Below are 54857 nucleotides of genomic sequence, written 5' to 3'. Positions count from 1 at the left end.
CACCTCCTCGACCGTGCCCTGCTCCACGATCCGGCCGCCGCGCATGACGGCGACCCGGTCGCTGACCCGCCGGACGACCGCGAGGTCGTGGGCGATGAAGACGAGCCCGAGGCCGAGTTCGGCCTGGAGCTCGGCGAGCAGGGCGGTGACCTGCGCCTGGGTGGTGACGTCGAGCGCGGAGACGGGTTCGTCGCAGACGATCAGGCGGGGTTCGGCGGCGAGGGCGCGGGCGATCCCGACGCGCTGGCGCTGGCCGCCGCTGAACTCGTGCGGGTAGGCCTCGTACCGGTCGGGGTCGAGCCCCACCCGGTCGAGGAGTTCCCGCACCCGGTCCCGGACGCGCTTCTCGTCGCGCTCCCCCGCCGTCCGCAGCGGGTCGGCGATCGACTCGCCGACGGAGCGGCGCGGGTTGAGGGAGGCGACGGGGTCCTGGAAGACCATCTGGAGTTCGCGGCGGTGCGGGCGCAGCTCCCGCTCGGACAGGGTCCCGATCTCCGTGCCCCCGTAGCGGAGCCGGCCGCCCGTCGGGTCGAGGAGGCGCACGAGCATCCGGCCGAGGGTGGTCTTGCCGCTGCCGGACTCCCCGACGACGCCGAGGGTCTCGCCCGCGCGGACGGTGAGGGAGACGTCGTCCACGGCGGTCACGGTCCGCCCGCCGCGCCCGAACTCCCTTCGCAGGCCGACCGCTTCGAGCAGCACCTCCCCTTCCTCCGAAGGGGTCCTGACCGGCTCGTCGAGCCGGGGCACGGCGGAGAGGAGCGTGCGCGTGTACGGCTCCGAGGGCGCGCCCAGGAGGCCGGCGACGGGGCCGCGTTCGACCTCGCGCCCGTCGCGCATGACCAGGACCTCATCGGCGCTCTCGGCGGCCACGCCCACGTCGTGGGTGACGAGGAGCAGCGCGGTGCCGGTCTCGCGGCGCAGCTCGTGCAGCAGGTCGAGGATCTGGGCCTGCACGGTGACGTCGAGGGCGGTGGTCGGCTCGTCGGCGACGAGGAGCCGGGGTGCGCAGGCGAGGGCCATCGCGATGAGGGCGCGCTGCCGCATGCCGCCGCTGAACTCGTGCGGGCGGGAGCGGGAGCGGCGGGCCGCGTCGGGGATGCCGACCCGGTCGAGGACGTCCACGGCGCGGGCGCGGGCGGCCTTCCGCGTGCCCCCGGCGTGGATCCGGTACACCTCGGCGATCTGGTCGCCGACGGCGTAGTAGGGGTCGAGGGAGGACAGCGGGTCCTGGAAGACCATGGCGGCGATCCCGCCGCGCAGCCGCCGCAGGTCGGCGGGGCCCGCGGCGGCGACGTCGACGCCGCCGACGCGCACGGTGCCGGTGACCCGCGCGCCGGTGCCCCGGTGGAGGCCGAGGAGGGCGCCGGCGACGGTGGACTTGCCGCTGCCGGACTCTCCGACGAGGGCGAGCGCGCGGCCCTCGGCGAGGGTGAGGGAGAGCCCGTTGACGGCCCGTACGGAACCGCCGTCGCGGTCGAAGGAGACCGTCAGGTCACGCACGTCGACCAGGGGGGCCGGGGTCTCGGACGCGGTCACGTCAGGACCACCCTTCGGTCGGCGGCCGCGTACAGCAGGTCCGCGAGGACGTTGGCGAGGACGACGGCCGTGCCCATCACCATGACCACGCCGACCACCACGGGCAGGTCGATCTGGCGGACCCCGTCGATCAGGGTCTTGCCGAGGCCGGGGATGCCGAAGAGGGATTCGGTGAGCACGGCCCCGCCGAACATCGAGCCGAGGTCGACGGCGCTGATCGCGATCACCGGCGGGACGGCGCCGCGCAGGGCGTGCCGGGTGACGACGGACCGCTCCCCCACCCCGTACGCGCGGAAGGTGCGGATGTGGTCCTCAGCCAGCGTCTCCAGGGTGGAGCTGCGGGTGAGCCGGGCGTACTTGGCGGATTCGAAGAAGCCGAGGGTGATCCAGGGCAGCAGCATGTTCCAGGCCCACTGCTCGGGGTCCTCGCCCAGTGGCACGTAGCTGGGGAAGGGCAGCCACTGGAGGTGGGCGCAGACGGCCATGAGGAGGAGCAGGCCCAGGATGAAGACGGGCGTGCCGGTGCCGGCGAGGGTGAGGACGGTGAGGACGCGCTCGGTGGCCCCGCCCCGGCGCAGGGCCGAGAGCAGTCCGGTGCCGACGCCGACGAGCAGCCAGACGACCATGGCGCCGAGGGCGAGAGAGGCGGTGGCGGGCAGGCGCTCCAGGACGAGCCGGGTGACCTGCTGGTCGCTCTGGTACGACAGGCCGAGGCAGGGCGCGTCGCAGTGCACGACGGAGGTGCCGGTGGAGTGGTCGCGGCCGGCGAAGACGCCCTGGAGGAAGTGCAGGTACTGCGCGAACACGCTCTCGTTCAGGCCGAGTTGTTCGCGGACCTGGGCGATCTGCTGGGGGTTGCAGCGTTCGCCGCAGGCCAGCCGGGCGGGGTCGCCGGGGGCCAGGTAGAAGAGGCCGTACACGAGGACCGAGAGCGCCAGGAGGACGAGCGCGGCACCCGCGAGCCGCTTGAGGACGAAGCGGGTCATCGGGAGGACTCCTTACGGGTGCCCACGCGCAGCCGGCTCGCCTCGCGCGGGTCGAGGGCCGTGCGGACCGCGTCGCCGAGGACGGTGAAGGCGAGCACGGTGGTGAAGAGCAGTCCGGCGGGCAGCAGGACGTACGCCGGGTCGGCGCGGAACCAGGTCTGCGCGGTCGAGAGCATCTGCCCCCAGGACGGGGTGGGCGGGGTGACGCCCACCCCGAGGAAGGACAGGGACGCCTCGACGACGATGTTGGTGGGGACGAGGATCGCCGCGTAGGTGATGACGGGGGCGGCGAGCGCGGGCAGCAGCTCGCGGCGGGCGGTCCGCCACCGTCCGGAGCCGGCGAGGCGGGAGGCGGCGACGAAGTCGAGGCTCTTGAGGGTGAGCGTCTGGGCGCGCACGATCCGGGAGGTGCCGGCCCAGCCGAGGAACCCGATGACCAGGATCAGGAGCAGCGGCCGGGGGAAGTCGCGGGGGACGACGGCGGTCAGCGCGATGGCGAGGACCAGCATCGGCAGGGCGACGAGGACGTCGGTGGCGCGGCCGAGGACGGTGTCGACCCAGCGGTTGCCGAGTCCGGCGGCGAGGCCGACGAGGACGCCGATGAGGATCTGGACGACGGTGGCGCCGATGCCGACGAGCAGCGAGATCCGGGCGCCGTACAGGAGCCGGACGAACAGGTCGCGGCCGGTGCCCGGTTCGACGCCGAGCCAGTGGTCGGCGCTCGCGCCGCCGAAGGAGCCGTACGGGACGCCGCCGCGCGCCGAGTCCACGAGGTCGTCGTGGTACGCGTACGCGTCCTGGCCCTCCAGGGCGGCGAGCAGCGGTGCGGCGAGGGCGAGGAGGACGAGCAGGAGCAGGACGGCGAGGGAGGCGAGGGCGGCCGGGCGGGTGCGCAGCCGTCGCCACACCTGCCGGGCGGCGCCCGTGGCGGGGATCCCCGCCACGGGCGCCGGCGTGTCGGTCGGGGTGGTCACTTGACCGCGACCTGCGAGACGTCGAGGACGCCGGTCCAGTCGCTGATGACGACGTTCTTGACGTCCTTGCCGACGAGCCGCTTGTAGACCGGGTGGAAGAGCGGCACGTCGAGCGCCTGCTCGCCGATCTTCTTGTCGAGGGCGCCCCAGCGCGCGGCGGCGGCCTTGAGGTCGGTCAGCTTGTTGATCTCGTCGATCTCCTTGTTGACCGCCGGGTCGTTCAGCTGCGCGTGGTTGTAGTTGGAGCCGTTGGTGACGATCTGGCGCCCGTCGAAGATCGGCGCGAGGAACGGGCCGCCGGCCGGCCAGTCGGCGCCCCAGCGGGAGAGGAAGAACCCGGGGGCGTCCTTGACGCTCCAGCGCTTCTCGTTGAAGGAGTTGGGCTCCTGGCCGTCGAGCTTGACGGTGATGCCGGCCTTGCCCAGGGCCTCCTGGACGGCGGTGGCGATCTCGGGGCTGGTGGTGCGGTTCTGGGCGGTGGAGTGCAGCAGGGTGACGGTGAGGCCGTTCGGGAAGCCGGCCTCCTCGAGGAGCTGCTTGGCCTTCTCCGGGTTGCCCGTCTTCCCGGCCGGGAAGTGGTCGTACGGCGTGAAGCCGAAGGCCTCCTGCTCGGGCAGGAAGGTGGTGGCGGGCTCGGCGAGCGCGGAGCCGCCGGCGGCGTTGACGACGCTGGTGCGGTTGACCGCGTACGAGATGGCCTGGCGGACCTTGGGGTTGTCGAAGGGCTTCACCTTCGGGTTGAAGGCGATGTAGTTGGTGAAGCCGAAGCGGCCGGTGCCGACGCGGGCGGCGAGCGCCTTGTCGGAGCCGATCTGGGCGAGTTCGGCGGGGCCCAGGTTGGTGTCGGTGGTGACGGCGGCGGCGTCGGCGCCGGAGGAGGTGGCGAGGCGCTGGTTGATGACGGCCTCGTCGAGCCCGGACCTGACGTCGATCTTGTCGGGGTAGGCCTTGCGCTCCTCGTCGGTCCCGGGGTCCCAGTGCTCGTTGCGCTCCAGGACGAGGCGCTCGCCGTCGTTCTCGTTCCTGACGACCTTGTACGGGCCGGAGGAGACGGGGTGCTCCTCGTACTTCGCTCCCTTGTCCTTGGCCTTGGGGACGGGGGCGAACTGCGTCTGGGTGGCGACGAAGGGGAACTCGCCCTCGGGCTTCCGCAGCTTGAAGACGATGGTCTTCGGGTCGGGGGTGACGATGGACGCGAGGCCCTTGGGGTCCTTGTAGGGGCCCTGGTAGGTGTCGCCGCCGACCAGCCAGTCGCGCAGGTAGGGGGCGCCGCCGGAGAGTTCGGCGGCGAAGGAGCGCTCGATGCCGTACTTGACGTCGGCGCTGGTGATGGGCGTGCCGTCCTCGAACTTCAGCCCGTCCTTGAGGGTGTACGTCCACTCGGTGGCGTCCTTGTTGGGGCGCCCGGTGTCGGTGGCGAGGTCGGGGACGACCTGGGTGCCGGCGGCGCCCGCCTCGCGGTTGCGGGTGGTGAGCGTGCGGAAGACGAGGGAGGGGACGTTGCCGCCGCCGGAGGTGTAGAGGCGGGCGGGGTCGAAGTCGGTCTGGGCCTCGGCGTTGAGGACGGTGAGGGTGCCGCCCTTCTGCGGGGCGGACGAGCCCTTGCCGGAGGTGCCGCTCTTGGCGCCGGCGTCCTCGGGTCCCGCGCAGGCGGCGGCGCCCGAGGCCAGGACGACACTGACGGCGACCGCTGCCACGCGGCGGGAAATGACGGACGGTTGACGCATCGGAGAAGACCTCTCGGAGAACTGCGGCGGAAGGAAGGGGAGTTCCGCGCGGGCAGCGGCGAGAGACGGTGTTTCCAGGGAGGTGCCGAGCAGGGGAGGTGCCGAGCATTCCTGACCCACGGAGGAGCCGCGCCCACGGGAACGGAACCCGGGCGCGGAAAGGCGTCGGCTGGTGCGGGAGAAAACGCGAAGGGGCCGACGTGCGCTCGGGCGGGGTCAGCGACAGAGAACGTCGGACACGGCATGCCCGGACACGCCGATGAGCGCCAGCTCGATGGCGGCGCGCTCGGTGACGGCGTGACGGTGCGACATGCCGAGAAATATGGACGAACACGCGAGCGATGTCAACGCGATTCGGATGACTTTTGAGACAAGCGTCTCGGCATGTGATCGGACAGGAGGCGGCCGCCGGCCGGGGGCCGCCTCAACTTCCGGGGTGCACCCAGGGGTTGGGGCGGCAGCGTACGCCGTCGAGGTCCAGGGACTTCGTCTGCTGCTGCATGACGGGGGCGAGCGCGCCGGGGGTGCGGCAGTTCACGTGGTTGTGCCCGAGCCGGTGGCCGATCTCGTGGTTGATGAGCATCTGGCGGTAGGCGTGCATGGCCTTGGGGCCGAAGGTCTCGGCGCCCCGGGCCCAGCGGAACGCGTTGATCATCACGCGCTCGGTGGAGGCGGAGTCGCAGGAGACGTTGTCGACCGTCGTGTCGAGCCCGGACTTCCGGCACCAGACGCCGGTGGTGCCGGGGCTGGCCAGCGTGATGACGAACTGCGGCTCCCCGCTGGAGATCCGCTCGAAGGTCATCGCGCCGTCACCGGCCCAGCTGCGCGGGTCGTTGAGGGTCTTCTGCACGGCATCGGCGAAGAGCTTCGGGTCGAGCCCGATCCCCTTCTCGACGTCGACGCGGTAGCGGATGAGCTTCCCCTTCCCCGGCGCCTTCGCGAAGCCCTGGACGGCCTCGAAGACGCCGGACCCCTTCAGCTCGGGGTCGACGGGGAACTGGCGGTCCATCAACTGCTCGTACGTGGGGGCCGGGGGTTTCGGGGGGAGCGTCGGGAGTGACGGGGTGGTCCGGCCCTCGGAGCGGGAGGCGGAGGAGTCGTCCACGGCCCGCTCGGCCGGTTCCCCGGCGGCGCGCGGGGCGGCCGCGGGCACCTCCTTGCCGGTGACCTGTCCGGCGACGACGACGGCGAGGACGGTGGCGACGGCCGCGGCTCCGACCCCGGCGAGGGTGCGGCCGAGGCCGCCCCGGGCGGCCGGGGCCCCGGCGTCGGGCTCGTCGTCGTCGTGGCGCGGCGCGGGGACGAACGTCCCCTGCTCGTCGCCCTGTTCGGGCTCGGCGGTCAGGGTGCGACCACGCCGGCCGCCGTACGGCACGGGACGCGCGCCGCCCTCGTCGTGCTGCGGGTGTCCGCTCCGGACGGCGCCGGTCCGGTGGACGGGGGTGCCGGGGGTCCCGTGCGCCGGGGTGTCGGCCGGGGTGTCGAAGACCCCGCCTCCGTACGCCGGAGTGCCGTGGGCGGGGGTGGGGGCGCCGTGACGCGGGGCCCGGCGCCCGGGGGGCGGCCCTTGAGCGGGAGCGCTCGGGGCGGAGGCGTCCCGGGCGGGTGCCCCGTACGTGGGGGTGCCGTGAACGGGAGTGCCGCGGACGGGTCCGCCCTGGGCGGGGGCGCCGTACCGCGACGGCCCGTACGCCGGTGACCCGTACGCGGGGGTCCCTCCGGCCGGCGTGCCCGTCGGGTCCTGGCCGCCCTCGGTCGCGGTCGCGGTCCTGCGGCGGCGGCCCGTGCCCGCGCCCTGTTCCGGTGCGGTCCGCCGCTGTCCGGCGGACGCCGGCCGGCCGGTGTCGGCCGGCGAGGGCGCGGAGTCCTTGCGACTGTGTCGTCCCACGCCCCGGATCAGCTCCCGCCGTGATCGGCGATCAGTTCCCGGGCGGCCTGGGCGACCGTCTCGGGGTACTCCATCATCGCCACGTGCCCCGCGTCGGGCAGGGTCAGCAGGCGCGAGCCGCGGAAGGCGATCGCCGCCCTCCGGGCCATCCGGAACGAGACGAGCCGGTCGCGCGCGCCGTAGACGAGCAGCGTCGGGGCGAGGACCCGCTCGGCCTGCCGCCACAGCCCGTGCTGCCCGCCGAGGGTGTACGCGTCGACGATGCCGCGCGAGGAACGGGCCATCGCGTCCCAGAAGTACGGGAGCTCCAGGCGCCGCTCCATCTCCTCGACCGCGTGCAGGAAGCCCTCGTCGGTGACCCGGCCGGGGTCGCCGTAGCAGAGCGCCATGACCCCGCGGACCCGCTGCTCGGCCGTCCAGTCCCGGGTCAGCCGGGCGAAGAAGGAGGAGACGCCGGGCAGCGCGAGGAGCGCGGTCGGCCAGGCGGTGCGCTGGGCGCGCAGCTCGGGCAGGGCCGGCGAGACCAGGGTGAGGGTGCGGACCAGGTCGGGCCGGACGGCGGCGACGCGGGTGGCGACGGCACCGCCCAGCGAGTTGCCGAAGAGGTGGACCGGCCCGCGCCCCTCGGAGTCGAGGAACCGGATGACGGCGCGGGCGTGCCCGGTGACCGAGTAGTCGCCGTCCTCGGGCGGCGGGGAGACGCCGAAGCCGGGCAGGTCGACCGCCTCGCCGTCGACCACGTCCGCGAGCAGCGGCATCAGGGCGGACCAGTTCTGCGAGGAGCCGCCGAGCCCGTGGACGTACAGCGCGGGCGGCAGTCCGGGCCGGGTCCCCGGCCGGGAGCGGACGGTCAGGTCGAGGCCGGGCAGGGTGACGGTGCGGAGCTCCTCGCCGTCGGCGACCCGTACGGGGCGGTTCCGCGACGCGGGTGGTGCGGCGGTCCGGGTTTCCGGCAGCTCGGTCGAGGACATGGCCGCAATATTACGAGACGATCACGCACCCTCGCGTGTGGGTGCGGTCACAAGTCCGTGTGCGGCGGGACACGTGTACTCCTAGGCTCGAAGGGAAGCCGTCGTGAAGGACCCTCGACCCGCGTACCGGAAGGAACCGCATGACTGTCGATCCGACCGAGCCGGACACGTTCGCCGAGGAGGAGGTGGTCGAGCTGGACGAGGAGACGCCCGAGGCCGACGCCGCCGAGCAGCACGCCGAACTCCGGCCGCGCCGGGACCAGCCGCTGACCCACGTCGAGCGCGAGTCGGCGAACGAGGCCGACGCGTCCGAGCAGGCGCGCGTCGTCGAGCTGGACGAGGACGACTACCGCTGACTACCGCCGCCGGGAACCGGCGGGGGCCCGGGCGGGCGGTCGCGGGGAGGCGGAAGCGGCCCCGCCGGGCCGTGTTCCCCGCCGATCCGTCCGGCCCGATCCCGAACCGACTGTCGACCGCGGTGTCCGGTCCGTGAAATTCTGCGTCCGCACCGCGCACAGCCGGGTTACCCAAAAGTACGATGGCGGCGCGTCGCTACAGCGCGCATGGATCGAAACTTGGGAGGCCGCGTGAGCGCCATCGAGCAGACAGAGGCAGCACGCCCTCGGGGCACGCGCCTGCCGCGACGTGCCCGACGGAACCAGCTGCTCGGCGCGGCCCAGGAGGTCTTCGTCGCCCAGGGGTACCACTCCGCCGCCATGGACGACATCGCCGAGCGGGCGGGCGTCAGCAAGCCGGTGCTGTACCAGCACTTCCCGGGGAAGCTGGAGCTCTACCTGGCCCTCCTGGACCAGCACTGCGAGTCCCTCCTCCTGGCGGTGCGCACCGCCCTGGCCTCCACCACGGACAACAAGCTCCGGGTCGCGGCGACGATGGACGCGTACTTCGCCTACGTCGAGGACGAGGGCGGCGCGTTCCGGCTGGTCTTCGAGTCCGACCTGACCAACGAGCCGGCCGTGCGCGAGCGCGTGGACCGGGTCAGCCTCCAGTGCGCCGAGGCGATCTCCCAGGTGATCGCCGAGGACACCGGCCTGTCCGAGGACGAGTCGATGCTGCTCGCCGTGGGCCTCGGCGGCGTCTCGCAGGTCGTGGCCCGCTACTGGCTGTCGAGCGAGTCGCCCATCCCGCGCGACAAGGCGGTGGAGCTGCTGACCTCGCTCGCCTGGCGCGGCATCGCGGGCTTCCCGCTCCATCCGGTCGACGGGCAGCTGAGCGCCGAGGGCCACTGATCCGTCCGGACGGGCGCCCGTTCCCGAAGCCTGTTCGCTCCTGGCGTGCGGCGACCACGCCGTGCGCGTCCCCTCACCGGGCTAATGTGTGCAGCGTACGGCGCGGATGATTCGCGCAACGCTGACCGTTCGGAGGGACATAGCCGTGGAGGTCAAGATCGGCGTGCAGCACGCGCCCCGGGAGATCGTTCTGGAGAGCGGGCAGTCCGCCGAGGAGGTCGAGCGCGCGGTTGCCGACGCGCTGGCCGGCAAGGCGCAGCTGCTCAGCCTCACGGACGAGAAGGGCCGCAAGGTCCTCGTTCCGGCCGACAGGATCGCGTACGTGGAGCTCGGCGAGCCCGCCGTCCGCCGCGTGGGTTTCGGCGCGATCTGAACCCCTGATTCGCGGGAAGGGCCCGGTGGACCGGTTTCGGTCCACCGGGCCCTTCGTCTGCCCGTATGCCCGCGTCGGGCGGTACGGGAGGATTGCGCGCCGGGCGCCACGGGTAGGTACGACCTCGACCGCACCACCCGCCCCGCACCCCTCGCGAGGTGATCCCCCGATGTACCTGGAAGCCCTCGGCTCCGCCCTGCTCGGTCTCGTTCTGGCCTGGGCCGCCGTCCGCCGGCTGCCCGATCGCCTGCCCGGCCGGGGGCTCGTCCTCGTCACCGGCGCGCTCGGCGCGGTGTTCGGCGCGCTCGTCACCCACGGGTCGCTGGGCCCCGGCCACCCCTTCGCGACCCTGGTGGGCGCGGTGGCGGTGGCGGCGGTCCTGCTCTCGCTGCTGATCCGCCCGGCCTCGCGCCGCCGGCTGCGCCGGTCGGCGACGGTCTGAGCGGGGCCGCGCGCCCCGTGTGATCAGGCGGCGAGGCCGAGGGCGGCCATGCGCTTGGTGTGCGCCTCGGTGATCCGGGAGAACATCCGGCCGACCTCCGCGAGGTCGAAGCCGTCCGCGACGCCGCCGACCAGCATCGTGGAGAGCGCGTCCCGCTCGGCGACCACGCGCTGGGCCTGGGAGAGCGCCTCGCCCATCAGGCGGCGCGCCCAGAGCGCGAGCCGGCCGCCGACGCGCGGGTCGGCGTCGATCGCGGCGCGGACCTTCTCCACGGCGAAGTTGCCGTGGCCGGTGTCGTCGAGCACGGAGAGCACCAGGGCGCGGGTGTCGGAGTCGAGCCGGGTCGCGACCTCCCGGTAGAAGTCGCTGGCGATCGAGTCGCCCACGTACGCCTTGACCAGGCCCTCCAGCCAGTCCGACGGCGCGGTCTGGCGGTGGAAGTCGTCGAGCGCCTTCGCGAAGGGCTCCATGGCCGCCGTCGGCTCCGCCTCGACGGCCGCGAGGCGGTCCCTCAGCTGCTCGAAGTGGTGGAACTCGGCCGAGGCCATCTTCGCCAGCTCCGCCTTGTCCGCGAGGGTCGGCGCCAGCTTGGCGTCCTCGGCGAGCCGCTCGAAGGCCGCCAGCTCTCCGTAGGCGAGGGCGCCGAGGAGGTCGATCACGGCGGCGCGGTACTGCGGCTCGGCGGAAGCCGTCGCCCAGTCCTTGGCGGCGATCCCGGTGGGTGTGGCGTTGTCAGGCGTCTCCATGCAGCGCACAATAGCCCGCCCGCGCGGCCCGGGAAGGCCCTGGTCAGTCAGTGTGACCGTGCCCTCATCACGTTTTCCCCCGACACACATGCGCGATTCCGGGGTACAGTGGTAAGGCGCCTGCTGAGTATGCGGACATGCTTTCGCACGTTCGGACGTATCCGGTGGGCCGACTCATGAATGAGGATGCCCGGTCGGTGGCCCGATCGGCTCCGGCCCGACAGCCCTTCCGGCGGACCCGCGGAAGGGTCACCCTCAGCGGTACGACGCTCGAGTGACGGCAGTGGTCCCGTGCCACCCGGCGGCGGTCTTCCCGATCGCGCCGACAGTGATCCGGCACGGTACGACCCCCTTCGTTCGCCTCGCGCCGCGTCTCACAGAAGAGGCAGCACCCTGACTACGACTTTCCGAGAGCTCGGAATCCTTTCCGAGACGGCCGAGGCCCTGGAGGCCGTCGGCATCGTGAACCCCTTTCCCATCCAGGAGATGACCCTTCCGGTCGCCCTCACCGGCACCGACGTCATCGGCCAGGCCAAGACCGGCACGGGCAAGACCCTCGGCTTCGGCCTCCCGATCCTGGAGCGCGTGACCGTCCCGTCGGACGTCGAGGCCGGCCGGGCGAAGCCCGAGCAGCTGACCGACGCCCCGCAGGCGCTCGTCGTCGTGCCCACCCGCGAGCTGTGCACCCAGGTCACCAACGACCTGCTGACCGCCGGCAAGGTGCGGAACGTGCGCGTGCTCGCCATCTACGGCGGCCGGGCGTACGAGCCGCAGGTCGAGGCGCTGCAGAAGGGCGTCGACGTGGTCGTCGGCACCCCCGGCCGCCTGCTCGACCTGGCCGGCCAGCGCAAGCTCGACCTCTCCCACGTCAAGGTCCTCGTCCTGGACGAGGCCGACGAGATGCTCGACCTGGGCTTCCTGCCCGACGTCGAGAAGATCATGAACATGCTTCCGGCGAAGCGCCAGACCATGCTGTTCTCGGCCACCATGCCGGGCGCGGTCATCGGTCTCGCCCGCCGTTACATGTCGCAGCCGACGCACATCCGCGCCACCTCGCCCGACGGCGAGGGCGTGACCGTCGCCAACATCAAGCAGCACGTCTACCGCGCGCACTCGATGGACAAGCCGGAGCTGGTCTCCCGCATCCTGCAGGCCAACGGCCGCGGGCTCGCGATGATCTTCTGCCGTACGAAGCGCACGGCGGCCGACATCGCCGAGCAGCTGGAGCGCCGCGGCTTCGCCTCCGGCGCCGTCCACGGCGACCTCGGCCAGGGCGCCCGCGAGCAGGCGCTGCGCGCCTTCCGCAACGGCAAGGTCGACGTGCTCGTCTGCACCGACGTCGCCGCGCGCGGCATCGACGTCGAGGGCGTCACCCACGTCATCAACTACCAGTCGCCGGAGGACGAGAAGACGTTCCTCCACCGCGTGGGCCGCACCGGCCGCGCGGGCGCCAAGGGCACCGCAGTGACCCTGGTCGACTGGGACGACATCCCGCGCTGGCAGCTGATCAACAAGGCGCTCGGCCTGGACTTCCACGACCCGGTCGAGACCTACTCCAGCTCTCCGCACCTGTACGAGGAGCTGGACATCCCGGCGGGCACCAAGGGCATCCTGCCCCGCGCCGAGCGGACCCGCGCGGGTCTGGGCGCGGAGGAGCTGGAGGACCTGGGCGAGCCCGGCGGACGCCGCGGCCGCGGCCCGAAGGCGGCGGAGAAGGCCGAGGAGCGCCCGGAGCGCACCCGGACCCCGCGCCAGCGCCGTCGCACCCGCGGCGGCGACGCCGCCGACGCCCCTGCGGTGTCGGAGCGGACCGAGCAGCCCGCTCCGGCGGGCGACGAGGCCCGGGCCGAGTCCGGTCCGCGCACCCCGCGCCGTCGCCGCCGCACCCGGGTCGGCACCCAGGGCGTGCCGGTCGCGCAGACGGCTCCGGCGGCGCAGGCGGCTCCGGTCGCCGTCGCCGAGGCGCCGAAGGCGGCCGGGACCCCGAAGACCGAGGCCCCGGCCCCGGCTCCGGTCGTCACCGAGGCCCCGAAGGCCGAGACGCCGAAGACCGAGGCGCCCAAGGCCGAGGAGCGGAAGACCGAGGAGCCGAAGGCCCCCCGTCGCCGCACCCGCGCCGCCCGCCCGGAGGCCGTCCAGGCCGCTCCGGCGGTCCGTACCCCCGCGGCCCCCGCCGTCCAGGAGCCCGCTCCGGTCGTGCGCCGTCGCCGCGCCCGGGTGCGGCCGGTCGAGGAGACCGTCTCCTTCCAGACGCCCGAGACCGCCGCGGCCGCCCTGCGGGCGCAGTCGGCCGTCGAGGCGCCGAAGGCCGAGGCCCCGGCCGCCGTCGAGGCGCCGAAGGCCGAGGAGCCGAAGAAGGCCCCGCGCCGCCGTACGGCCGCCAGGACCGTCGAGGCCCCCGAGGCCGTCCGGACGCCCGTCGAGACCGTCAAGGCCGTCGAGACCGTCGCCCCGGTGGCGGCCGAGCCGGTCGCCGCCGAGGCCCCGGCCGAGGTCCCGGCCCCGCGCCGCCGTCGTACGGCTCGCAGGCCCGCCGGTTCGCCGGTGACCGCCGAGGCGCCGGCCGTCGAGCCGGTGGCCGAGCCGGTCGCGGCTCCGGCCGTCGAGGAGGCGCCGGCCCCGCGCCGTCGCCGCGCCGCCACGCGGGCCGCCGGTTCCCCGGCGTCCGCCGAGGCCGCGATCATCGTCGTACCGGCCGTGACGCCCGCGCCGGTGGCCGAGGAGGCTCCCGAGCCCGCCCCGCGCCGCCGCCGTACCGTCCGCAAGGCCGCCGAGCCGGTGACCGACGGGGCCCCGGCCGAGCAGGTCGCGGAGCCGGTCACCGAGCCGGTCGCGGAGGAGGCCCCCAAGAAGGCCGCCCCGCGCCGCCGCACGACGAAGAAGGCCGTCGCCGAGGCCGCCGTCGCCGAGGCCGCTCCGGCGGTCGAGGCCCCCGCGGCCGAGGAGGCCCCGAAGGCTCCCCGTCGCCGGGCGGCCAAGAAGGCGGTCGCCGCCGAGGCGCCCGACGCCTCCGAGCCGCAGGCGCCGAAGGCTCCGGCCCGTCGCCGTACGGTGAAGAAGGCCGTCGCGGAGCCGGCCGCCGAGGCCGGGGCCGAGGAGCCGAAGAAGGCGGCTCCGCGCCGCCGCACCACCAAGAAGGCGGCGGCGGCCCCGGCCGAGAGCTGAGGACCCGTCCCGTACCACCGCGGCGGCCCGTCCCCTTCCCGGGGGCGGGCCGCCGCGGCGTCCCCGGGCCGCGCCCTCCCGCCGCCCTGGGATTACAGTCCGGGTATGAGTAAGCCCAGGTCCCTGGTCCTGCCGCCGCGCACCCGTGCCCGCCGTCTCGACACCGCGCGCGGGCCGTTCGCCGTGCTCGACGCGGAGCCGGACGGGGAGCGGCGGGGGACGGTGCTGCTGCTGCCGGGGTACACCGGCAGCAAGGAGGACTTCCTGGCCCTGCTCGGGCCGCTGACCGACGCCGGGTACCGGGCGGTGGCCGTGGACGGGCGCGGGCAGCACGACTCCCCCGGCCCCCGGGGCCGGGCCGCCTACCGCCGCCGGGCGCTCGCGCTCGACGCGGTGGCGCAGGCCGCCGCGCTCGGGGACGGTCCGGTGCACCTGGTGGGGCACTCGTTCGGCGGTCTGGTGGCCCGCGCGGCGGTGGCGGTCGCGCCGGACGCCTTCCGCTCGCTCACCCTGCTCTCCTCGGGCGTCGGCCGGGTGTCCCGGCCGCAGCGGGTCCGGGTGCGGGCGCTGCGGGCCGGGCTCGCGCTGCTGTCGAAGGAGCACGTCTGGCGGACGATGTGCTGGCTGGACAGCCGGGGCGAGGAGCCGGACACGTCCGACGTGCCGGGGCTCGCGGACTTCCTGCTGCGGCGCTGGAACCGCACCCGGATCGCCCAGCTGCGGGGCGCCGGGCGGCTGCTCCTCGACCGCCGGGACGGCACAGAGGAGCTGCTGGCGCTGCGGACGCCGCTGCACTTCGCGTACGGGACGGACGAGATGGTCTGGTCGACGGCGGACCTCGCCGCGGCGGCGGCCCGGACCGGCGCGCACCACACGGTGCTCGCGGGCGCGGGCCACTCCCCCAACGTGTCGCACCCCGAGGAGCTGACGGCCCGCCTCCTCGGCTTCTGGGAGCGCGTGGTCGCGCCCCCGGAGGTCAGTACTGCGCCTTGAGGTGCTGCCAGAAGCCGTCTCGCAGGGAGCGCCGGAGCGCGGCGTGGCCGCGCAGGGAGCGGCTGAGCAGGCGCTCGGCCTCGACGAGCAGGTCCTGGTCGAACGATCCGGGCAGGTAGGGCGCGCCCGGAAGGAGCTCGGCGAGCCGGTCCCGGCCTCGCTCGGCGAGCCAGGTCGCCGCGATCTGCGCGCCGACGAAGCGCACCTCCTCGCGGGAGGGCGGCGGCTCGCCCTCGTTCTCGTACGTGGTGACGGGGCGGCGGGTGACGTAGGGGCGGCAGAAGTCCAGGTCGAAGGTGCGCTGGCTGTCGACCTCCCAGAGCAGGGCCTCGGCCTGGTTGCGGCCCTCGGCGGCCTCGATGCCCCAGAGGTGGACGCGGGCGCCGTAGCCCTGGGCGGCCTCGACGGCCGAGACCAGGTCCTCGTCGCCGCCGACGAGGGCGGCGTCGCTGATGGCGCGGTGGCGGGCGAGGGACTCCAGGTCGGTGCGGATGAGGGAGTCGACGCCCTTCTGCTGGTTGTTGGCGTTGAGGTTGCCGAGGCGGACCTTGACGTCGGGCAGCTCGGCGATGGCCTGCTGCTCGGGGGTGTGGATGCGGCGGCGGGCGCCGTCGTACCAGTAGACGCGCAGGAGGCGGCTGTCCGCGAAGATCGTGCGGGCCTTGTCGATGAAGGCCTCGATGAGCCCTTCCGCGTCGAGGTCGAAGGAGCGCCGGTCCTCGGTGCCGACGACCAGCAACCCGGCCGCAGCATGGACGTAACCGGCGTCGACGAAGATGGCGTGGGTGGAAGGGGTCCTGGCGACCTCGGCCAGCATCCGCCGGAGGAGCTCGTTGGTGCGCTCCAGGCGTGCGTCGAGTGCGCGGAGGCGGGTGTCGGTCTCGGTCACCTGTGGGGTGTCTGCGTCGTTCATACGCGGCTCATTGTCGCCGACGCCGGTGCGGCCGCCACACCCCCTTACTCGCCAGTATTTAGTCATCCGAAAATTTTCCTTAGCGTAAGGAATGTTTGCAGGATGCACGTCGTTGTGAAGGGACGTAACGCAGTTCTCCACCAGGAGGATCAACTCAGACGAAGGGAGAAGCCCGTGCGCTTCGAAATCCTGCGACTCGACGACGTCGACGGCACGCCCGTCGACCGGACGGTCGTGGACGCCGCCTCCGTCAACCGGATCGTGCAGCAGGCCGCCTCGATCGGCCAGCGCATCTGGATCCGCCCCGCCGAGACCTCGGCCTCGTAACAGGCCCGGTCCACACCACGCACCGCGCCCCCGCACGGACTCCGCAGAAGCGGAATCCGTACGGGGGCGCAGTGGCGTCCGGCCCCGCCCAGGGGGGTCAGGAGCCCTGGACGACCTGGGTGACGCCGTTGATGATCTGCTGCACCGCGATGGCGGAGAGCATCATGCCGGCGAGCCGGGTCACCAGGACCACGCCGCCGTCCTTGATGATCCGGATGATCACGAGCGAGTAGCGCATGGTCAGCCAGAGGACGACGTGCATGGCGGCGATGGCGGTCCAGACGGAGATCTGCGCGGCCGCGCTGTCGGCGTGCTGCACGGCGAGGATGACCGAGACGATCGCGCCGGGCCCGGCGAGCAGCGGCATGCCGAGCGGGACCAGGGCGACGTTGACGTCCTTGGTCTGCTTGGGCTCGTCGGTCTTGCCGGTGAGCAGGTCGAGCGCGATGAGCAGCAGGAGCAGTCCGCCCGCGATCATCAGGGCGGGGACGGAGACGTGCAGGTACGCCAGGATCTGCTGGCCCAGGATGCCGAAGACGGTGATGACGCCGAAGGCGACGGCGACGGCCTGCCAGGCCATGCGGCGCTGCACCTTGGCCGCGCGGCCGGAGGTGAGGGCGAGGAAGATCGGGGTGATCCCGGGGGGATCCATGATCACGAAGAGGGTCAGGAACAGCGAGCCGAAGACGGCGACGTCGAACACGGTGGGGTGCCTTGCGGGAGAGGTGGAACGGTGGGGTGTCGCCCACGAGGTGCGGAATGTGGGATTCCGTCACCGGGGCAGGGGGTGCGCCGCCCCGCGCGCGGCACGCGGCCGTACGGGGGTGGACCGGGAGCGGGGAGGCCTGCGGACGGCTCCGCGGAACGGACCGCGCGGACGCGCGCCGGCGGACCGGGTTCCGTGGCGGAGGTACGGCCCGACGGGCCCCGGGGGCGTGTCGAAAGTCCCGCCCGCCCTCCGGGCAGACGGCGCCGCTTTCGACACACGCCCTAGGCGGTGACGGGTCCGCCGGCGCCGGGGACCGGGAAGGCCCCCGCCGCGCGGCGGGTGATCTCGCCGTAGATCTCGGGGTCGGTGGTGTACTCGCCGAGGCGGCAGGTCTTGCGGCTGCCGTGGTAGTCGCTGGAGCCGGTGGTCAGCAGCCCCAGCTCCTTCGCGAGGCCGCGCAGGCGCGCCCGCGTCGCCTCGTCGTGGTCCATGTGGTCGACCTCGATGCCGTCGAGACCGGCCTCGGCGAGCCGGGCGATCGCGGCCTCGGGGAGCACCCGGCCGCGCTTGACGGCGAGGGGGTGCGCGAAGACGGTGACGCCGCCGGCCGCCTTGACGAGGCGGATCGCCTCGACCGGGTCCAGCTCGTGCTTGCCGACGTACGCCCGGCCGCCGTCGGCGAGCCAGTCGGGCGCGAAGGCGCCGGACACGTCGGGGACGACCCCGAGTTCGACGAGCGCCTCGGCGACGTGCGGGCGGCCCACGGAGCCGTCGCCGGCGATCCGGGCGACCTGCTCCCAGGTGACGGGGACGCCGAGCTCCCGGAGCTTGCCGACCATGGCGCGGGCGCGGGGCACGCGGTCGTCGCGGACGAGTTCGCGCTCGGCGAGGAGCGCGGGCTCCTCCGGGTCGAAGAGGTACGCGAGCATGTGCAGGCCGATGCCGTCGACCCGGCAGGACAGCTCGGCCCCGGTGACGAGGGTCAGCCCCTCGGGCAGTGCGGCGATCGCCTCGGCGTGGCCGCGGGTGGTGTCGTGGTCCGTGAGGGCGACGACGTCGAGCCCGGCGGCGGCTGCGTTCCGCACGAGCTCGGCCGGGGAGTCCGTGCCGTCGGAGGCCGTGGAGTGGGTGTGCAGGTCGATGCGCACGACGCGGTACTCCGGGGGCTCGGGACGGACGGGGGCGTGTCCGGCGGATCGGGGTCGGGCCCGCCGTGGGGACGCTCCAGCATAACGGGCGAATCGAACACGCCCGTACGGAAGGAACGCCCGGGGTCCGGGGCGGGGCGGGAGCGGAGACAGGACGCGACCGCACGGCGATCCGCCGAAGGGACCGGGCCCGGCAGGGGCTGGGCCGGAGACAAAGCCCGGCCCGCACGGCGACCCACCCGAGAGACACGGGCCCGGCAGGACGTCGGCGCGGCGATCCCGGCTCGGCGGGACCTCGGCCGGCAGGTCTCAAGCCTGAAGGCCTCGGGTCCGGCGGCGGTCTCAGCCCAGCAGTCGTGGGGTGAGCGCCCCGCACGGCAGGAGTTCGACCTCGGCGCCGGCGTCGCGCAGGTCCGTCAGGACCAGCTCGTCGTACATCAGGAGGCCGGACTGCTCGGGCCAGACGATCGCCCACAGCCACAGACCGCGCGCCTCGCCCGCGAAGACCGCGCGGTCGTGCGGGGCGCCGTTGACGTGCCAGAGCGGGGTGGGGCGTCCGGCGGCGAGCACCTTCGTCTGGGGCGGCTTCTCGATGGCCATGCCGGCGCCGGGATCGGGCCCGTCGATGCCGGCGTACCGGGCGCCGAGTCCGACGCCCAGCTCCTCGGCGACCAGGAGCAGTTCCCCGATCCCGCCGAGCGGGCCGGGGCCCGAGCAGGCGACGGCGGTCGCGCGTCCGCCGCTGCGGTCGTCACCCGCGTACGCGACGCCGGTGAAGAGCCAGCCGACCGGCAGGGGCCACGGCATCCACACGGGCACCTGGGAGCGGTGCACCACGACGCCGAGGGCCTCGACGCTGGGCGGGACGACGGGCTGGAGCGGGTGCACCGAGCCGTGCACGTCACACTGCCAGGAGTCGGCGAAGAGACCGGGCGCTCTGACCCGGCCACCGCACTTCGGGCAACTGGGTTCGCCCCTCATAGGGCTCAACGGTCCTACCCCTTCCTTCCCGCGTCAAGGACGACCCCGAACGATCACCCGTCCGACACGGGCCGCCCACTCGCACATCCCTTCCGCTATACCCGCGCAGCACCTCCCCATATAGGTGTAGCTTGCACTTACCGGCCCGTTCGCCCGCCCGGGCGGCCCGGTGCCCGTTTGCCTCGGCGGGCGCGGGCAAAACGGACCCCATGAGAGGCATCGACTCCGTCATAAGAACCGTGGCCAACGTGCTCGCGGGCATCCTCGCCGTGTGGATCGCCCTCGACCTGCTCGACGCCAACCGGGGCAACACGGTCGTCGGCTGGTTCCACAGCGCCGCCGACTGGCTCGCCGCCTGGTCGATCGGGCTGTTCGACGTCTCGGGGCACACCCTTCAGGTGCTGCTCGACTACGGCGTCCCCGCCGTCGTCTACGTGGTGGTCGCCGGCCTGATCGCCCGCACGGCCTCGCCCCGGGTCCGGTGAACAGGGCCGGGGCCGAAACCGGGAGCGGATCCGGCGACCGGACCCGGGACCGCGGCCGGGCCCCGGGCCGTACGCGCCCTCAGTCCAGCTCCACGGACCTGCGCAGGGGATCGCGCAGGTCCGTCCCCCGTGCCAGCCAGCGCTCCTCCAGGGCCTGCGCCCCGTGCACCCGCTTCCACGCCGCCTCGTTCGAGGTCATCGGCAGCAGCGGCAGGAACCGGACCGGGTCCATGGGCCCGTCCAGCTCCAGGTCCTCCACCAGGCCGCCCGGCTCCGCGACCAGGACCGAGCCGAAGGGGGCGCCCGGCCAGAGCGGTTCGCCCACGTCGAGCGAGGCGCCCGGGGCCACGACCACGCCCTCGACCTGCGGGGTGGCGGCGAGCACCGCGAGCGGGCGCAGCACCTTGTCGGTGTCGGCGAGGCCGGCCCGCACGGTGAGGACGAGCTCCGCGCGCGGGCCCTTCACCGGATCGGCGAGCACGGCGGTCGGATCGGCCATCGGCTGCGCGGACATCCCGAGGGTCGCGTACCGCACGAGATCGCCCTCGACGAAGCGGAGCACCTCGATCCGGTCCGTACCGAGAAACGTCACCGCGGCGCGCGCGTCCGGTTCCCCGAGGGCCGTTCGCAACCGGGCCTCGACCAGAGCAAGAACTTCTCCCATGCGTTGAGCATAAAGCGCGTATGGAACGGGCAAAGGAAGGGATTGACCCTCTGTCGGCTGATAGTCTTGGCCGCTGGCCGGGAGCGTTGGATCCCCCGACCACTCGTCACACGTCATCCCCCACGGGGGACCGGCCGGAGGAGGTGGGGCTGCGATGGACCGAAGTCGGTCGGGCAGTACCAGCGGCTCTTCCGCCCCGCACCCGAGCCCGGTGCGTCCCTCCTCCCGGTGATCCCGGGCCCGCGCGACCCTCGGCCCCACGGCCCCGTACGAACCGCGCGGTCCTCCTTCTCCGGCATCTCGCACGACGGAAGAGCACTTCGTCCTTTGCCTGTCTGTAGCGAATGTCTGTAGCGAACGCCGTCACCGCGATCCCCCGGTGCCGCCCGCTTTGTGGACGACGTAGCTCCACGTCCCCATTCCGGGCTGTGCCACGCTCGCCGACGGCCTCTCCGTGAAGGAGCATGCCCATGTCGATGATCCGTGACCTGCGTGCCGCCGTCCGTCCGAGCCTGCGGCACCCCCTGCGCAAGACCCCCACCACGTACACCGCGTACGACCCCACCCGCGACCACTCGGCGTCCACCGCCGTCGTGGACTGCGCCGTCTACCGCGACGGGCGCCGGGTCGAGGACGACGCGTGCCTGACCCCGCGCGGCGCGATGCGGCGCGTGCGGGAGAAGGGCGGCTTCGCCTGGATCGGCCTGCACGAGCCGACCGAGGCCGAATTCGCCGGCATCGCCGCCGAGTTCGGGCTGCACCCGCTCGCCGTCGAGGACGCCGTCCACGCCCACCAGCGGCCCAAGCTGGAGCGGTACGACGACACCCTCTTCACCGTCTTCAAGACGATCCACTACGTCGAGCACACCGAACTCACCGCGACCAGCGAGGTCGTGGAGACCGGCGAGGTCATGTGCTTCACCGGCCCCGACTTCGTCATCACCGTCCGGCACGGCGGCCAGGGCTCCCTGCGCAACCTCCGCCACCGCCTCCAGGGCGAGCCCGAACTGCTCTCCAAGGGCCCCTCGGCCGTCCTGCACGCCATCGCGGACCACGTCGTCGACGGCTACATCGCGGTCGCCGACGCCGTCGAGCTGGACATCGACCAGCTGGAGATCGACGTCTTCTCGCCGGCCGTGAAGGGCTCCACGCGCGGCACGGACACCGGCCGGATCTACCAGCTCAAGCGCGAGGTACTGGAGTTCAAGCGGGCCGTCACCCCGCTGCTCCGGCCGATGCAGCTGCTCAGCGAGCGGCCGATGCGGCTGGTGGACCCGGACATCCAGAAGTACTTCCGGGACGTCGCCGACCACCTCGCCCGCGTCCAGGAGCAGGTCGTCGGCTTCGACGAACTCCTCAACTCGATCCTCCAGGCCAACCTGGCGCAGGCGACCGTCGCGCAGAACGAGGACATGCGCAAGATCACCTCGTGGGCGGCGATCGTCGCCGTCCCCACGGCGGTCTGCGGGGTCTACGGCATGAACTTCGACCACATGCCGGAGCTGCACTGGAAGTACGGCTACCCGATGGTGCTCACCGGCATCGTCCTGGTCTGCCTCACCATCCACCGCACCCTCAAGCGCAACGGCTGGCTGTAGCCCCGGCCCGGATCGATAGGCTGCGGGCATGACCGATCAGTCGCTCGGGCCCGCCCTCGTCGAGGAGGCCACCAAGAAGTCCGGCCTGGTGTGGGTGCGCGGCACCGGGCCCGCCCGCGCGCTCTGGCACGTCTGGCACGACGGCGCCGCGCTCGTCGTCGGCGACGGCCCCGGCGAGCAGCCGCTGCCGGGCCTGGTGGACGGCGGGACGGCCGAGGTGACCGTCCGCAGCAAGGACAAGGGCGGCCGGATCGTCGCCTGGACGGCCGCCGTGCGCGAGCTCGCCGCCGGTACGGAGGAGTGGGACGCGGCCGTCGCGGAGCTGAAGGGCAAGCGGCTCAACGCGCCCGACGGCGAGGCGATGCCGGAGCGCTGGGCGCGCGAGTGCCGGGTGCTGCGGCTCGACCCGCGCGAGGTCGCCGCCGGGCTGCCGGACGGCTCCCTGGCGGCCGTACCGCTGCCCACGGCGGCCACGACCCGCCGCCCCGTGCCGGCCGCGCTCCCGCGGCTGCTCCTGAAGCGCCGCAAGCGCCGCTGAGCGGCGGGCCCCTCGGGAATCCTCAGCCGCGGGGCAGCTGCTTCCCGTAGTCCACGATCTCGTCCTTCGTCGGCTCGGCGAGCGGGAAGTCCTTGTTCCAGTCGGAGAGCGTCACCACGCCCCCGCCGCCGCCGCGCGCGAACTGCACGGGGTACGGGGAGCCGTCCAGGGACACGTCGAGGACGCCGCCCCCGCCGTCCGCGCCGCCCTTGACCTTGATCGTGCGGACCGCGCCGATCCGCGTGCGGTCGCCCTTGACCTTCTCGCCGTGCAGCCCGATCAGCCCGTCGAGCAGCGGCTTCATGTCGGTGAAGCCGCGCAGCTGCTTGTACGAGGGGTCGTCCTGCGGCACCTTCACGTACTTGCCGTCCAGCTTCTCGGCGGCCTCGACGTCCTCCTTCGTCGGCTTCGCGTCGCCCTTGTCGTGGGACCAGAAGCCGGCGTCGGCCTTCAGGTAGAGCACGTCCCCGACCCGCATCAGCTCGAAGGTGCTGTTCCTCGTCGTCACCGAGCCGGTGGCGCCGTCCTGCTTGAGGCGCATGTTCAGCTTGAAGGCGCCGCCCTTGCTGACCAGCGTTCCGGCCAGGCGCACCGAACTCGCCCCGTCCGCCACCTTCCGCGCCTCGCGCTCGATGTCGGGGGCGGCGAGCCGCCCGACCCCGTTGGTCCCCTCGTCCGGGTCCTCGGCGCAGGCCGCGAGCCCCGCCACCAGTCCGGCGCAGAGCGCCAGGGGCACGACGGCCCCGCGGATACGCGATGCCGGGGTGCGGACGGTCATCTGCGCTGCCTCTCGTGATCGTGCGGGCGTACGGGCGCCGGGACCCGGCCGGGCGGAAGGGCGGGGTCCGGTACCCGTACCGGTACCGGGGGTTCCGGCTCCGGTACCGGGGTAACAGCAGACCGCAGCGTACCCGGGCCGGCCGGCGCCCCCCGCAGGCAGCCGTACGGAGGCACTGCCGGGGCGGCCCGTACCGGCACGGGCTAGCCTGAACCGGTAGGGCTCCGTGATCACCGGCGGGGCGCTGCGAGGACTGGAATCGTGCGACACCGAGGAGGCGCGTGGCATGGCGGCAGGCGCCCCCCGGATCTTCGTCTCGCACCTGGCGGGGGTCCCCGTCTTCGACCCCGTCGGCGACCAGGTCGGCCGGGTCAGCGACCTGGTGGCCATGCTCCGGGTCGGCCGCCGCCCGCCGCGCCTGCTCGGCATGGTCGTGGAGGTGCTGAGCCGCCGCCGGGTCTTCGTGCCCATGACCCGGATCACCGGCGTCGAGTCCGGCCAGGTCATCACCACCGGCGTGGTCAACATGCGCCGCTTCGAGCAGCGCCCCACCGAACGGCTCGTCCTCGGCGAGCTCCTGGACCGGCGGGTGCGGCTCGTGGGGGCCGACGGCCGGGAGGGCGAGGAGGTCACCGTCCTCGACATCGCCATCCAGCAGCTGCCCGCCCGCCGCGAGTGGGAGATCGACAAGGTCTTCGTCCGCAAGGGCAAGGGCGGGGCGCTGCGCCGCAAGGGCGAGACGCTGACCGTCGAGTGGTCGGCCGTCACCGGCTTCTCCCTGGAGGAGCACGGCCAGGGCGCCGAGAACCTGCTCGCCACCTTCGAGAAGCTGCGCCCGGCCGACCTGGCCAACGCCCTGCACCACCTCTCCCCCAAGCGCCGCGCCGAGGTGGCCGCGGCCCTCGACGACGACCGGCTCGCGGACGTCCTGGAGGAGCTCCCGGAGGACGACCAGATCGAGATCCTCGGCAAGCTGAAGGAGGAGCGCGCGGCCGACGTCCTGGAGGCGATGGACCCGGACGACGCGGCCGACCTGCTGTCCGAGCTGCCCGAGGAGGACCAGGAGCGGCTGCTGACCCTGATGCAGCCGGACGACGCGGCGGACGTGCGCCGCCTCCTGGCGTACGAGGAGCGCACGGCGGGCGGTCTGATGACGACGGAGCCGATCGTGCTGCGGCCGGACGCGACCGTCGCGGACGCGCTCGCCCGGGTCCGCCAGCAGGACCTGTCCCCGGCCCTCGCCGCGCAGGTGTACGTGTGCCGGCCGCCGGACGAGACGCCGACGGGGAAGTACCTGGGCACGGTGCACTTCCAGCGGCTCCTGCGGGACCCGCCGTTCACCCTGGTCAGCTCGATCGTGGACAGCGACCTGCCGCCGCTCGGCCCGGACACCCCGCTGCCGGCCGTCACCAGCTACCTGGCCGCGTACAACATGGTGGCCGCGCCCGTCGTGGACGAGAGCGGCTCCCTGCTCGGCGCGGTGACCGTCGACGACGTCCTGGACCACCTGCTGCCGGACGACTGGCGCGAGACCGAGTTCCACGAGGAGCACGAGGCGGAGGGGGCGGGGCATGGCCGCTGAACGCACGCAGGACCGGGAGCGCGAGCGGGACCGGGAGCGGGCCGCGCCCCGGATCCGGCTCGACCTGCCGCGCGAGCGCCGGGCCAGACTGCTTCCGGAGTACGACCCCGAGGCCTTCGGGCGCCTGTCGGAGCGGATCGCCCGCTTCCTGGGGACGGGCCGGTTCCTGGTCTGGATGACGCTGACGATCGTCGTCTGGGTGCTGTGGAACATCTTCGCGCCGGGGCCGCTGAAGTTCGACGAGTACCCGTTCATCTTCCTGACGCTCGCGCTGTCCCTCCAGGCCTCGTACGCGGCGCCGCTGATCCTGCTCGCGCAGAACCGGCAGGACGACCGGGACCGGGTCAACCTGGAGCAGGACCGGAAGCAGAACGAGCGGTCGATCGCGGACACCGAGTACCTGACGCGGGAGATCGCGGCGCTGCGCATGGGCCTGGGCGAGGTCGCCACCCGCGACTGGATCCGCTCCGAGCTCCAGGACCTCCTCAAGGAGATGGAGGAGCGCCGGGATCCATTCCCGTCCGGCGGCACCCGGGGAAGTGACGTACCCGACCGTTGACAGCCCTTTCATGGGCCGGTGGTCGGCGCCGTACCATCGTCGGTATGGCTACGGAAGACGCGGTGCTCGAAGCACTGGCGACGGTGAACGACCCTGAGATCAACAAGCCGATCACTGAGCTCGGCATGGTCAAGTCGGTGGAGATCGAACCGGACGGCAGGGTCGCCGTCACGGTCTACCTGACCGTCGCCGGCTGCCCCATGCGCGACACCATCACCCAGCGGGTGACCGAGGCCGTGTCCCGGGTCGAGGGCGTCACCGCCGTCGACGTGTCGCTGGACGTGATGGGCGACGAGCAGCGCAAGGAGCTGGCGGCGGCGCTGCGCGGCACGACCGCCGAGCGCGAGGTGCCGTTCGCGAAGCCCGGCTCGCTGACCCGGGTGTACGCGGTGGCGTCCGGCAAGGGCGGCGTCGGCAAGTCCTCCGTGACCGTGAACCTGGCGGCCGCGATGGCCGCCGACGGTCTGAAGGTCGGTGTCGTGGACGCCGACATCTACGGCCACAGCGTGCCCCGGATGCTGGGCGCGGACGGTCTTCCGACCCAGGTCGAGAACATGATCATGCCGCCGTCGGCGAACGGCGTGAAGGTCATCTCCATCGGCATGTTCACCCCGGGCAACGCGCCGGTGGTGTGGCGCGGTCCGATGCTGCACCGCGCGCTCCAGCAGTTCCTCGCGGACGTGTACTGGGGCGACCTGGACGTCCTGCTCCTGGACCTGCCCCCGGGCACCGGCGACATCGCGATCTCGGTCGCGCAGCTCGTGCCGAACGCCGAGATCCTGGTCGTCACCACCCCGCAGCAGGCGGCGGCCGAGGTCGCCGAGCGGGCCGGCTCGATCGCCGTCCAGACCCACCAGAAGATCGTCGGCGTCGTGGAGAACATGGCGGGCCTGCCGTGTCCGCACTGCGACGAGATGGTGGACGTCTTCGGCACCGGCGGCGGCCAGAAGGTCGCGGACGGCCTGACGCAGACCACGGGCGCGACGGTCCCGGTCCTGGGCTCGATCCCGATCGACGTGCGGCTGCGCGAGGGCGGCGACGACGGGAAGCCGGTCGTCCTGTCCGACCCGGACTCCCCCGCCGGCGCGGCGCTCCGCGCCATCGCGGGCAAGCTGGGCGGCCGCCAGCGCGGCCTGTCGGGCATGAGCCTGGGCATCACGCCGCGGAACAAGTTCTGAGCCCTGACGCACGGAGGTCCTGACGCACGGAGGTCCTGACGCACGGAGAAGGGGCGCCCCCGTACGGGGCGCCCCTTCCTCATGTCCTCAGGCGTACGCGTCGAGGTCCTTGATCTGCGAGAACCCGAGCCCGTACGCGCTCATCCCCCGCCCGTACGCCCCCAGGTGCACGCCCGCCGCCGAGCCGGCCAGGACCCAGCCGAACTCGGTCTCGCGGTAGTGGAACGACACCGGCACCCCGTCCACGGGCAGCGAGAGCGTCGTCCAGGCGGGCCCGTCGAGGTCGTCGGCCAGCTCGAAGGCCGTCTCGGTCTGCTGGTCCAGCCAGTTGTCGCGCGTCATGTGGTCGAGCGAGGCCGGCCAGGTGTGGACGAGCAGTCCGGAGCCGGCCAGCCAGGCGGCGGAGGAGACCGTGGTCGCCTCCAGGACGCCCGTCCCGTCGCCGGTCCGCCGCACGGGGCTCGCCGCGACCGTCACGACGACGGCGAAACGCTCCTTCTCCGTGCCGCTCGCGTCGGACTTTATCGACGGCGCCTCGCCGTGCCCGGTCGACCCGTGCTGCACGCTGCCGTCCGCCGCCGTGCCGACCTGCATCAGCCAGCGCGGCCCGGTGAACGCCTCGTCGAGGCCGTACCAGGCGAAGGGCGCCCGCAGGTAGCCCTCGCCGGCCCGCCGGGCCGCGGGTCTGCCCTCCGCCCGGCTCGTGGTCCCCACCCGGTTCGTGGTCTCCATCTCGGCCGCCTCCTCGTTCCGTCAACAGAGCGAGGATAGCCACCGGGGCGCGCCGGATCGGTGACAGCCCGTCGTCAGGTCGCGTCGGAGTCGTACGGGGGGCGCTCGGCGGCGGCCGGCCGGTCCTGCTTCTTGAGGAGGTCCGGGGTGCCCGCCGGGGAGCCGTTCGCCGTCGTCCCGGCGCCCGCCGAGCCGTTGACGGCGGGCAGGGTCTCGCGGCCGTGGACCGCGTCGGCGACCTCGTTCATCTCCTTCTTGAGGTCGAAGGTGCTCCGCAGCTCGTTGAGCTCCCGGAGGTCCTCGTTGGTCTCCAGCTGCTTGCGGAGGAACGTCTTGGGGTTGAGGTCCTCGAACTCGAAGTCCTTGAACTCCGGGCCCAGCTCGCTGCGGATGTCGCTCTTCGCGCTGTCGGAGAACTCGCGGATCTTGCGGATGAAGCGCGAGACGTCCTGGATCACCTTCGGGAGCTTGTCCGGTCCGAAGACGAGCACGGCGAGGACCACGAGCGTCACCAGCTCGAGTGCGCCTATGTCGGTGAACACCTTGTCGCTCCTTCACGCCGGTCCAGGGCCCGGTCCACGGTACCCGCCGAAACCTCCGGGCGGGTACCTCGCGGTGTCCGCCGCATGGCGCTCAGGTGCCCTGCGAGGAGCCGAGCGTCAACGTCTTTGTCAGCTCTTTGCCGTCGCGCTCCAGGGTGAGCTCCAGGCGGTCGCCGGGGCGGTGGGCGCGGATCTTCACGATCAGCTCCTCGCCGTTGTGGACCCGCTGGCCGTCGACCTTGGTGATGACGTCGCCGGGCCGGAGCCCCGCCTTGGCGGCCGGGCCGCCGGGCGTGACGGACGCGGTGCCGTCCTTGCCCTTCTGGCCGACGCGGGCGCCGTCGCCGCTGTACTGCATGTCGAGGCTGACGCCGATGACCGGGTGGGTGGCCTTGCCCGTGTTGATGAGCTCCTCGGCGACCCGCTTGCCCTGGTTGATCGGTATGGCGAAGCCGAGGCCGATGGAGCCGGGCTGGCTGGCGCCGCCGCCCTCGCCGTCGCCGCCGGAGCCGCCGGCCGCGCGGATCGCGCTGTTGATGCCGATGACCCGGGCCTTGGAGTCGAGGAGGGGGCCGCCGGAGTTGCCGGGGTTGATGGGGGCGTCGGTCTGGAGGGCGTCGACGTAGCTGATGTCGCTGCCGTCGCCCTTCTCGCCGCCGGCGGTGATCGGGCGCTCCTTGGCGCTGATGATGCCGGAGGTGACGGTGTTGGAGAGGTCGAAGGGGGCGCCGATGGCGACGACGGGGTCGCCGACGCGGACGCCGTCGGAGTTGCCGAGCGGCAGGGGCTTGAGCCCGGAGACGCCGGTGACCTGGACGACGGCCAGGTCGTAGCCGGTGTCCTTGCCGACGAGCTTGGCGCGGGCGGTCTCGCCGCTGGAGAAGGTCACCGAGATGTCCGCGGAGGACCGGGCCCCGTCCACGACGTGGTTGTTGGTGAGGATGTGGCCCTTGGTGTCCAGGACGAAGCCGGTGCCGGTGCCGGACGAGCCGCCGCCCCTGACGTGCAGGGTGACCACGCCGGGCAGGGCGCTGGCGGCGATCCCGGCCACGCTCTCCGGGGCGCGGCCGGTGTCCTTGGCGTCGGACTGGGGCAGTTCGACGGTGGTGAGTCCGCCGTTGCGCTCGACGTACGCGCCGATCCCGCCGCCGATGACGCCGGTGATCAGCGCGAAGACGAGAGCCCCGGCGACGGCGAGCCCCTTGCGGGACCTCTTCGCGGGCGGGGGCGGCAGCGCGGGGCCGCCGACGCCCCAGGGGTCGTACTGCACCCAGGGCGCGGGGCCCTGCGGATGCGGGTGCGGCGGTACGGGGCCGGGCTGGTGGGGCGGCACCGGGGCCGGGGGGCGCTGCACGGGCGGCGCGGGCGCCCACGGCCCGGGCTCGCCGTAGGGCGGCGTCCGGTACTCGTCGGGGGCGTGCAGGGGCTGTGCCTGCGGCGCGGGGGCGGGGACATGGTCCTGGACGTGCGGCACCCCTTCCGGAGCCGGGTCCCGGGGCTCGCCCTTGGTCAGGACGACGGAGGGCGCGGCGTCCGGAGAGCCGGCCGCGACGGGCTCGGGGCCCTGGGGTCCCGTGCCGGCAGCTTCGACGGCCCGGGCACCGGCTCCGGCGGGCTCGGCGGCCCGGAGGTCGGCCCCGGTGGGCCCGGCGGCCTGGGGTCCGGCCCCGGCATGTCCGGTGGCCTGGGGGCCGGCTCCCGTGGGCCCGGCGGCCCGGGAGTCGGCCCCGGCGGGCTCGGGAGCCCGGGCCGGGGGTGTCGTCGGCGGTTGCGGCGCGGGCAGGGGGAAGTCGCCGTCGCCGTCACCGGACGGAGGCGGCGTGGGTATCCGCGCCGCCTCCGGTGTGCTCGAAGGACGGCTCCACCAGTTCGGCTTCCCGTTGTTCATGCTCTCCCCGCAACCGCTGACCCGTCCGCGCCCCTGGATCGGACGCCACTGTCCCTGGATTCAACCAGGTAGTGGGTCAACGGTGGGAGCCGAGCGGCGTGGTCGCCGGACTCGGCGCCGGACCGGGTCCGGGACCGAAGGCCGGCGGGAGGGCCGGTCTCGTCGTCCGGACGAACGGCGAGAGGGGGAGTAGCGGGCGGGAAGGCGGGTACGAGAGGCCCACGGCCACCCGGGGCGGGACGAAGGAGTGCCCGACCGTCAGCGGGACCACGGCCGCCACCGGCCCCTGCGGGACCGCCGCCGGGGTGACCGCACCGGGCCCGAGCGGCGCGGCGGCGACGGCCTGCGCGCCCGTGCGCTCGCCGGAGCGCGTGCCGCGGCCGAGGGACGTACCGGTACCGGCGCCGCCCGCGGCGGCGGTGCGCAGCGGGGTGACGGCGCTGCCCGTGCCCTGGGCCCCGCGCCCGCCCGCGTTCACCGACGCGTCCAGGGGCAGTGTGCCGCCGAGGGCGATGGCCGCGAACGAGACGGCGCTGGCCGCCGCGAAGGCGAAGCGCCGCCCGCGCCCGCCGGAGCCCGGGGCGCGGTCACCGACCTCGTGTATGCGGAAGCCCGAGTCGGGCCGTCCCGGGTGCGGGGTGACGACCGCCGCCGTGGCGAAGCCGTCCGACTTCACCCCCCGGGCGCCGAGGAGATCTTCGAGGGGGCTCTTCCGGCCTCCGGGGCCCTCCGGCCCCCCGGGATCTCCCGACGGACCGCCGGGCCCGCCGGGGAGGCCCTGGAGCCGCGCGAGGAAGCCCTCGGAGGGCGGCGGGGGCGCGGCGGAGGCGAAGACGCTCTTGAGGGTGCGCTGCGCGTCGGCCTCGGCCTTGCAGCGGGCACAGGTCGCGAGGTGCGCGAGGACCCGCTCGCGGGCGTCGTGGCCCAGCTCGCCGTCGACGAGCGCGGCCAGCCGGTCCCCGAGGTGGTGCTCCGCGGGGGTCGGTGATGTGGGGAGTGTGCCGCTCACGCTGTCCCCGCCTCCCATCCGACGGAGGCGAGCGCACGCTCCGCCCGAGCCTCGGGAGAGCGGTGCTTGAGCGCCTTGCGGAGGTGGGAGCGCCCGCGGTGGATCCGGCTGCGGACGGTGCCGAGCTTCACTCCGAGGGTGGCGGCGATCTCCTCGTACGACAGTCCCTCGATGTCGCAGAGGACGACGGCCGCGCGGAACTCGGGCGCGAGGGTGTCGAGGGCCTGCTGCACGTCGGCGTCGAAGTGCGTGTCGTTGAAGACCTGCTGCGGCGAGGGCTCGCGGCTGGGCAGCCGCTCGGCGGCGTCGTCGGCGAGCGCGTCGAAGCGGATGCGCTGCTTGCGGCGGACCATGTCGAGGAAGAGGTTGGTGGTGATGCGGTGGAGCCAGCCCTCGAAGGTGCCGGGGGTGTACGTCGACAGCGAGCGGAAGACGCGGACGAAGACCTCCTGGGTGAGGTCCTCGGCGTCGTGCTGGTTGCCCGTGAGGCGGTAGGCGAGGCGGTAGACCCGGCCACTGTGCGTGCTGACGATCTCCTCCCACGTGGGAGGCGTCCACGCCTGCGATTCCGCATCCGATGCGAAGGTCGCGGTGGTGGGTGCGGAGTCGGCGGTGCGGGAACGGTCAGCGGTGTCGGTCACGGATTTCGGCTCACCCGCCGACCTGAGAAGACGCCGAAGCACTCCTCCCCGATCCACAGGCTCAGCCGCACCTCCCCTGTCGGCTCTGGTGGTGTCCAGTGGAGCCCCTACCATAGCCACCTCGCCCGTTAGTTCCGGATAAGAATCTTTACGCGAATTTGGAACCGGCTCGCCCGGCTGCCTCCGTCGCGTCCCTCCCCCGGTGAACGCACGGTCCCATCTGCGGGTTCCCGTCGGCAGCGGATACAGTCACCGTTGCGCCAACTATGGGGACAGGAGAGGGCCATTACCGCCAACCGGCAGACGAGCTGGGCGTTCGCCGACGCCTTTGTCGCCGAGGACGAAGCACTGCGCTGGGCCCGTGAGCGGGCCGACGAGGCAGGGCTGCCCTCGGTGTCGCCGGGCACCGGCGGGGCGCTGCGCCTGCTCGCCGCGACGGCGGACGCCAAGGCGGTGGCGGAGATCGGAACCGGTACGGGCGTGTCGGGCATCTACCTGCTGCTCGGGATGCGGCCGGACGGGGTCCTGACGACGGTGGACCTCCAGCCGGAGCGGCAGCAGCTGGCCAAGACGGCGTTCCGGGCGGCGGGCTTCGCGGGCAACCGGGCCCGGTTCATCCCCGGACGCGCCCTGGACGTGCTGCCCCGGCTCGCGGACGGCGGGTACGACCTCGTGTTCTGCGACGGCGACCGCCTGGAGTACCTGGACTATCTCGCTGAATCGTTGCGCCTGCTCCGACCTGGGGGTCTGGTCTGCTTCGAGGGCGTCTTCGCGGACGGGCGGACGATCGACTCGTCGGCGCAGCCGGCGGAGGTCCAGCGGGTCCGCGAGCTGCTGCGGGCGGTGCGGGAGAGCCAGGAGCTGGTGGCCTCGCTGCTGCCGGTGGGCGACGGCCTGCTGTGCGCGGTGCGCCGCGGCTGACCGGAGCCGCACCGCCTCCGGACGCACCGCTGCCCCGGCGCGGCGGACCGGACCGGGGCAGCGGTGGAAATCCTGGAGAGAGGGTCAGCCGACGACCTTCTTGAGGGCGTCGCCCAGCGCCTCGGCCTCGTCGGGGGTCAGCTCGACGACAAGCCGACCGCCGCCTTCGAGCGGAACGCGCATGACGATGCCCCGCCCCTCCTTGGTCACCTCGAGCGGGCCGTCACCCGTCCGCGGCTTCATGGCCGCCATGCTTGTTCCCCTTCCTGAAACCAGCCCATCGACAACCGGGCAGCTCCTTGGTGTGGAGCACGCGTCACCGGCTTCGAACACATTGCTTCCAGGTCATTATCCCGCATGGCAGGACCCGATGACCAACATCGAATGGCATCGCTTGCGCAACGCGCTCTCTCATAACCCCACATTTCGGCGGTCGGCCTGCGATACTTCGCCGCTCGGCGTCCGCCCGCACCCCTCCTTTCTTTGACGCAGCTCACATGTGCGGCGGGGGCGATCTCCGCCATGCTGTGCTGGTCAACCACGCGACGAGGCGGAGGAAACCCATGGCGGACACGGTGCTGTACGAGGTGAGCGACGGGCTCGCGACCATCACGCTCAACCGGCCCGAGGCCATGAACGCGATGAACGTCGCGACGAAGGTCGCCCTCCGGGAGGCGGCGGAGACGGCCGCGTCGGACCCCGCCGTGCGGGCGGTGCTGCTCACGGCGGCCGGGGACCGGGCGTTCTGCGTCGGGCAGGACCTGAAGGAGCACGTGGGGCTGCTCCTGGCGGACCAGGAGTCCGGCACGCGCGAGACCATGAACACGGTCCGCGACCACTACAACCCGATCGTGCGGGCCCTCGCCGGCATGCGGAAGCCGGTGGTCGCGGGCGTGAACGGCGTCGCGGCGGGGGCCGGCTTCGGCTTCGCGCTCGCGGCGGACTACCGGGTGGTCGCGGAGACGGCCTCCTTCAACACCTCCTTCGCGGGCGTGGCGCTCACCGCCGACTCGGGCGTGTCCTGGACGCTGCCGCGCCTGATCGGCGCGAGCCGCGCCTCCGACCTGCTGCTCTTCCCGCGCTCGATCAGTGCCCGGGAGGCGTACGAGCTGGGCATCGCGAACCGCCTGGTCCCGGCCGCCGACCTGGCCGCCGAGGCGGCGAAGGTGGCCCGGAAGCTCGCGGAGGGCCCGACGGTGGCGTACGCGGCCCTGAAGGAGTCCCTGGCGTACGGCGCCGACCGCTCGCTCTCCGAGGCCCTGGACAAGGAGGAGGAGCTGCAGACCCTGGCGGGCGCGTCGGAGGACCACGCCATCGCGGTCCGCGCCTTCATCGCCAAGGAGAAGCCGGAGTACCTGGGCCGCTAGACCGTTCTCCTCGGCGGTTCTCCCGGACCGTTCTCCTAGGCGGTCTCCGCCGGGGCCTTCTCCCGGTCCTTCTCCGGGGCGGTGGCGAGGCCGCCGCCCCGGGCCGCGCAGTCCGCGAGGTGGTCGTCGACCAGGCCGCAGGCCTGCATCAGGGCGTAGGCCGTGGTGGGGCCGACGAAGCGGACGCCGCGCTTCTTGAGGGCCTTGGAGAGGGCCGTGGACTCGTCGGTGACCGCCGGGACGTCGGCGAGCGTGCGCGGGGCCGGGCGGGTCTCCGGGTCGGGGGCGTACGACCAGATCAGGGTCTCCAGCTCGCCCGGCCCCCAGCCGGCGAGCAGCTTCGCGTTGGCGAGGGTGGCGTCGATCTTGGCCCGGTTGCGGATGATGCCCGCGTCCAGGAGGAGCCGTTCGCGGTCGGCCTCGCCGAAGGCGGCGACGGCGGCGATGCCGAAGCCCGCGAAGGCGCGCCGGAAGCCCTCGCGGCGGCGCAGGATCGTGATCCAGGACAGGCCCGACTGGAAGGCCTCCAGGGAGAGGCGTTCGAAGAGGGCGTCGTCGCCGTGGACCGGCCGGCCCCACTCCTCGTCGTGGTACGCCGTGTAGTCCTCGGCCGACAGGCCCCAGGGGCAGCGCGCGAGGCCGTCCGGTCCGGTGAGCGTGCCGCCGGCCGTCACGGGCGCTCGTCCCGCGCGTCGCCGGGACGGAAGCCCGGACCGGAGCCGGGACCGGGGTCGGGGTCGGAGCCGAGGTCGGGGTCCGGGCCGGGGTCGGAGGCGGGGCCGAAACCGGAGCCGAAGCCGGGGCCCGTCCCCGGGCCGTCGCCCGCGCCCTCCAGCGCCTCCTCCAGTTCGGCGATCCGGGCGTCCCGCTCGGCCAGTTCGGCGCCGAGGCGGACCAGGACGTCGTCCACGTCCGCCATCCGGTAGCCCCGGGCGGCGACGGGGAGGCGCAGCGCCTCGACGTCCGCGCGGTCGACCGGCCGGGCGAGCGGCAGGGGGTCGACGAGCTGCTCGGGCGCCACCTCGGGCAGCACCTCGCTGTCGCCACCGCCGACCACGGCCAGGGTCACCGCGGCCACGACCACGACCATCGTGATGAGCAGAAACCAGAACACTGCGCGCCTCTCCCCGGAGTGGAAACCGTCCGGTGCCGATCGTGCCATGCGTCACCGGCGGTTAGGGTCGCAGGCGAACGGACGCGAGGGAGGACAAAAGGGATGCTGCGCTTGGGACGGCGTGAATTCGGGCCGCACGAGCCGGTGGTCATGGCGATCGTGAACCGGACCCCGGACTCCTTCTACGACCGGGGCGCGACCTTCCTGGACGAGCCGGCGCTCGACCGGGTCGAGCGGGCCGTGGCCGAGGGGGCGGCGATCGTGGACATCGGCGGGGTGAAGGCGGGCCCCGGCGAGGAGGTGACGGCCGAGGAGGAGGCGCGGCGCACGGTCGGCTTCGTCGCCGAGGTCCGCAGGCGCCACCCGGACGTGGTGATCAGCGTGGACACCTGGCGCGCGGACGTCGGCGAGGCGGTCTGCGAGGCCGGCGCGGACGTCCTGAACGACGCGTGGGGCGGGGTCGACCCCCGGCTCGCGGAGGTGGCCGCGAAGTACGGGGCGGGGCTCGTCTGCACGCACGCGGGCGGCGCGGAGCCGCGGACCCGGCCGCACCGGGTGGAGTACGAGGACGTGATGGCCGACGTCCTGCGGGTGACCGTGGGCCTCGCGGAGCGGGCGGCGGCGCTGGGGGTGCGCCGGGACGGGATCATGATCGACCCGGGGCACGACTTCGGGAAGAACACCCGGCACAGCCTGGAGGCGACCCGGCGGCTGGGCGAGATGGCGGAGACCGGCTGGCCGGTGCTGGTGTCCCTGTCGAACAAGGACTTCGTGGGCGAGACCCTGGACCGCCCGGTGCAGGAGCGCCTGATCGGCACCCTGGCGACGACGGCGGTCTCCGCGTGGCTGGGGGCGCAGGTCTACCGGGTCCACGAGGTCGCGGAGACGAAGCAGGTCCTGGACATGGTGGCGTCCATCGCCGGTCACCGCCCGCCGGCCGTCGCGCGGCGCGGACTGGCGTAGCCCCTGCCGTACGGCCCCCGGAGAAGCGGGAAGGGGGCGCCGCGGTGCGGCGCCCCCCGTGAGCGGACCGGTCCTACTTGCCGGTCTCCTTGCTCACCAGCGCGACCGCCTCCTCCACGTCGTCCGTGACGTGGAAGAGCAGCAGGTCCTGCTCGGAGGCCTTGCCGCCCGCGACGACCGAGTCGCGCAGCCAGTCGACCAGGCCCTTCCAGTACTCCGTCCCGAAGAGGACGATCGGGAAGCGGGTGACCTTGCGGGTCTGGACCAGGGTGAGCGCCTCGAAGAGCTCGTCCAGGGTGCCCAGGCCGCCGGGCAGGACCACGAAGCCCTGCGCGTACTTCACGAACATCGTCTTGCGGACGAAGAAGTACCGGAAGTTCATGCCGATGTCGACGTACGGGTTGAGTCCCTGTTCGAAGGGCAGCTCGATGCCGAGGCCCACCGAGACGCCCCTGGCCTCGCTGGCGCCCTTGTTGGCCGCCTCCATGGCTCCGGGGCCGCCGCCCGTGATGACCGCGAAGCCCGCCTCGACGAGCGCCCGGCCGAGCCGCACGCCCGCCTCGTACTCGGGCGAGTCCGGCTTGGTGCGGGCCGAGCCGAAGACGCTGATCGCGCTCGGCAGTTCGGCGAGGGCGCCGAACCCCTCGACGAACTCGGACTGGATGCGCATGACCCGCCAGGGGTCGGTGTGCACCCATTCCGAGTCGCCCTCGGTGTCGAGCAGCCGCTGGTCCGCCGTGCCCGGCTGGACCTGGTCCCTGCGCCTGAGCACCGGGCCCTGACGCTGCTCCTCGGGCTTCGCCACTCCCTCGGGAATGCCCATGGCCTGCTCCCTCCGCCGATCGGCGGCCCGCCGTGGACCGCCAACTGATCTTCTGGTCCGGTCAGGGTAGGCCGACACAGGTGACGAAACGCGAAATTACGGAAGTCGGGCGGTCAGCCAGTCGCGGAGCCGGGCCTCGCAGTGGTGGATCCGCTCGACCACCACGTGCTCGTCGCGCTTGTGCGCGTACATGGGATCGCCCGGTCCGTAGTTGACGGCGGGGACGCCGAGGGCGCTGAAGCGGGAGACGTCGGTCCAGCCGAACTTGGGGTGCGCGCTGCCGCCGACGGCCTTCATGAAGGCCTCCGCGGCGGGGTGGGAGAGGCCGGGCAGGGCGCCGGGGCTCTCGTCGTCCACGACGAGTTCGGCGACGTCGCAGTCGGCGAAGACCTCGCGGACGTGGGCCAGGGCCTCGGCCGGGGAGCGGTCGGGCGCGTACCGGTAGTTGACGGTGACGGTGCAGGCGTCGGGGATGACGTTGGTGGCGACGCCGCCCGAGATCGCCACGGCGTTGAGGCCCTCGTGGTACTCCAGGCCGTCGATGACCGGCTTGCGCGGTTCGTACGCGGCGAGGCGGGCGAGGATCGGGGCGGCGGCGTGGACGGCGTTGGAGCCCATCCAGGAGCGGGCGGAGTGGGCGCGCTCGCCGGCGGTGTGCAGGACGACGCGGAGGGTGCCCTGGCAGCCGCCCTCGACCTGGCCGTCGGAGGGTTCGAGGAGGACCGCGAAGTCGCCCTCCAGCCACTCGGGGTGCGCGGCGGCGATCTTCCCGAGGCCGTTGAGGTCGGCGGCGACCTCCTCGTTGTCGTAGAACACGAAGGTGAGGTCGCGGTTGGGCGCGGGGACGGTGGCGGCGATCCGGAGCTGGACGGCGACGCCGGACTTCATGTCGGAGGTGCCGCAGCCCCACAGGACGCCGTCCTCGTCCAGGCGCGAGGGCACGTTGTCGGCGATCGGCACGGTGTCGATGTGGCCGGCGAGGACGACCCGCTCCGCGCGGCCGAGCGTCGTGCGGGCGACGACGTTGTTGCCGTACCGGTCGACGGTGAGGTGCGGCAGGGCGCGCAGGGCCCGCTCGATCGCGTCCGCGAGGGGCCGCTCGGTCCCGCTGACGGACGGGAAGTCCACGAGGGCGGCGGTGAGCGCGGCCCCGTCCAGGGACAGGTCGAGGGGGGTGCCGAGGGGGGTGTCGAGCGGGGTGATGTCAGCCATATGCCGACCCTAACCCGGCCTCCAGTACGGTGGGCCCGTGTCCGAGCCCATCCGCCCCGCCCGCCGTGGCCGCCCCGCCCGTCGTGGCCGCCTCGCCCGCTCCGCGGCCGCCCTCGCCGTGCTCCTCGGCCTCGCCTCGTACGTCGGCCTCCACCAGATGACCGGCAGCAGGGGCACCCCCCGGTGCAGCGTGGGCAGCGGCGACCACCGGTACGAGTTCACTCCGGAGCAGGCGTCCAACGCGGCGACGATCTCGGCCGTGGGCACCACCCGGGGGCTGCCGGAGCGGGCGGTGACGATCGCGCTCGCGACGGCGCTCCAGGAGTCGGCGCTGCGGAACATCGGGTACGGCGACCGGGACTCGCTCGGCCTCTTCCAGCAGCGGCCGTCCATGGGCTGGGGGACGCCGGAGCAGATCATGGACCCGGTGTACTCGGCGGGGCGGTTCTACGAGGGCCTGGAGAAGGTCCCGGGGTACTCGCGGCTGCCGCTGACGGTGGCGGCGCAGAAGGTGCAGAAGAGCGGGTTCCCGCAGGCGTACGCGAAGCACGAACCGGACGCCGCGCTGCTCGCCGCCGCCCTGACGGGCCGGACGCCGGCCGGGCTCAGCTGCACGGCGAACCCGAAGGAGGGCGGGCCGGGCGATCCGCGGCGGGTGCGTACGGAGCTGATACGAGCCTTCGGCGAGAAGGCGGCCCCGGCGGCGGTGACCGGCGGTCCGAGCGCGGGCCGGTCGGCGGCGGAGCCGCCGGTGCTCGTGGTGCCGGTGCGGCCGGCGGCGGGCGCGGGGGCCGGCGCGGACGAGCGGCGCGGCTGGGAGCTGGCGCAGTGGGCGGTGGCCCGGGCGGAGTCGCTGCGCATCACGGAGGTCTCCTACGGAGGCCGGGTCTGGCGCGCGGGCGAGGCCCTGGGCGGCTGGTCGAAGTCCCCGGGCGGCGCGGCGTCGGGCGGCGATTCCGTCCGGATACGGCTGGCGCAGTAGCCGGAACGTCCCGCACGGCCGTTCCCTCCCTCACTCGCCCGTGGCACGGCGCCGGTCCGGGGGCGGGGAATTCGGCGCGGTTCCGGGGCGGTTTTCCCGGGTGGGGTGACGGCCACCCAATTCCCTTGCGGGACAAGGGAAGTGACGGTTCGCCACACGCTCGCGCAATGACACGTTCGTCCATTTTCCTCCCCGCCCGACAATACGACGCATTGCCAATTCTTTACCTTCGACCGCCGCAACCTCTCCCTCCCCGGGGCCGGTTGTCACTGCGTCCGAACGCACACGTCGCACCTCGTCGAAGGAGCACCATGTCCCTCCCCCTGACCCGCCGGATCGCCCGCGCCGCCCTCCTCGTCGCGGCCGGAGCAGCCCCCGTGGTCGGTGCGGCCGGCTCCGCGAGCGCCCTCGACCACGGCCTCGCGCCGGCCGGCGCCCTGGGCAGCCTGACCGCCGTGGACGTCGCCGAGGCGGGCAGCACCGTCGACGGCGCCTCGCAGGCCACCACCGAGGTCGTCGGCCAGGCCGGCGAGGCCGCCGCCCCGGTCGCCGAGAAGGTCGCCGGCGACACCGCCGGCACCACCGCGGGCCAGGTCGTCGGCAAGACCGCCGGCGTGGCCGCCGAGAGCGCCGAGGGCCCGACCGGCGGCGCCCTGGGCGGCGGCCTCGGCGGCCTGCCGACCGGCCAGACCCTGGGCGGCCTGCCGCTGGGCGGCTGACCTCCCTCCCTCCGTACGGAGCGGCGGAACACCGGAAGGGCCCGGGAGCACATCGCTCCCGGGCCCTTCCGCATGTGTTCCGGGCTCGGCCCGGGATGTGTTCCGGGCTCGGCCCGAAGCGTGTTCCGGGCTCAGCCCAGGCGCTTGACGGCCGCCTCGACCCGCTCGTCCGTCGCCGTGAACGCCACCCGCACGAACCGCTCCCCGGCCTCGCCGTAGAAGTCGCCGGGCGCCACCAGGATGCCCTTCCCGGCCAGGTACGCCACGGTCTCCCAGCAGGGCTCGTCCCGGGTCGCCCACAGGTACAGGCTCGCCTCGCTGTGCTCGATCCGGAAGCCGTGCGCCTCCAGGGCCGCGCGCAGCGCCGCCCGCCGGGCCGCGTACCGCGCGCGCTGCTCGGCCACGTGCGCGTCGTCGCCGAGCGCCGCGACCGTCGCCGCCTGCACCGGGGCGGCGGTCATCATGCCGCCGTGCTTGCGGATCCGGAGCAGTTCCCCCAGTACCGCCGGGTCGCCCGCGACGAACGCGGCCCGGTAACCGGCCAGGTTGGAGCGCTTGGAGAGCGAGTGGACGGCGACGATCCCCTCGTACGAACCGCCGTTGACGTCCGGGTGCAGGACGGAGACCGGGTCGGCCTCCCAGCCCAGCTCCAGGTAGCACTCGTCCGAGAAGACCAGGATGCCGTGCTCGCGCGCCCAGGCCACGATCCGGGTCAGCTCCTCCTTGGGGAGGACCTTCCCGGTGGGGTTGGACGGGGAGTTGAGCCAGAGCAGCCCGACCGCGGCCGGGTCCAGGTCGGCGACCGGGTCGTCGTAGACGACGGGGGTCGCGCCGCAGAGCCGCGCGCCGACCTCGTACGTCGGGTAGGCGAGGCGCGGGTACGCGACCGCGTCCCCGGGGCCGAGGCCGAGCTGCGTCGGCAGCCAGGCCACCAGCTCCTTGGAGCCGACCACCGGCAGGACGTTCTCGTGGGCGAACCCGACCGCGCCGAGGCGCCGCCCGCACCAGCCGGTGAGCGCGTCCCGCAGCGCCGGGGTCCCCCACACCGTCGGATAGCCCGGCGAGTCGGCCGCCGCCACCAGGGCCTCCTGGATCAGCGCGGGAACCGGGTCGACGGGCGTGCCGACGGACAGGTCCACGATCCCGTCGGGGTGCGCCAGGGCCGTCTTCTTGTACGGCTCCAGCTTGTCCCAGGGGAAGACGGGAAGGCGCGAGGAGACTGCGCTCACGGGTTGGCTCACTTCCTCGTACGGGCGCGGGCGGGCCGGTACGGACGGGCTGGCTGACTGGCTCGGGAAGCGCGGCGGCCCCGCACGGCGGTGGACGCCGTACGGGACCGGATGCGGTCGATCAGCCGTTCTGCGGCGGCAGGGCGGCGATGAAGGGGTGGTCCCGCTCGATCTCGCCGAGCTTGGAGGCACCACCGGGCGAACCGAGCTCGTCGAAGAACTCGACGTTCGCCTTGTAGTAGTCCTTCCACTCCTCCGGGGTGTCGTCCTCGTAGAAGATCGCCTCGACCGGGCAGACCGGCTCACAGGCCCCGCAGTCGACGCATTCGTCCGGGTGGATGTACAAGGACCTCTTGCCCTCGTAGATGCAGTCGACGGGGCACTCCTCGATGCACGCCTTGTCCTTGACGTCGACACAAGGCTGCGCGATGACGTAGGTCACGCTGTCGTTCCTCCTCGGTAGGGCTGGTCTGCGCGGGAGCGCGGCGTCGTCGATGCCCGCACCTAGTATCTCCGTTCTCGGGGGCGATCCGAACAGGAGGGGTGGAGAAGCAGTGGAATTCACCGGCGGTGGACGCCTTGAGATCCGTGTCACCAGGGCTGACGTGGGAAAACGTGTCTCCGTTCGGTACGTGACCGGCTCGGGCGAGGCGGGCGGCATGTTCACCGACGCGGTCGGGGTTCTCACATCGTGGGACGACGGCGTGCTGCTGGTCGCGCGGAGGACCGGCGAGACCGTCCGGATCGCGGAATCCTCCCTGGTCGCGGGGAAGGTCGTGCCCGCCGCGCCGGCCCGCCGGCGGGGCCCCGCGGCCACCTTCCCGGAGCTGGCGCGGGTCACCGCGCGCGCGTGGGAACCGGTCGAGAGCGAACCCCTCGGAGGGTGGACGCTGCGGGCTTCGGACGGATTCACCCGGCGGGCCAACTCGGTGCTCCCCCTCGGTGATCCGGGGCTCCCGGTGGCCGGGGCGCTGGCGTACGTACGCCAGTGGTACGCGGACCGGAAACTGCCCGCGTACGTGCAGACCGCGACCGGCGCCGAGGGGACCCAGGAGCTGCTCTGCGCCGAGCTGGACCGGCTCGGCTGGCGGCGCGAGGTGTCCGCCGAGGTGCGGACCGGGGCGCTCGCGCCGGTCGGGGACCTGGACGCCGACGTCTCCGCCGTCCGCCTCTCCCGCTCGTTCGACGAGGCGTGGCTGCGCCGCTACCAGCGCTTCGGAGAGCCGGGCCCGGCGGTGCGGGCGGTCCTCGCCTCCGGGCCGAGGGGGTGGTTCGCGTCCGTCGCGGGCGCGGACGGGGTACCGGCGGCGATCGGCCGCTGCGTCGTGGACGGGCGCTGGGCCGGCTTCATGGCCGTCGAGGTCGCCCCGGACCTGCGGCGCCGGGGCCTGGCCACGTCGGTGATGACCGCGCTCGCCCGCCGGGCCCTCGACGAGGGCGCGTCGGCGGCCTGGCTCCAGGTGGAGTCGGACAACGACGGCGCGCGGGCCCTGTACGACGGGATGGGCTTCGCGCCCCACCACCACTACCACCACTACCGATGGGCGGAGGCGTGACGGAGGAGGACCCCCACGACGAGCCGCCCGGTCCGCCCGACTGGCGGCGGGAGTTCGCCGAGGAGGCGCGGGCCGAGCGGCCCGATCTCGCGCGGCTCTGTCTGCTCATCGGGGCCGTGGCCGATCCCGCCGTCACCCGGCACGACCTCGACGCGGCCGAGGTCGAGCTCGACCGGCTCGCCGGGCTCGTCCCGTACGCCACCCGCGTCACCGGCGACTGGGCCGCCGCGCTCGCCGCGCTCCTCGGGCGCCGCGAGGGGTTCGAGGGCGTGCCCGCCGACTACCAGCGCCTGGAGTCCTCGCTGCTGCACGAGGTGCTCCGGCGGCGCCGGGGGCTGCCGATCCTGCTCTCGGTCGTCTGGATGGAGGTCGCCCGCCGGGCCGGGGCGCCCGTGTACGGGCTCGGGCTGCCCGGGCACTTCGTCGTCGGCTTCGGCGACCCGGCCGAGCTGGACCTCGCGGACCCGTTCGCGGGCGGGCGGGCCATGACGGGCGCGGACGCCGAGCTCCTGGTGGCGAGCGCGACCGGCGAGGCGCTCGACCGCTCGATGCTCCGGCCGGCCGAGCCCGGCGCGATCGTGCTGCGCGTCCTCAACAACATCCGCGCCTGGGCGGCCCACCGCCCCGAGCGCTCCGGGGTCGCCCTGTGGGCGGTGGAGCTCGCCCTGCTCCTCCCCTCCCACCCGGCGAGGCTGCGCTACGAGCGCGCCGAGCTGCTCGTGCGGCGCGGGGACTTCCTGACGGGCGCGGTGGAGATGGAGGCGTACGCGCAGGTGATGGACGCGGTGGACCCGGAGGCGGCGACCACGATCCGGCGCCGGGCGCTCGCCGCCCGGGCCCGGCTGAACTGAGCCCGGCCGGGACCCCGGCCTGCTCGACACCTACGACCCCGAGCGCCGCCCGGTCGCCGAGCGGATCGCGCGGGAGGACCGCGCCGACAACGCGGACGCGGTCGCCACCGGCGACTGGGACCGGTGGCGCGCGGAGCTGCCGAAGCGCCGCGTCAAGGACGGCCTGGTCCTCGGCCACCCCTACGAGCGGGGCGCCCTGCTCCCGGACGGCACGCCGCCCCCGGACGTCGCCGACCCGTACGCCCACTACGTGCCGACGGCACGCCCCGGCCACCGGGCCCCGCACCACCCCGTGGGCCCGGACGGCCCGGAATCGCTCCTCGACCTCTTCGGTACGGAACCGGTCCTGCTCACCGGCGCGGACGGCGCCCCCTGGGCGGCCGCGGCCGCGCGCGCCGCCGCGGACCTCCGCGTGCCCACGTCCTCGGCGGCGCCCCCGACGAGGAGGGCCGGACCTGGACCGACCTCTACGGGATCGCCCCGGCCGGGGCCGTCCTGGTCCGCCCCGACGGCCACGTCGCCTGGCGCGCCCCCGACGCCGTCCCGGACCACGACGGGACCCTCCGGCGGGTCGTGCGCGCCGTGCTCTCCCTGGAGGAGCCCCCGGGACGGTGAGGGGCGCCGGGAACGACGACGGCGGCGGTACGGGCGCCCGAGCGCCGTACCGCCGCCGTCCCCGGCGTCCGGGCCCGTCAGCCCTCGCCGGACAGGTCGATCGTCTTCGTGCGCTCGGCAGGCGTCTTGCCGAGGAGCGCGTCGCGCATCACGAAGGCCACGTCGTCGGCGGAGACCTCGTGCTTGGCGCCGTCGCCCTTGGTGATCATGACGCCGTCGAAGGCGCCGTCCAGGAGCCGCTCGATCGCCTTCTTGTCGTAGACCTCGACCAGGCGGCCGTTGACGGCCTTCATGGAGAGGATCTGCGGCAGCGACCGGGCCGGACCGAACTGGATCTCCTTGCCGCCCGCCCTGATCGTGATCCGGTCGGACATCGCGGGCTCCGCGAACTCCTTCATCGCCCGGTCCAGCTCGGCCTTGGTGACCATCGGCCGGCGGGAGGTCACAGGCAGCTCGACCACCTTGGTCTGCCCCGTCTCGACCTGGGCGCGGAAGGCGTCCCGCACCGAGTAGACCGAGCGCCGGACGTCCAGGCCCTTGCCGGGCTTGCCCTCGACCGGGGTCACCTTGTTCGGCGCGAAGAGGATCGTGCCCTCGGTCGCGGAGCCGGAGGCGCCCGCCAGGTCGGTCAGGGCGACGGCCAGCTTCTCCTCGTCGACCGGGAAGACCGGCTTGGCGACCCGCTCGCCGCCGAAGAGGGAGCCGATGACCGAGACGGGGTTGTAGTCGCTGCCCGCGGCGTTCCGGACGGTCTCCTGGCTGTCCAGGGAGAGGCCCGCCTTGTCCGGGGGCAGCTGGACCTTCTTGCCGGCGACGGAGAGCTGGAGCGGGGCGTGGGCGCGCTTGCCGAGGGCCGCCTCCAGCTTGTTGACGGCCTCCTCCTTCGTGCCGCCGCCGATGTCCACGCCGAGCACCGTGGTGCCCTTGGGGACGTCGGAGTGGTTGAGGAGCAGTCCCGCGCCGTAGGCGACGCCGACGAGGCCGAGGACTCCGGCGCCGAGCAGGACCAGCTTGGAGCGGCCCTTCTTCTTGGCCGGGGCCTGGCGCGCGGCCGGGGCGGGGGCGGGCCGCTCCTCGACGCGCGGGGCGAGGTCCGGGCGGGCCTTCGCCGGCGGGACCACGGGGATGCCGCTGGTGAGCGTGTCGCCGGAGACGTGTCCCGCGCCCTCGGCCGCCGGACCGCCGGAACGGCCCGGGCCGCGGCCGGAGGCCGGGGCGGGCTGCTGGGGCGTCAGGACGGCGGTGTCGTCGGACATGCGCGGGGTGCCGCCGGGGTACTGGGCGCCCGCACCCTGGCCGGCGGGCCCCTGCCCGACCGGCCCCTGACCCTGTTGCCCCATCGGCCCCCGGCCCTGCCCGCCGACGGGCCCCTGGCCCTGCTGACCGGCCGGCCCCCGGCCCTGACCGCCCTGGCCCCGGAAGGGGCCCTGGCCGCCGGGACCGCCGAGCGAGGCGATGCCGCTCATCGGGCCGGTGGTCGGACCGGACGGAGCCGCCGGACCGCCCTGGACGGGCGTGCCGCCGGCCGGGGTGCCGTCGTACGGCGGGGTCCCGCCCGCCGGGGTCCCCTCGTACAGCGGGGTCCCGCCCGCGGGGGTCCCGTCGTACAGGGGCGTGCCCCCGGCCGGGGTCCCGTCGTACGCCGGTACGCCCCCGGCGGGGGTCCCGTCGTGGAGAGGGGTCCCGCCCGCCGGGGCCCCCTCGTACACCGGCGTGCCGCCCGCGGGCGTGCCGGTCTCGTACAGCGGGTTGCCCGGGACGGGGCCGGACGGCGGGGTGACCGGGCGGCTCGACGGGGCGCTGCCGACCGTCGGGACGCCCGAGGTCGCGGAGCCCGCGAAGCCCGTGCCCGGGGCGTCCGGACCGGGCGCCGTCCGCTTCGGGGACGGCGCGGGGGTCGGGTCGGGCGCGGGGGTCGGGGCGGGCGCCGGGGACTTGCGCGGCGCGAACCAGTCGCTCGTCTCCTTCGCCTTCGGCGCGGCGGGCTCCTCGGCCCTCGGCGGCTCCGGGGCCGCCACCGGCTCGGGCTCCGGCTCCGCGGCGGGGGCGGGCTCCGGCTCGGCCTCCGGGGCGGACGCCTCGTTGACCGTCTTGCGGACCACGACCGGCGGGATCGGACGCGAACCCGGGATGTTGATCCGGATCCGGGTCGTCAGGGTCGTCTCGGTCTTGGGCTCCTCCGGCGGTGCGGACGCGGCGGTCTCCTCCGGCGCGTCCTGCGAGGGGTGGAGCGACGGATACTGGCGGGATCCGTACGGCGGGGTACCCGAGGGGTACGCGGCTCCACCGCGCCCCTGGGCGCCGGAGGACGAACTGTCAGTCTCTCGACCAGTTTCACGACTCAAAGCAGGATCTCCCGGTTGGCTCCACCGCCCGCTCTTGCTGGTGCTCGTGTGACCCGGGCGGTTCGGCGGCGCGCACCACCATACTGGCCGCCGCCGCCGCGCACCCGACCCCCGGGCCCCCGACGACGGGCAATCCGGCCGAAGTCGGGACGTCCCCGACCTCAAGTCCTCCTGTTCACCGGGGCGGTCGCGGCAGCCTGACCAGCGTGGCGCACATCACAGCGACGCCCATGCCCCCGAAGAGGAAGAGCAGCTCGCCGACGCCCCCGCCGAACACCCCGTCGCCCTCGGGGCGTCCGAAGCTGAGCAGGACGACGGCGAGGAGCCAGCCGCCGCCCGCCGCGGCCACGCCGGCCTGGGTGCCGGTGGCGCGCAGTCCGCCGTAGAAGAGGCCCGCGGTGGCGAGGAGCGCGAGGAGCAGCCCGGCGGGGAGCCAGGCGGCCTGGACGAGCGCCCCGGCGGCCCCGACGAGGGCGCCGAGGACGAACAGGAGGCCGTACCAGACGTATCGGGCGGTACGGGGGACGGAGAGGCCGTCGGACGCGGCGGCGGGGCGGTCGGGCGCGGCGGGGCGGCCCGACGAGGCCGCGCGCCCCCGGGACGACGGGTTCGGCGAGGAGGAGGGGCTCACGCGGTCACCCCCGCGAAGAGGTCGGTCTCGCGCTCGCCCTCGGGCGCGCCGGGGGTGCCGTGCACCAGTTCGTAGTACTCGGTGGTGAGGAGCGGCTGCCCGAGGTCGTTGGAGAGGGCGAAGAAGGGCCCGTCGACCGCGACTTGGGTGGCGTGCGCGGCCATCGCGGCGCTCTTGCGGGCCGCCTGCTCCGGGGTCCCGGCGATCTCGGCGGTGATCCGGTCCTCGTCCACGACGCCGGGGACGTCCTCGACCGCGGCGACCGCCGGGAAGGCGGAGCCCTCGGCGCGCAGCCGGGCGAAGCCGGCCTCGGCCACGGGGCGCGGGACGCGGTTCCAGTAGACCTTGGCGATGGCGTGGGCCGGGCCGAGGTCGGGGCGGAAGTCCGGGTCGGCGGCCAGTTCGGCGGCACGGGTGGCCACCCGGTGGGCCTGGATGTGGTCGGGGTGGCCGTAGCCGCCGTCGGGGTCGTAGGTGACCAGGACCTGCGGGCGGGTCTCGCGGATCACCTCCACGAGGTACGGGGCGGCGGTGTCCACGTCCGTGTTCCAGAAGGCGCCGTCCCGCCCGTTCTGCTCGACGCCCATCATCCCCGAGTCGCGGAAGCGCCCGGGGCCGCCGAGGAAGCGGTGGTCGGTGACGCCCAGCTCGGCCATCGCGGCGGCGAGTTCACCGACGCGGTACGGGCCGAGCCGGTCCTCGCGGTCCGGGGCCAGGTGGGCGAGGCCGGGCGGGATGACCTCGCCCTCCTCGCCGAGCGTGCAGGTGACGAGGGTGACGAGGGCGCCCTCGGCCGCGTACCTGGCCATGGTGACGCCGTTGTTGATCGACTCGTCGTCCGGGTGCGCGTGCACGAGCAGCAGACGGCGGGCGGGGAGATCGGGCATGCCCCCACCCTACGAGACCCCGCCCCGCGACACCCCGCGCGGCCGGACCGGGAGGACGGCCGCCGGGTGCGCGGGCCCGGAACCGGGGCTCGGAGCCGGAGCCCGGAACCCGGGGCTCAGAACTTGAGGCCGCCGATCATGCCCGCCACGTTGGTCGTGAGGGTGCTGATGGACGGGGCGATGGACGAGCTCGCCAGGTAGAAGCCCAGGAGCGCACAGACCGCCGCATGTCCAGCCTTCAGCCCGGATTTCCGGATCAGAAGGAAGACGACGATCGCCAGCAGCACCACCACGGAGATCGAGAGTGCCACGGCGGTTCACCTCCACACTTCTTCGGTCGGACTTCCCCGGTCGGTTTGTCCGGAGCGGTTCGGGCAAGGAGCAGAACGCATGTGCCGGACGGATGTCTACCCACCCAGCGCTACGGATCATAACTATCCGTGCCATCGCATCGATCGGCGGACGGAGGCACGAGGGGGGCGCACAGCGCTACTTTCGGCCTCATGACCCTGTCTCGACAGCAGCCCGCCCCACCCTCGGCCGGCCTATCCTTCCCCCGCCAGCACGCCCGGACCCAGCGGTTCGCCCTGGGGGTCCCGCGCGGTTTCTCGGTCTCCCCGGACGGGGAGCGCGTGGTGTTCGTCAGATCCGCCTCCGGCACGGACCGCTCGCACCGGCTCTGGGTGCTCGACCTGCCGCCGGGCGGCGAGCCCGCGGAGCGGGTGGCCGCCGACCCCGAAGTGCTCCTCGCGGGCGCGGCGGAGGAGCTGTCCCCGCAGGAGCGGGCGCGCCGGGAGCGGAGCCGGGAGGGCTCGGCCGGGATCGTGGCGTACGCGGTGGACGGAGCCGTGGAGCTGGCGGCCTTCGCCCTGTCGGGGCGGCTGTTCGCGGCGGAGCTGCGGGCGGGCACGGCGCGGGAGCTGCCGGTGCCGGGACCGGTGATCGACCCGCGGCCCTCGCCGGACGGGCGGCTCGTGGCGTACGTGGCGGAGGGCGCGCTGCGGGTGGTGGGCGCGGACGGCTCGGACGACCGGGCGCTGGCCGCTCCGGAGGACCCCCACGTCTCCTACGGATTGGCCGAATTCATCGCCTCGGAGGAGATGGGGCGGTATCGCGGCCACTGGTGGTCCCCGGACTCGGACCGGCTGCTCGTGGCGCGGGTGGACGACCGGGCGGTGCGGACCTGGTGGATCGCGGACCCGGCGCACCCGGAGCGGGAGCCGCAGCGGGTGGCGTACCCGGCGGCGGGGACGGACAACGCGGAGGTGCGGCTGTTCGTCGTGGACCTGGACGGGTCCCGTACGGAGGTGGAGTGGGACCGGGAGCGGTACCCGTACCTGGCGCGGGTGCACTGGTCGGCGGCCGGGGCGCCGCTGCTCCTCGTCCAGACGCGGGGGCAGCGGGAGCAGGCGCACCTGGCGGTGGACCCGGCGACCGGGGAGACCTCGGTCGTACGGGTGGAGGAGGACCCGGCCTGGCTGGAGCTGCTTCCGGGGGCGCCGGCGTGGAGCGCGGACGGGCGGCTCGTGCGGATCGCGGACGTCGCGGACGGCGGTTCCGACGTGGACACGGGCGACGGCGGGGCGCGGGTCCTGATCGTCGGGGACCGGGTCCTCACCGACGGGCGGCTGCACGTGCGGGCGGTGCTCGACGTCGGCCCGGACGACGTGCTCGTGTCGGCCTCGGCGGGCGCGGCGGCCGAGGCGCCGGAGACCGGCGAGACGCATGTGTACCGGGTGACGGAGGAGGGCGCCGAGCGGGTCTCCGGGGGCTTCGGCACGCACGGCGCGGTGCGCGCGGGGGCGGTGACCGTCCTGGTGTCGGCGCGGCCGGACGAGCCGGGGAGCACGGCGCGGGTGCTGCGGGACGGCGAGCAGGTCGCGGTGGTCGCCTCGTCCGCGCAGCGGCCGGTGATCGCCGCCCGGCCCCGGCTCACGGAGGCCGGGCCCCGGCGGATCCCGTGCGCGGTGCTCCTGCCCTCGGGGTACGGGGAGGGCGACGGGCCGCTGCCGGTCCTGATGGACCCGTACGGCGGTCCGCACGGGCAGCGGGTGGTGGCCGCGCACAACCCGCACCTGACGTCCCAGTGGTTCGCGGACCAGGGCTTCGCGGTGGTCGTGGCGGACGGGCGCGGCACGCCGGGCCGCTCCCCCGCCTGGGAGAAGGCGATCCTGCGCGACCTGACGCCGGCGCTCGACGACCAGGTGGAGGCGTTGCACGCGCTCGCCGGACGCTTCCCGCTCGACCTGGACCGGGTGGCGGTCCGGGGCTGGTCGTACGGCGGCTACCTGGCGGCCCGGGCGGTGCTCCGGCGGCCGGACGTCTTCCACGCGGCCGTCGTCGGGGCGCCGGTGACGGACTGGCGGCTCTACGACACGCACTACACGGAGCGGTACCTCGGCACCCCGCAGGACGACCCGGAGGTGTACGCGGCGCAGTCGCTGCTCACCGACGACGGGCTGTCGTCCCCGGAGGTCCCGGTGCGGCCGATGCTGGTCGTGCACGGGCTCGCGGACGACAACGTGGTGGTGGGGCACGCGCTGCGGCTCTCCTCCGCGCTGCTCGCGGCGGGCCGGCCGCACGAGGTGCTGCCGCTGTCGGGGGTCACGCACATGACGCCGCAGGAGCAGGTGGCGGAGAACCTGCTCCTGCTCCAGGTGGACTTCCTGAAGAGGTCCCTCGGCCTCGACCGGGGCTGAGGCCGGGAACCGGCCCGGGTCACCAGCCGGGCGGCCGGGGGTGCGGCGGGGGCGGGGGCGGGGGCGGCACCCCGGCCGGCGGGTACGGGGCGGGCGCGGCGGCGGGGGCGCCGCGCCCGGCCAGGAGGACGAGGACGGCGGCGCCCGCGAGGAGCCCGAAGAGGGAGGTGAGGACGTCCGCCCGGTGCACGGCGGGGAGGTCCGCGAGGTGGGCGAGCGCTTCGTACCGGACGGCCCCCGCGGTCCCGCCGAGGCCGTGGGCGGCCAGGAGCGCCCCGGCGAGCAGCCCGAAGGCGCGGGTGTGGCGGGCCCGCGCGAGGGCGGAGGCGGCGGCCGCGGCGTACAGCGCGGCGAGGACCGCCGCCAGCCAGCCGGGCGGGGGCGCGAGGGCCGCCTTGACGACGGACCGGCCGCCGGTGAACCGGGCGACGGTGGCCTCCAGGGGCAGCCGGGACGCCCCGTACAGCTCCCAGCCGGCGACGACGGCGGCGGCGACCGCGAGCAGGACCCCGGCGGCGACGGCGGCGCCGGTGCGGGGGCGGCCGGGCAGCGGCTCGTACGGGGTGGCCGCCGGTCGGCGTCCGACGGCCGCGACGAGCACGAGGCCGGTGGCGAGGGCCAGTTCGAGCAGGGCGGTGACGAGGGCCCCGCTGCCGGGCGCCCAGAGGCCGGGCAGGCGCAGGGCGAGGGTGGCGGCGCCGGTGGCGGCGAGCGCGGAGGCGGCGTGCCGCGAGCGGAGGGCGGCGACGGCGGCGGCCGCGGAGGCGACGAGGAGCACCGGATCGACCAGGGAGGTGGCGGCCCGCCCCCGGGCGAGGAAGAACCGGTCCCCGGCCCAGTACCACGCGAGGTCGGCGGGCGAGCCGAGCGCGGCGAGGTCCTTGAGGATCCACACGGCGGCCGTCAGGACGAGCGCGGCGCAGAGCGCGGCGCCGGCGAGTCGTGCCGGTCGTGTCACAGTCACGGCTTCGATACTCACGGTCGCGACCGGCCGGGACAAGCGGTTCCGGATATCCGGGGGCGTGGGGCTGCCGGCCGGAGCGCCTGGTGCGCCCCGGCCGGCCCACGGCACCCGCACGGCCGTACGCTGCGCAGCCTGCCGTGTCCGTATATCGGAGCCGAGTCGGGCGGATTGCCCCGGTGTTAAGGGGTGCCGGGGGGCGGGGGGTTCGTCCCCGGGGTGTCGTCCTCGGGGCGGAGGAAGTGGCTGCCGCCCGGGGGCGGGGTGCCGGGCTTCTCCTCCAGGTGCGGGGCGCCGTCCTCCGGTGGGGTCCCGGCGCCGTCCTCCCCCCGCTTCTCCAGGACCGCCCGGTGCTCCTCCGCCACCACGTGCTTCTCCTCCGCGAAGTGGCAGGCCGAGTCGTGGCGGGCCGGGCTGTCGGTGAGGCGGAAGACGGCCGGGACCGCCAGGAGGGGGACCTCCTGGGCGCAGCGCTCGCGCGCCTTCCAGCAGCGGGTGCGGAAGCGGCAGCCGGAGGGGATGTTCGCCGGGGAGGGCACGTCGCCGGTGAGGATGATCCGCTCGCGGTGGGCGCGCGCCTCGGGGTCGGGGACGGGGACGGCGGAGAGCAGCGCCTGGGTGTAGGGGTGGGTGGGGTGGTCGTAGATCTGCGCGTCGGTGCCGATCTCGACGATCCGGCCGAGGTACATGACGCCGACCCGGTCGGAGATGTGCCGCACGATGGACAGGTCGTGGGCGATGAAGACGTACGACAGGGAGAACTCGGACTGGAGCTGTTCCAGGAGGTTGACGACCTGGGCCTGGACGGAGACGTCGAGGGCCGAGACCGGTTCGTCCGCGACGATGACCTCGGGCTGGAGGGCGAGGCCGCGGGCGATGCCGATGCGCTGGCGCTGGCCGCCGGAGAACTGGTGCGGATAGCGGTTGATGTACTCGGGGTTGAGGCCGACGACGTCCAGGAGGTCCTGGACCTTGCGGCGCCGGTCGCCCTTGGGCGCGACCTCGGGGTGGATCTCGTACGGCTCCCCGATGATGTCGCCGACGGTCATGCGCGGGTTGAGCGAGGTGTACGGGTCCTGGAAGACCATCTGGATGTTGCGCCGGACCGCCTTGAGGGCGCGCGGGGAGAGCTTGGTGATGTCCTCGCCCTTGTAGCGGATGGTGCCGGAGGTGGGCCGTTCCAGGTTGACCAGCATCTTCGCGACGGTCGACTTGCCGCAGCCGGACTCGCCGACGATGCCGAGGGTCTCGCCGGCGACGAGGTCGAAGTCGACGCCGTCGACGGCCTTGACGGCGCCGACCTGCTTCTTGAAGAGGATGCCCCGGGTGAGCGGGTAGTGCTTGTGGAGGTCCCGGACTTCGAGGATCGCCTCGCCCGTCCCGGCCGCCCGGGTCGTCCCGGCCGTCTCAGCCATGGAGGCACTCCTTCCAGAAGTGGCAGGCGCTGGCGCGCGGCACCGGGGACTCGGTCACCTCGTACAGCGGGGGCTCGTCGGTCCGGCAGACGTCCTGGGCCATCGGGCAGCGCGGGTTGAAGGCGCAGCCGGGCGGGATGTGCAGCAGGTTGGGCGGCAGGCCCTTGATCGCGTAGAGGTCCTGGCCCTTCTGGTCCAGGCGCGGGATCGATTCGAGGAGGCCCTTGGTGTAGGGGTGGGCGGGGGCCTTGTAGATCTCGTGGACGGGAGCCTGCTCGACGATCCGGCCCGCGTACATCACGGCGATCTTGTCCGCGACGTCCGCGACGACGCCGAGGTCGTGGGTGATGAGGATGAGCCCCATGTTGAGCTCGCGCCGGAGCTCGGCGAGCAGGTCCATGACCTGGGCCTGGACGGTGACGTCGAGGGCGGTGGTGGGCTCGTCCGCGATGATCAGCTCGGGTTCGAGGGCGAGCGCCATGGCGATCATGATGCGCTGGCGCATGCCGCCGGAGAACTGGTGCGGGTACTGGCCGACGCGCTCCTTGGCGGCGGGGATGCGGACCCGGTCCATCAGTTCGACGGCCTTGGCCCGGGAGTCCTTCCGGGACATGCCCCGGTGGACCTGGAACATCTCGCCGAGCTGGTCCCCGACGCTGAGGACGGGGTTGAGGGAGGACAGCGCGTCCTGGAAGACCATCGCCATCCGGGCGCCCCGGACCTTGCGCCGCTCGTCCTCCTTGAGCTTCAGGAGGTCCTGTCCCTGGAAGAGGATCTCGCCCCGGGTGATCTTCCCCGGGGGGACGTCGAGGATGCCCATGACGGCCTGGGCGGTGACGGACTTCCCGGAGCCGGACTCCCCGAGGACGGCGAGGGTCTCCCCCGCGTCGACGGAGTAGTCGACGCCGTTGACCGCCTTGGCCACCCCGTCCCGGGTGTGGAACTCCACGTGCAGGTCGCGCACTTCGAGCAGCATGGGTCCCTACCTCAGCTTGGGGTCGAGGGCGTCGCGGACGGCGTCGCCGAGCATGATGAAGGCGAGCACCGTGACGGCCAGCGCGCCGGCCGGCCAGAGCAGCATGTGCGGGGCGTTGCGGATGTACTGGGAGGCCGAGGAGATGTCGATGCCCCAGGAGACGGTGGGGGGCTTGAGGCCGACGCCGAGGAAGGAGAGCGTCGCCTCCAGGGAGATGTACGTGCCGAGGGCGATGGTGGCGACGACGATCACGGGGGCCACGGCGTTGGGCGTGATGTGCCGGAGCAGCATCCGGGAGTTGGAGGCGCCGAGCGCGCGGGCCGCCTGGACGTAGTCGTTCTGCTTGGCGGTGATGACGGAGCCGCGGGCGATGCGGGAGATCTGCGGCCAGCCGAGCAGCACCATGAAGCCGATGACGGGCCAGACGCTGTTGTTGCTGACGACGGAGAGGAGGACCAGGCCGCCGAGGACGACGGGGATGGCGAAGAAGATGTCGGTGATGCGGGAGAGGAAGCCGTCCCAGGCGCCGCCGTAGAAGCCGGCGAGGCCGCCGAGGACCGAGCCGAGGAGGGTCACGCCGAGGGTGGCGAGGACGCCGACCTGGATGGAGGCCCTGGCTCCGTAGACCGTGCGGGTGTAGACGTCGCAGCCCTGGCCGTTGAAGCCGAAGGGGTGGCCGGGCTGGGAGCCCTCCTGGGCCTTGGAGAGGTCGCAGTCGAGCGGGTTGCCGCTCGCGATGAGCTGCGGCCAGATGGCGATGACCACCAGGAAGAGGATGATCAGGCCGGAGATGATGAAGACCGGGTTGCGGCGCAGGTCGTGCCAGGCGTCGGACCAGAGGGAGCGGGCCTTCTTGTCGGGGCCGGTGCCGTCGGGGCCGCCGGGAACCTTCTCCAGGGTCTCGGCCTCGGACATCGCGAGGTCGGTGGCGCCGCCGGCTCCGGTCGAGGCGATGGCCGACCCCTCGTCGTGGTGCTCGGGCATCTCAGGCATAGCGGATCCTCGGGTCAAGGACGGCGTACAGGAGGTCGACGAGCAGGTTGGCGACCAGGAAGACCAGGACGAGGACGGTCACGAAGCCGACCACGGTCTGGGTGTTCTGGCGGAGGATGCCCTGGTAGAGCTGGTAGCCGACCCCGTGGATGTTGAAGATCCGCTCGGTGACGATGGCGCCGCCCATGAGCGCGCCGACGTCGGTGCCGATGAAGGTCACCACCGGGATGAGGCTGTTGCGCAGCAGGTGCCGGGTGATGACCCGGCGGCGGGGCAGT

General features: G+C 74.0%; 57 protein-coding genes and 1 pseudogene (2 of these 58 cut by a window edge). 23 read left to right on the top strand and 35 right to left on the bottom strand.

All coding sequences use genetic code 11. From position 1 onward, the window contains the following. The 7 genes from OO47_RS13205 to OO47_RS13180 form a co-directional block, all read right to left on the bottom strand. Window positions 1–1536, bottom strand: the 5' portion of a protein-coding gene (locus OO47_RS13205; RefSeq protein WP_030207179.1) for an ABC transporter ATP-binding protein. 138 nt of this gene lie to the left of the window's left edge; the window shows 1536 of its 1674 coding nt (coding positions 1–1536); it begins with the start codon at window positions 1534–1536; its stop codon lies off the left edge, out of view. Further along, window positions 1533–2522 (bottom strand): ABC transporter permease, encoded by a 990-nt coding sequence (locus tag OO47_RS13200; protein WP_030207177.1) that lies wholly within the window; start codon window positions 2520–2522, stop codon window positions 1533–1535. The genes OO47_RS13205 and OO47_RS13200 overlap by 4 nt, the downstream gene beginning before the upstream one ends. Beyond that, window positions 2519–3496, bottom strand: coding sequence for an ABC transporter permease (locus tag OO47_RS13195; protein WP_030207175.1), 978 nt, complete (start codon window positions 3494–3496; stop codon window positions 2519–2521). The genes OO47_RS13200 and OO47_RS13195 overlap by 4 nt, the downstream gene beginning before the upstream one ends. Further along, a complete protein-coding gene (locus tag OO47_RS13190; RefSeq protein WP_030207174.1) occupies window positions 3493–5223 on the bottom strand; it encodes an ABC transporter substrate-binding protein in 1731 nt (576 codons plus the stop codon). Before OO47_RS13190 ends, OO47_RS13195 begins: the two co-directional genes overlap by 4 nt. Window positions 5224–5439: 216 nt before the next feature. Beyond that, window positions 5440–5535: an Ms4533A family Cys-rich leader peptide gene (locus tag OO47_RS38585; RefSeq protein ID WP_324606511.1), complete on the bottom strand. Its 96-nt coding sequence runs from the start codon at window positions 5533–5535 to the stop codon at window positions 5440–5442. A gap of 112 nt (window positions 5536–5647) precedes the next feature. After that, window positions 5648–7111, bottom strand: a complete 1464-nt coding sequence (locus OO47_RS13185; RefSeq protein WP_030207172.1) for a DUF3152 domain-containing protein — start codon at window positions 7109–7111, stop codon at window positions 5648–5650. A gap of 8 nt (window positions 7112–7119) precedes the next feature. Then, window positions 7120–8082 (bottom strand): alpha/beta fold hydrolase, encoded by a 963-nt coding sequence (locus tag OO47_RS13180; protein ID WP_030207170.1) that lies wholly within the window; start codon window positions 8080–8082, stop codon window positions 7120–7122. Between the two features lie 140 nt (window positions 8083–8222). Here OO47_RS13180 and OO47_RS13175 point away from each other — a divergent pair, with 140 nt between their 5' ends. The 4 genes from OO47_RS13175 (at window position 8223) to OO47_RS13160 (ending at window position 10144) form a co-directional block, all read left to right on the top strand. Beyond that, window positions 8223–8438, top strand: coding sequence for a hypothetical protein (locus OO47_RS13175; RefSeq protein WP_030207167.1), 216 nt, complete (start codon window positions 8223–8225; stop codon window positions 8436–8438). Window positions 8439–8669: 231 nt separating this feature from the next. Next, window positions 8670–9329 carry a TetR/AcrR family transcriptional regulator gene (locus tag OO47_RS13170; protein ID WP_030207164.1) on the top strand — a complete coding sequence of 220 codons (660 nt, stop codon included), beginning with the start codon at window positions 8670–8672 and terminating at the stop codon, window positions 9327–9329. A 145-nt stretch (window positions 9330–9474) separates the two neighbouring features. After that, complete coding sequence (locus OO47_RS13165) at window positions 9475–9702, top strand: DUF3107 domain-containing protein (RefSeq protein ID WP_030207162.1); 228 nt, start codon at window positions 9475–9477, stop codon at window positions 9700–9702. Window positions 9703–9871: 169 nt separating this feature from the next. Then, window positions 9872–10144 (top strand): hypothetical protein, encoded by a 273-nt coding sequence (locus OO47_RS13160; protein WP_030207160.1) that lies wholly within the window; start codon window positions 9872–9874, stop codon window positions 10142–10144. Window positions 10145–10167: 23 nt separating this feature from the next. Here OO47_RS13160 and OO47_RS13155 read toward each other — a convergent pair whose 3' ends face one another. Next, window positions 10168–10890, bottom strand: a complete 723-nt coding sequence (locus OO47_RS13155) for a ferritin-like fold-containing protein (RefSeq protein WP_030207158.1) — start codon at window positions 10888–10890, stop codon at window positions 10168–10170. A gap of 486 nt (window positions 10891–11376) precedes the next feature. On the opposite strand from OO47_RS13155, the gene OO47_RS13150 reads away from it, so the two are divergent. Continuing rightward, window positions 11377–14055, top strand: coding sequence for a DEAD/DEAH box helicase (locus tag OO47_RS13150; protein ID WP_030207154.1), 2679 nt, complete (start codon window positions 11377–11379; stop codon window positions 14053–14055). A gap of 105 nt (window positions 14056–14160) precedes the next feature. After that, the gene (locus OO47_RS13145; protein WP_030207151.1) at window positions 14161–15048 is read left to right on the top strand and encodes an alpha/beta fold hydrolase; all 888 of its coding nucleotides are present in this window, start codon (window positions 14161–14163) and stop codon (window positions 15046–15048) included. Here OO47_RS13145 and OO47_RS13140 read toward each other — a convergent pair. Beyond that, on the bottom strand, window positions 15032–15961 hold the full coding sequence (locus tag OO47_RS13140; protein ID WP_030207149.1) for an NYN domain-containing protein: 930 nt from the start codon (window positions 15959–15961) through the stop codon (window positions 15032–15034). The genes OO47_RS13145 and OO47_RS13140 overlap by 17 nt on opposite strands. A gap of 174 nt (window positions 15962–16135) precedes the next feature. Here OO47_RS13140 and OO47_RS36150 point away from each other — a divergent pair, with 174 nt between their 5' ends. Next, a complete protein-coding gene (locus OO47_RS36150; RefSeq protein WP_104860408.1) occupies window positions 16136–16288 on the top strand; it encodes a hypothetical protein in 153 nt (50 codons plus the stop codon). Window positions 16289–16385: 97 nt separating this feature from the next. On the opposite strand, the gene OO47_RS13135 is transcribed toward OO47_RS36150, so the two are convergent. The 3 genes from OO47_RS13135 to OO47_RS13125 form a co-directional block, all read right to left on the bottom strand. Continuing rightward, window positions 16386–16991: a MarC family protein gene (locus tag OO47_RS13135; protein ID WP_030207146.1), complete on the bottom strand. Its 606-nt coding sequence runs from the start codon at window positions 16989–16991 to the stop codon at window positions 16386–16388. Between the two features lie 287 nt (window positions 16992–17278). After that, entirely contained in the window at window positions 17279–18145 is an 867-nt protein-coding gene (locus OO47_RS13130; RefSeq protein WP_030207143.1) for a PHP domain-containing protein, read from the bottom strand. A 342-nt stretch (window positions 18146–18487) separates the two neighbouring features. Next, a complete protein-coding gene (locus OO47_RS13125; RefSeq protein ID WP_030207142.1) occupies window positions 18488–19126 on the bottom strand; it encodes a DUF6758 family protein in 639 nt (212 codons plus the stop codon). Window positions 19127–19365: 239 nt separating this feature from the next. On the opposite strand from OO47_RS13125, the gene OO47_RS13120 reads away from it, so the two are divergent. Next, window positions 19366–19611, top strand: a complete 246-nt coding sequence (locus OO47_RS13120) for a hypothetical protein (RefSeq protein ID WP_234323154.1) — start codon at window positions 19366–19368, stop codon at window positions 19609–19611. 79 nt (window positions 19612–19690) lie between these two features. Here the strand turns inward: OO47_RS13120 and OO47_RS13115 are convergent, their stop codons facing one another. Beyond that, window positions 19691–20275, bottom strand: coding sequence for a suppressor of fused domain protein (locus tag OO47_RS13115; RefSeq protein WP_030207139.1), 585 nt, complete (start codon window positions 20273–20275; stop codon window positions 19691–19693). Between the two features lie 470 nt (window positions 20276–20745). Between OO47_RS13115 and OO47_RS13110 the strand changes: the two genes are divergently transcribed. Further along, the gene (locus OO47_RS13110; RefSeq protein ID WP_030207137.1) at window positions 20746–21873 is read left to right on the top strand and encodes a magnesium and cobalt transport protein CorA; all 1128 of its coding nucleotides are present in this window, start codon (window positions 20746–20748) and stop codon (window positions 21871–21873) included. A gap of 28 nt (window positions 21874–21901) precedes the next feature. Next, complete coding sequence (locus tag OO47_RS13105; protein WP_030207133.1) at window positions 21902–22411, top strand: hypothetical protein; 510 nt, start codon at window positions 21902–21904, stop codon at window positions 22409–22411. A gap of 22 nt (window positions 22412–22433) precedes the next feature. On the opposite strand, the gene OO47_RS13100 is transcribed toward OO47_RS13105, so the two are convergent. Next, window positions 22434–23189: a hypothetical protein gene (locus OO47_RS13100; protein WP_030207120.1), complete on the bottom strand. Its 756-nt coding sequence runs from the start codon at window positions 23187–23189 to the stop codon at window positions 22434–22436. A 286-nt stretch (window positions 23190–23475) separates the two neighbouring features. Between OO47_RS13100 and OO47_RS13095 the strand changes: the two genes are divergently transcribed. From OO47_RS13095 to OO47_RS13085, 3 genes are read left to right on the top strand one after another with little or no spacing between them, the layout of a single operon-like run. Next, entirely contained in the window at window positions 23476–24771 is a 1296-nt protein-coding gene (locus OO47_RS13095; protein ID WP_030207116.1) for a magnesium transporter MgtE N-terminal domain-containing protein, read from the top strand. Continuing rightward, window positions 24761–25330, top strand: a complete 570-nt coding sequence (locus tag OO47_RS13090; RefSeq protein WP_030207111.1) for a DUF1003 domain-containing protein — start codon at window positions 24761–24763, stop codon at window positions 25328–25330. Before OO47_RS13095 ends, OO47_RS13090 begins: the two co-directional genes overlap by 11 nt. A gap of 44 nt (window positions 25331–25374) precedes the next feature. Next, a complete protein-coding gene (locus OO47_RS13085) occupies window positions 25375–26508 on the top strand; it encodes an Mrp/NBP35 family ATP-binding protein (RefSeq protein WP_030207108.1) in 1134 nt (377 codons plus the stop codon). 87 nt (window positions 26509–26595) lie between these two features. Here the strand turns inward: OO47_RS13085 and OO47_RS13080 are convergent, their stop codons facing one another. The 5 genes from OO47_RS13080 to sigE form a co-directional block, all read right to left on the bottom strand. Further along, window positions 26596–27240, bottom strand: coding sequence for a hypothetical protein (locus tag OO47_RS13080; RefSeq protein WP_030207106.1), 645 nt, complete (start codon window positions 27238–27240; stop codon window positions 26596–26598). A gap of 74 nt (window positions 27241–27314) precedes the next feature. Beyond that, on the bottom strand, window positions 27315–27782 hold the full coding sequence (locus OO47_RS13075; RefSeq protein ID WP_030207101.1) for a sec-independent translocase: 468 nt from the start codon (window positions 27780–27782) through the stop codon (window positions 27315–27317). Between the two features lie 91 nt (window positions 27783–27873). Further along, window positions 27874–29670 carry a trypsin-like peptidase domain-containing protein gene (locus OO47_RS13070; RefSeq protein WP_030207100.1) on the bottom strand — a complete coding sequence of 599 codons (1797 nt, stop codon included), beginning with the start codon at window positions 29668–29670 and terminating at the stop codon, window positions 27874–27876. Window positions 29671–29746: 76 nt separating this feature from the next. Beyond that, entirely contained in the window at window positions 29747–30679 is a 933-nt protein-coding gene (locus tag OO47_RS13065) for an anti-sigma factor family protein (RefSeq protein WP_030207097.1), read from the bottom strand. Next, a complete protein-coding gene (sigE, locus tag OO47_RS13060; protein ID WP_078489629.1) occupies window positions 30676–31434 on the bottom strand; it encodes an RNA polymerase sigma factor SigE in 759 nt (252 codons plus the stop codon). The genes OO47_RS13065 and sigE overlap by 4 nt, the downstream gene beginning before the upstream one ends. 141 nt (window positions 31435–31575) lie before the next feature. Here sigE and OO47_RS13055 point away from each other — a divergent pair, with 141 nt between their 5' ends. Next, window positions 31576–32241, top strand: a complete 666-nt coding sequence (locus tag OO47_RS13055) for an O-methyltransferase (RefSeq protein WP_078489628.1) — start codon at window positions 31576–31578, stop codon at window positions 32239–32241. An 84-nt stretch (window positions 32242–32325) separates the two neighbouring features. On the opposite strand, the gene OO47_RS34950 is transcribed toward OO47_RS13055, so the two are convergent. Further along, window positions 32326–32493, bottom strand: coding sequence for a DUF3117 domain-containing protein (locus tag OO47_RS34950; protein WP_009997451.1), 168 nt, complete (start codon window positions 32491–32493; stop codon window positions 32326–32328). A 311-nt stretch (window positions 32494–32804) separates the two neighbouring features. On the opposite strand from OO47_RS34950, the gene chcB reads away from it, so the two are divergent. Next, entirely contained in the window at window positions 32805–33608 is an 804-nt protein-coding gene (chcB, locus tag OO47_RS13050) for a 2-cyclohexenylcarbonyl CoA isomerase (protein ID WP_030207081.1), read from the top strand. A gap of 35 nt (window positions 33609–33643) precedes the next feature. Here chcB and OO47_RS13045 read toward each other — a convergent pair whose 3' ends face one another. Then, complete coding sequence (locus OO47_RS13045; protein ID WP_051715355.1) at window positions 33644–34282, bottom strand: DNA-3-methyladenine glycosylase I; 639 nt, start codon at window positions 34280–34282, stop codon at window positions 33644–33646. Beyond that, window positions 34279–34722, bottom strand: coding sequence for a hypothetical protein (locus OO47_RS13040; protein ID WP_030207071.1), 444 nt, complete (start codon window positions 34720–34722; stop codon window positions 34279–34281). Before OO47_RS13040 ends, OO47_RS13045 begins: the two co-directional genes overlap by 4 nt. Window positions 34723–34824: 102 nt before the next feature. On the opposite strand from OO47_RS13040, the gene folP reads away from it, so the two are divergent. Then, on the top strand, window positions 34825–35685 hold the full coding sequence (folP, locus tag OO47_RS13035) for a dihydropteroate synthase (RefSeq protein WP_030207068.1): 861 nt from the start codon (window positions 34825–34827) through the stop codon (window positions 35683–35685). A gap of 73 nt (window positions 35686–35758) precedes the next feature. On the opposite strand, the gene OO47_RS13030 is transcribed toward folP, so the two are convergent. Both OO47_RS13030 and dapE read right to left on the bottom strand, forming a co-directional pair. Beyond that, a complete protein-coding gene (locus OO47_RS13030; RefSeq protein ID WP_030207066.1) occupies window positions 35759–36508 on the bottom strand; it encodes an LOG family protein in 750 nt (249 codons plus the stop codon). Window positions 36509–36604: 96 nt separating this feature from the next. After that, the gene (dapE, locus tag OO47_RS13025) at window positions 36605–37720 is read right to left on the bottom strand and encodes a succinyl-diaminopimelate desuccinylase (protein ID WP_030207064.1); all 1116 of its coding nucleotides are present in this window, start codon (window positions 37718–37720) and stop codon (window positions 36605–36607) included. A gap of 37 nt (window positions 37721–37757) precedes the next feature. Here dapE and OO47_RS13020 point away from each other — a divergent pair, with 37 nt between their 5' ends. Both OO47_RS13020 and OO47_RS13015 read left to right on the top strand, forming a co-directional pair. Next, window positions 37758–38702, top strand: a complete 945-nt coding sequence (locus OO47_RS13020; RefSeq protein ID WP_199812297.1) for a hypothetical protein — start codon at window positions 37758–37760, stop codon at window positions 38700–38702. A gap of 311 nt (window positions 38703–39013) precedes the next feature. Further along, window positions 39014–39421, top strand: coding sequence for a hypothetical protein (locus OO47_RS13015; RefSeq protein ID WP_030207057.1), 408 nt, complete (start codon window positions 39014–39016; stop codon window positions 39419–39421). A gap of 131 nt (window positions 39422–39552) precedes the next feature. Here the strand turns inward: OO47_RS13015 and dapC are convergent, their stop codons facing one another. After that, window positions 39553–40650, bottom strand: a complete 1098-nt coding sequence (gene dapC, locus OO47_RS13010; RefSeq protein WP_030207054.1) for a succinyldiaminopimelate transaminase — start codon at window positions 40648–40650, stop codon at window positions 39553–39555. 121 nt (window positions 40651–40771) lie between these two features. Beyond that, the gene (fdxA, locus tag OO47_RS13005) at window positions 40772–41092 is read right to left on the bottom strand and encodes a ferredoxin (RefSeq protein ID WP_015035968.1); all 321 of its coding nucleotides are present in this window, start codon (window positions 41090–41092) and stop codon (window positions 40772–40774) included. A gap of 112 nt (window positions 41093–41204) precedes the next feature. On the opposite strand from fdxA, the gene OO47_RS13000 reads away from it, so the two are divergent. From OO47_RS13000 to OO47_RS38745, 4 genes and pseudogenes are all read left to right on the top strand, one after another. Further along, on the top strand, window positions 41205–42206 hold the full coding sequence (locus tag OO47_RS13000; protein ID WP_030207051.1) for a GNAT family N-acetyltransferase: 1002 nt from the start codon (window positions 41205–41207) through the stop codon (window positions 42204–42206). Next, a complete protein-coding gene (locus OO47_RS12995; RefSeq protein ID WP_030207049.1) occupies window positions 42191–43057 on the top strand; it encodes a transglutaminase family protein in 867 nt (288 codons plus the stop codon). Before OO47_RS13000 ends, OO47_RS12995 begins: the two co-directional genes overlap by 16 nt. A 250-nt stretch (window positions 43058–43307) precedes the next feature. Beyond that, window positions 43308–43472 (top strand): annotated as a pseudogene (locus tag OO47_RS38750) (aromatic-ring hydroxylase C-terminal domain-containing protein); the annotation flags it as partial. Beyond that, window positions 43430–43672 (top strand): aromatic-ring hydroxylase C-terminal domain-containing protein, encoded by a 243-nt coding sequence (locus tag OO47_RS38745; RefSeq protein WP_407696298.1) that lies wholly within the window; start codon window positions 43430–43432, stop codon window positions 43670–43672. The pseudogene OO47_RS38750 and the gene OO47_RS38745, both read left to right, overlap by 43 nt. Before the next feature lie 77 nt (window positions 43673–43749). On the opposite strand, the gene OO47_RS12985 is transcribed toward OO47_RS38745, so the two are convergent. From OO47_RS12985 to OO47_RS12970, 4 genes are all read right to left on the bottom strand, one after another. Continuing rightward, the gene (locus OO47_RS12985; protein WP_063831899.1) at window positions 43750–46017 is read right to left on the bottom strand and encodes a hypothetical protein; all 2268 of its coding nucleotides are present in this window, start codon (window positions 46015–46017) and stop codon (window positions 43750–43752) included. A 175-nt stretch (window positions 46018–46192) separates the two neighbouring features. Continuing rightward, a complete protein-coding gene (locus tag OO47_RS12980) occupies window positions 46193–46648 on the bottom strand; it encodes a DUF6113 family protein (RefSeq protein ID WP_167345317.1) in 456 nt (151 codons plus the stop codon). Further along, on the bottom strand, window positions 46645–47535 hold the full coding sequence (mshB, locus tag OO47_RS12975; protein ID WP_030207038.1) for an N-acetyl-1-D-myo-inositol-2-amino-2-deoxy-alpha-D-glucopyranoside deacetylase: 891 nt from the start codon (window positions 47533–47535) through the stop codon (window positions 46645–46647). The genes OO47_RS12980 and mshB overlap by 4 nt, the downstream gene beginning before the upstream one ends. Before the next feature lie 116 nt (window positions 47536–47651). Beyond that, on the bottom strand, window positions 47652–47846 hold the full coding sequence (locus OO47_RS12970) for a hypothetical protein (RefSeq protein WP_015035959.1): 195 nt from the start codon (window positions 47844–47846) through the stop codon (window positions 47652–47654). A 192-nt stretch (window positions 47847–48038) separates the two neighbouring features. Here OO47_RS12970 and OO47_RS12965 point away from each other — a divergent pair, with 192 nt between their 5' ends. After that, window positions 48039–50234 (top strand): S9 family peptidase, encoded by a 2196-nt coding sequence (locus OO47_RS12965; protein WP_030207033.1) that lies wholly within the window; start codon window positions 48039–48041, stop codon window positions 50232–50234. Window positions 50235–50253: 19 nt separating this feature from the next. Here the strand turns inward: OO47_RS12965 and OO47_RS12960 are convergent, their stop codons facing one another. The 5 genes from OO47_RS12960 to OO47_RS12940 all read right to left on the bottom strand — a co-directional run. Beyond that, window positions 50254–51198, bottom strand: coding sequence for a hypothetical protein (locus OO47_RS12960; protein ID WP_030207030.1), 945 nt, complete (start codon window positions 51196–51198; stop codon window positions 50254–50256). 179 nt (window positions 51199–51377) lie between these two features. Next, window positions 51378–52610 carry an ABC transporter ATP-binding protein gene (locus tag OO47_RS12955; RefSeq protein WP_051715353.1) on the bottom strand — a complete coding sequence of 411 codons (1233 nt, stop codon included), beginning with the start codon at window positions 52608–52610 and terminating at the stop codon, window positions 51378–51380. After that, window positions 52603–53586 carry an ABC transporter ATP-binding protein gene (locus OO47_RS12950; protein WP_030207024.1) on the bottom strand — a complete coding sequence of 328 codons (984 nt, stop codon included), beginning with the start codon at window positions 53584–53586 and terminating at the stop codon, window positions 52603–52605. The genes OO47_RS12955 and OO47_RS12950 overlap by 8 nt, the downstream gene beginning before the upstream one ends. A gap of 6 nt (window positions 53587–53592) precedes the next feature. Continuing rightward, a complete protein-coding gene (locus OO47_RS12945) occupies window positions 53593–54579 on the bottom strand; it encodes an ABC transporter permease (protein ID WP_030207023.1) in 987 nt (328 codons plus the stop codon). Continuing rightward, window positions 54572–54857 carry the 3' portion of an ABC transporter permease gene (locus OO47_RS12940; protein WP_030207022.1) on the bottom strand. The gene runs 638 nt beyond the window's last position, so 286 of the gene's 924 nt are visible here — the last part of the coding sequence; its start codon lies off the right edge, out of view; it ends in the stop codon at window positions 54572–54574. The genes OO47_RS12945 and OO47_RS12940 overlap by 8 nt, the downstream gene beginning before the upstream one ends.

The sequence above is a fragment of the Streptomyces bikiniensis genome (genome assembly GCF_000716625.1).
Classification (GTDB): Bacteria; Actinomycetota; Actinomycetes; order Streptomycetales; family Streptomycetaceae; genus Streptomyces; species Streptomyces bikiniensis.
Note: the sequence above shows the minus strand (reverse complement) of the source record. Positions and strands in the feature narration are given on the sequence as shown.

Bases quoted from the DNA above. Each gene is read 5' to 3' on its own strand.
- OO47_RS13200 (WP_030207177.1), bottom strand. From the start codon at position 2,522: ATGACCCGCTTCGTCCTCAAGCGGCTCGCGGGTGCCGCGCTCGTCCTC.
- OO47_RS13190 (WP_030207174.1), bottom strand. From the start codon at position 5,223: ATGCGTCAACCGTCCGTCATTTCCCGCCGCGTGGCAGCGGTCGCCGTC.
- OO47_RS38585 (WP_324606511.1), bottom strand. From the start codon at position 5,535: ATGTCGCACCGTCACGCCGTCACCGAGCGCGCCGCCATCGAGCTGGCG.
- OO47_RS13180 (WP_030207170.1), bottom strand. From the start codon at position 8,082: ATGTCCTCGACCGAGCTGCCGGAAACCCGGACCGCCGCACCACCCGCG.
- OO47_RS13175 (WP_030207167.1), top strand. From the start codon at position 8,223: ATGACTGTCGATCCGACCGAGCCGGACACGTTCGCCGAGGAGGAGGTG.
- OO47_RS13160 (WP_030207160.1), top strand. From the start codon at position 9,872: ATGTACCTGGAAGCCCTCGGCTCCGCCCTGCTCGGTCTCGTTCTGGCC.
- OO47_RS13155 (WP_030207158.1), bottom strand. From the start codon at position 10,890: ATGGAGACGCCTGACAACGCCACACCCACCGGGATCGCCGCCAAGGAC.
- OO47_RS13150 (WP_030207154.1), top strand. From the start codon at position 11,377: ATGACCCTTCCGGTCGCCCTCACCGGCACCGACGTCATCGGCCAGGCC.
- OO47_RS13145 (WP_030207151.1), top strand. From the start codon at position 14,161: ATGAGTAAGCCCAGGTCCCTGGTCCTGCCGCCGCGCACCCGTGCCCGC.
- OO47_RS13140 (WP_030207149.1), bottom strand. From the start codon at position 15,961: ATGAACGACGCAGACACCCCACAGGTGACCGAGACCGACACCCGCCTC.
- OO47_RS13125 (WP_030207142.1), bottom strand. From the start codon at position 19,126: ATGAGGGGCGAACCCAGTTGCCCGAAGTGCGGTGGCCGGGTCAGAGCG.
- OO47_RS13115 (WP_030207139.1), bottom strand. From the start codon at position 20,275: ATGGGAGAAGTTCTTGCTCTGGTCGAGGCCCGGTTGCGAACGGCCCTC.
- OO47_RS13110 (WP_030207137.1), top strand. From the start codon at position 20,746: ATGTCGATGATCCGTGACCTGCGTGCCGCCGTCCGTCCGAGCCTGCGG.
- OO47_RS13105 (WP_030207133.1), top strand. From the start codon at position 21,902: ATGACCGATCAGTCGCTCGGGCCCGCCCTCGTCGAGGAGGCCACCAAG.
- OO47_RS13100 (WP_030207120.1), bottom strand. From the start codon at position 23,189: ATGACCGTCCGCACCCCGGCATCGCGTATCCGCGGGGCCGTCGTGCCC.
- OO47_RS13095 (WP_030207116.1), top strand. From the start codon at position 23,476: ATGGCGGCAGGCGCCCCCCGGATCTTCGTCTCGCACCTGGCGGGGGTC.
- OO47_RS13090 (WP_030207111.1), top strand. From the start codon at position 24,761: ATGGCCGCTGAACGCACGCAGGACCGGGAGCGCGAGCGGGACCGGGAG.
- OO47_RS13085 (WP_030207108.1), top strand. From the start codon at position 25,375: ATGGCTACGGAAGACGCGGTGCTCGAAGCACTGGCGACGGTGAACGAC.
- OO47_RS13080 (WP_030207106.1), bottom strand. From the start codon at position 27,240: ATGGAGACCACGAACCGGGTGGGGACCACGAGCCGGGCGGAGGGCAGA.
- OO47_RS13070 (WP_030207100.1), bottom strand. From the start codon at position 29,670: ATGAACAACGGGAAGCCGAACTGGTGGAGCCGTCCTTCGAGCACACCG.
- sigE (WP_078489629.1), bottom strand. From the start codon at position 31,434: ATGGTAGGGGCTCCACTGGACACCACCAGAGCCGACAGGGGAGGTGCG.
- OO47_RS34950 (WP_009997451.1), bottom strand. From the start codon at position 32,493: ATGGCGGCCATGAAGCCGCGGACGGGTGACGGCCCGCTCGAGGTGACC.
- chcB (WP_030207081.1), top strand. From the start codon at position 32,805: ATGGCGGACACGGTGCTGTACGAGGTGAGCGACGGGCTCGCGACCATC.
- folP (WP_030207068.1), top strand. From the start codon at position 34,825: ATGCTGCGCTTGGGACGGCGTGAATTCGGGCCGCACGAGCCGGTGGTC.
- OO47_RS13030 (WP_030207066.1), bottom strand. From the start codon at position 36,508: ATGGGCATTCCCGAGGGAGTGGCGAAGCCCGAGGAGCAGCGTCAGGGC.
- dapE (WP_030207064.1), bottom strand. From the start codon at position 37,720: ATGGCTGACATCACCCCGCTCGACACCCCCCTCGGCACCCCCCTCGAC.
- OO47_RS13015 (WP_030207057.1), top strand. From the start codon at position 39,014: ATGTCCCTCCCCCTGACCCGCCGGATCGCCCGCGCCGCCCTCCTCGTC.
- OO47_RS12995 (WP_030207049.1), top strand. From the start codon at position 42,191: ATGGGCGGAGGCGTGACGGAGGAGGACCCCCACGACGAGCCGCCCGGT.
- mshB (WP_030207038.1), bottom strand. From the start codon at position 47,535: ATGCCCGATCTCCCCGCCCGCCGTCTGCTGCTCGTGCACGCGCACCCG.
- OO47_RS12965 (WP_030207033.1), top strand. From the start codon at position 48,039: ATGACCCTGTCTCGACAGCAGCCCGCCCCACCCTCGGCCGGCCTATCC.
- OO47_RS12955 (WP_051715353.1), bottom strand. From the start codon at position 52,610: ATGGCTGAGACGGCCGGGACGACCCGGGCGGCCGGGACGGGCGAGGCG.
- OO47_RS12950 (WP_030207024.1), bottom strand. From the start codon at position 53,586: ATGCTGCTCGAAGTGCGCGACCTGCACGTGGAGTTCCACACCCGGGAC.
- OO47_RS12945 (WP_030207023.1), bottom strand. From the start codon at position 54,579: ATGCCTGAGATGCCCGAGCACCACGACGAGGGGTCGGCCATCGCCTCG.